Annotated in this window: 46 protein-coding genes and 2 pseudogenes; 26 read left to right on the top strand and 22 right to left on the bottom strand. The window is 43.9% G+C overall.

The window, feature by feature from the left end:
• Positions 1-86: 86 nt before the first annotated feature.
• Positions 87-1,127 (bottom strand): hypothetical protein, encoded by a 1,041-nt coding sequence (locus CXF86_RS05965; protein ID WP_101093391.1) that lies wholly within the window; start codon positions 1,125-1,127, stop codon positions 87-89.
• Positions 1,128-1,129: 2 nt separating this feature from the next.
• Positions 1,130-1,627 carry a hypothetical protein gene (locus CXF86_RS05960; protein ID WP_180961023.1) on the bottom strand — a complete coding sequence of 166 codons (498 nt, stop codon included), beginning with the start codon at positions 1,625-1,627 and terminating at the stop codon, positions 1,130-1,132.
• Between the two features lie 113 nt (positions 1,628-1,740).
• On the opposite strand from CXF86_RS05960, the gene CXF86_RS05955 reads away from it, so the two are divergent.
• The 4 genes from CXF86_RS05955 (at position 1,741) to CXF86_RS05940 (ending at position 8,656) form a co-directional block, all read left to right on the top strand.
• Positions 1,741-4,401 carry a hybrid sensor histidine kinase/response regulator gene (locus CXF86_RS05955; RefSeq protein WP_102038599.1) on the top strand — a complete coding sequence of 887 codons (2,661 nt, stop codon included), beginning with the start codon at positions 1,741-1,743 and terminating at the stop codon, positions 4,399-4,401.
• A gap of 155 nt (positions 4,402-4,556) precedes the next feature.
• Positions 4,557-5,447 carry a hypothetical protein gene (locus CXF86_RS05950; protein WP_102038598.1) on the top strand — a complete coding sequence of 297 codons (891 nt, stop codon included), beginning with the start codon at positions 4,557-4,559 and terminating at the stop codon, positions 5,445-5,447.
• A gap of 365 nt (positions 5,448-5,812) precedes the next feature.
• On the top strand, positions 5,813-7,882 hold the full coding sequence (locus tag CXF86_RS05945; RefSeq protein ID WP_102038597.1) for a S9 family peptidase: 2,070 nt from the start codon (positions 5,813-5,815) through the stop codon (positions 7,880-7,882).
• 207 nt (positions 7,883-8,089) lie between these two features.
• Positions 8,090-8,656 carry a lipid-binding SYLF domain-containing protein gene (locus CXF86_RS05940; protein ID WP_101093395.1) on the top strand — a complete coding sequence of 189 codons (567 nt, stop codon included), beginning with the start codon at positions 8,090-8,092 and terminating at the stop codon, positions 8,654-8,656.
• 143 nt (positions 8,657-8,799) lie between these two features.
• On the opposite strand, the gene CXF86_RS05935 is transcribed toward CXF86_RS05940, so the two are convergent.
• The 3 genes from CXF86_RS05935 to CXF86_RS05925 form a co-directional block, all read right to left on the bottom strand.
• Positions 8,800-9,384: a hypothetical protein gene (locus CXF86_RS05935; protein ID WP_102038596.1), complete on the bottom strand. Its 585-nt coding sequence runs from the start codon at positions 9,382-9,384 to the stop codon at positions 8,800-8,802.
• A 431-nt stretch (positions 9,385-9,815) separates the two neighbouring features.
• Positions 9,816-12,851, bottom strand: a complete 3,036-nt coding sequence (locus CXF86_RS05930; protein WP_102038595.1) for a molybdopterin-dependent oxidoreductase — start codon at positions 12,849-12,851, stop codon at positions 9,816-9,818.
• A gap of 9 nt (positions 12,852-12,860) precedes the next feature.
• On the bottom strand, positions 12,861-13,556 hold the full coding sequence (locus CXF86_RS05925; RefSeq protein WP_101093398.1) for a 4Fe-4S dicluster domain-containing protein: 696 nt from the start codon (positions 13,554-13,556) through the stop codon (positions 12,861-12,863).
• A gap of 545 nt (positions 13,557-14,101) precedes the next feature.
• On the opposite strand from CXF86_RS05925, the gene CXF86_RS05920 reads away from it, so the two are divergent.
• From CXF86_RS05920 to CXF86_RS05885, 8 genes are all read left to right on the top strand, one after another.
• Entirely contained in the window at positions 14,102-15,067 is a 966-nt protein-coding gene (locus CXF86_RS05920) for a LysR family transcriptional regulator (protein ID WP_101093401.1), read from the top strand.
• 200 nt (positions 15,068-15,267) lie between these two features.
• Complete coding sequence (locus CXF86_RS05915) at positions 15,268-17,484, top strand: molybdopterin-dependent oxidoreductase (RefSeq protein WP_101093402.1); 2,217 nt, start codon at positions 15,268-15,270, stop codon at positions 17,482-17,484.
• A 10-nt stretch (positions 17,485-17,494) separates the two neighbouring features.
• Positions 17,495-18,040, top strand: a complete 546-nt coding sequence (locus CXF86_RS05910; protein ID WP_101093403.1) for a 4Fe-4S dicluster domain-containing protein — start codon at positions 17,495-17,497, stop codon at positions 18,038-18,040.
• Positions 18,040-18,627 (top strand): TorD/DmsD family molecular chaperone, encoded by a 588-nt coding sequence (locus CXF86_RS05905; protein ID WP_101093404.1) that lies wholly within the window; start codon positions 18,040-18,042, stop codon positions 18,625-18,627. Before CXF86_RS05910 ends, CXF86_RS05905 begins: the two co-directional genes overlap by 1 nt.
• A 141-nt stretch (positions 18,628-18,768) precedes the next feature.
• Positions 18,769-19,734, top strand: a complete 966-nt coding sequence (locus tag CXF86_RS05900) for a formate dehydrogenase subunit gamma (RefSeq protein ID WP_101093405.1) — start codon at positions 18,769-18,771, stop codon at positions 19,732-19,734.
• Positions 19,735-19,882: 148 nt separating this feature from the next.
• Positions 19,883-20,941, top strand: coding sequence for a porin (locus CXF86_RS05895; protein WP_101093406.1), 1,059 nt, complete (start codon positions 19,883-19,885; stop codon positions 20,939-20,941).
• Between the two features lie 122 nt (positions 20,942-21,063).
• Positions 21,064-22,932, top strand: a complete 1,869-nt coding sequence (locus CXF86_RS05890) for a methyl-accepting chemotaxis protein (protein ID WP_180961025.1) — start codon at positions 21,064-21,066, stop codon at positions 22,930-22,932.
• A gap of 332 nt (positions 22,933-23,264) precedes the next feature.
• Complete coding sequence (locus CXF86_RS05885) at positions 23,265-26,825, top strand: hypothetical protein (protein WP_102038594.1); 3,561 nt, start codon at positions 23,265-23,267, stop codon at positions 26,823-26,825.
• Positions 26,826-26,948: 123 nt separating this feature from the next.
• Here the strand turns inward: CXF86_RS05885 and CXF86_RS05880 are convergent, their stop codons facing one another.
• The 3 genes from CXF86_RS05880 to CXF86_RS05870 all read right to left on the bottom strand — a co-directional run bounded on the left by CXF86_RS05880 (position 26,949) and on the right by CXF86_RS05870 (position 30,322).
• Positions 26,949-27,293: a YkvA family protein gene (locus CXF86_RS05880; protein ID WP_101093409.1), complete on the bottom strand. Its 345-nt coding sequence runs from the start codon at positions 27,291-27,293 to the stop codon at positions 26,949-26,951.
• Positions 27,294-27,372: 79 nt separating this feature from the next.
• Positions 27,373-29,685 carry a YgiQ family radical SAM protein gene (locus tag CXF86_RS05875; RefSeq protein ID WP_101093410.1) on the bottom strand — a complete coding sequence of 771 codons (2,313 nt, stop codon included), beginning with the start codon at positions 29,683-29,685 and terminating at the stop codon, positions 27,373-27,375.
• A gap of 238 nt (positions 29,686-29,923) precedes the next feature.
• Positions 29,924-30,322 carry an MAPEG family protein gene (locus tag CXF86_RS05870; RefSeq protein ID WP_101093411.1) on the bottom strand — a complete coding sequence of 133 codons (399 nt, stop codon included), beginning with the start codon at positions 30,320-30,322 and terminating at the stop codon, positions 29,924-29,926.
• A 221-nt stretch (positions 30,323-30,543) separates the two neighbouring features.
• Here CXF86_RS05870 and CXF86_RS05865 point away from each other — a divergent pair, with 221 nt between their 5' ends.
• Positions 30,544-31,764 carry a threonine/serine exporter family protein gene (locus CXF86_RS05865; protein ID WP_101093412.1) on the top strand — a complete coding sequence of 407 codons (1,221 nt, stop codon included), beginning with the start codon at positions 30,544-30,546 and terminating at the stop codon, positions 31,762-31,764.
• A gap of 181 nt (positions 31,765-31,945) precedes the next feature.
• Positions 31,946-33,595, top strand: coding sequence for a BamA/TamA family outer membrane protein (locus CXF86_RS05860; protein WP_232775003.1), 1,650 nt, complete (start codon positions 31,946-31,948; stop codon positions 33,593-33,595).
• 10 nt (positions 33,596-33,605) lie between these two features.
• Here the strand turns inward: CXF86_RS05860 and CXF86_RS05855 are convergent, their stop codons facing one another.
• Complete coding sequence (locus CXF86_RS05855) at positions 33,606-34,415, bottom strand: TolB family protein (protein WP_102038593.1); 810 nt, start codon at positions 34,413-34,415, stop codon at positions 33,606-33,608.
• 21 nt (positions 34,416-34,436) lie between these two features.
• Between CXF86_RS05855 and CXF86_RS05850 the strand changes: the two genes are divergently transcribed.
• Positions 34,437-34,610, top strand: coding sequence for a GlyGly-CTERM sorting domain-containing protein (locus CXF86_RS05850; protein WP_102038592.1), 174 nt, complete (start codon positions 34,437-34,439; stop codon positions 34,608-34,610).
• Positions 34,611-34,747: 137 nt separating this feature from the next.
• Here the strand turns inward: CXF86_RS05850 and CXF86_RS05845 are convergent, their stop codons facing one another.
• The 4 genes from CXF86_RS05845 to CXF86_RS05830 all read right to left on the bottom strand — a co-directional run bounded on the left by CXF86_RS05845 (position 34,748) and on the right by CXF86_RS05830 (position 38,084).
• Positions 34,748-35,287, bottom strand: a complete 540-nt coding sequence (locus CXF86_RS05845) for an outer membrane beta-barrel protein (protein WP_102038591.1) — start codon at positions 35,285-35,287, stop codon at positions 34,748-34,750.
• 218 nt (positions 35,288-35,505) lie between these two features.
• Positions 35,506-35,910 (bottom strand): DMT family transporter, encoded by a 405-nt coding sequence (locus CXF86_RS05840; protein ID WP_257985301.1) that lies wholly within the window; start codon positions 35,908-35,910, stop codon positions 35,506-35,508.
• Positions 35,911-36,321: 411 nt separating this feature from the next.
• Positions 36,322-36,879, bottom strand: a complete 558-nt coding sequence (gene gfa / locus CXF86_RS05835) for an S-(hydroxymethyl)glutathione synthase (protein ID WP_102038589.1) — start codon at positions 36,877-36,879, stop codon at positions 36,322-36,324.
• Positions 36,880-36,932: 53 nt separating this feature from the next.
• Positions 36,933-38,084, bottom strand: coding sequence for an iron-containing alcohol dehydrogenase (locus CXF86_RS05830; RefSeq protein WP_102038588.1), 1,152 nt, complete (start codon positions 38,082-38,084; stop codon positions 36,933-36,935).
• 310 nt (positions 38,085-38,394) lie between these two features.
• On the opposite strand from CXF86_RS05830, the gene CXF86_RS05825 reads away from it, so the two are divergent.
• The 5 genes from CXF86_RS05825 (at position 38,395) to CXF86_RS05805 (ending at position 43,169) form a co-directional block, all read left to right on the top strand.
• On the top strand, positions 38,395-39,264 hold the full coding sequence (locus CXF86_RS05825) for a LysR family transcriptional regulator (RefSeq protein ID WP_102038587.1): 870 nt from the start codon (positions 38,395-38,397) through the stop codon (positions 39,262-39,264).
• A 295-nt stretch (positions 39,265-39,559) separates the two neighbouring features.
• Positions 39,560-40,768 carry an NAD(P)/FAD-dependent oxidoreductase gene (locus tag CXF86_RS05820; RefSeq protein WP_102038586.1) on the top strand — a complete coding sequence of 403 codons (1,209 nt, stop codon included), beginning with the start codon at positions 39,560-39,562 and terminating at the stop codon, positions 40,766-40,768.
• 360 nt (positions 40,769-41,128) lie between these two features.
• On the top strand, positions 41,129-41,602 hold the full coding sequence (locus CXF86_RS05815; protein ID WP_257985297.1) for a hypothetical protein: 474 nt from the start codon (positions 41,129-41,131) through the stop codon (positions 41,600-41,602).
• A gap of 137 nt (positions 41,603-41,739) precedes the next feature.
• Complete coding sequence (locus CXF86_RS05810) at positions 41,740-42,435, top strand: HupE/UreJ family protein (protein WP_102038584.1); 696 nt, start codon at positions 41,740-41,742, stop codon at positions 42,433-42,435.
• Positions 42,436-42,509: 74 nt separating this feature from the next.
• On the top strand, positions 42,510-43,169 hold the full coding sequence (locus CXF86_RS05805; RefSeq protein ID WP_102038583.1) for a hypothetical protein: 660 nt from the start codon (positions 42,510-42,512) through the stop codon (positions 43,167-43,169).
• A gap of 110 nt (positions 43,170-43,279) precedes the next feature.
• Here the strand turns inward: CXF86_RS05805 and CXF86_RS05800 are convergent, their stop codons facing one another.
• From CXF86_RS05800 to CXF86_RS05780, 5 genes are all read right to left on the bottom strand, one after another.
• Positions 43,280-43,747, bottom strand: a complete 468-nt coding sequence (locus tag CXF86_RS05800) for a DUF6491 family protein (RefSeq protein WP_102038582.1) — start codon at positions 43,745-43,747, stop codon at positions 43,280-43,282.
• Positions 43,748-44,019: 272 nt separating this feature from the next.
• Positions 44,020-44,859 (bottom strand): S-formylglutathione hydrolase, encoded by an 840-nt coding sequence (gene fghA / locus CXF86_RS05795; protein WP_101093425.1) that lies wholly within the window; start codon positions 44,857-44,859, stop codon positions 44,020-44,022.
• A 99-nt stretch (positions 44,860-44,958) separates the two neighbouring features.
• Entirely contained in the window at positions 44,959-46,089 is a 1,131-nt protein-coding gene (locus CXF86_RS05790; protein WP_101093426.1) for an S-(hydroxymethyl)glutathione dehydrogenase/class III alcohol dehydrogenase, read from the bottom strand.
• Between the two features lie 203 nt (positions 46,090-46,292).
• Positions 46,293-46,559 carry a DksA/TraR family C4-type zinc finger protein gene (locus tag CXF86_RS05785; protein ID WP_101093427.1) on the bottom strand — a complete coding sequence of 89 codons (267 nt, stop codon included), beginning with the start codon at positions 46,557-46,559 and terminating at the stop codon, positions 46,293-46,295.
• A 78-nt stretch (positions 46,560-46,637) separates the two neighbouring features.
• A complete protein-coding gene (locus CXF86_RS05780; protein ID WP_145992376.1) occupies positions 46,638-47,291 on the bottom strand; it encodes a patatin-like phospholipase family protein in 654 nt (217 codons plus the stop codon).
• 404 nt (positions 47,292-47,695) lie between these two features.
• Here CXF86_RS05780 and CXF86_RS05775 point away from each other — a divergent pair, with 404 nt between their 5' ends.
• From CXF86_RS05775 to CXF86_RS23185, 6 genes and pseudogenes are all read left to right on the top strand, one after another.
• The gene (locus CXF86_RS05775; protein ID WP_101093429.1) at positions 47,696-48,700 is read left to right on the top strand and encodes an ABC transporter substrate-binding protein; all 1,005 of its coding nucleotides are present in this window, start codon (positions 47,696-47,698) and stop codon (positions 48,698-48,700) included.
• An 84-nt stretch (positions 48,701-48,784) separates the two neighbouring features.
• Entirely contained in the window at positions 48,785-49,684 is a 900-nt protein-coding gene (locus CXF86_RS05770) for an ABC transporter permease (protein ID WP_101093430.1), read from the top strand.
• Positions 49,677-50,942 carry a quaternary amine ABC transporter ATP-binding protein gene (locus CXF86_RS05765; RefSeq protein WP_102038580.1) on the top strand — a complete coding sequence of 422 codons (1,266 nt, stop codon included), beginning with the start codon at positions 49,677-49,679 and terminating at the stop codon, positions 50,940-50,942. Before CXF86_RS05770 ends, CXF86_RS05765 begins: the two co-directional genes overlap by 8 nt.
• The gene (locus CXF86_RS05760) at positions 50,942-52,177 is read left to right on the top strand and encodes a hypothetical protein (RefSeq protein ID WP_101093432.1); all 1,236 of its coding nucleotides are present in this window, start codon (positions 50,942-50,944) and stop codon (positions 52,175-52,177) included. Before CXF86_RS05765 ends, CXF86_RS05760 begins: the two co-directional genes overlap by 1 nt.
• 165 nt (positions 52,178-52,342) lie before the next feature.
• Positions 52,343-52,453, top strand: a pseudogene (locus CXF86_RS23190) (IS5/IS1182 family transposase); the annotation flags it as partial.
• Positions 52,454-52,539: 86 nt separating this feature from the next.
• A pseudogene (locus CXF86_RS23185) lies at positions 52,540-52,709 on the top strand (IS5/IS1182 family transposase); the annotation flags it as partial.
• 191 nt (positions 52,710-52,900) lie between these two features.
• Here the strand turns inward: CXF86_RS23185 and CXF86_RS05755 are convergent.
• The 4 genes from CXF86_RS05755 to CXF86_RS05740 all read right to left on the bottom strand — a co-directional run.
• The gene (locus tag CXF86_RS05755; protein ID WP_102038579.1) at positions 52,901-53,314 is read right to left on the bottom strand and encodes a YybH family protein; all 414 of its coding nucleotides are present in this window, start codon (positions 53,312-53,314) and stop codon (positions 52,901-52,903) included.
• A 528-nt stretch (positions 53,315-53,842) separates the two neighbouring features.
• Positions 53,843-54,505: a TorD/DmsD family molecular chaperone gene (locus tag CXF86_RS05750; protein WP_102038578.1), complete on the bottom strand. Its 663-nt coding sequence runs from the start codon at positions 54,503-54,505 to the stop codon at positions 53,843-53,845.
• A 50-nt stretch (positions 54,506-54,555) separates the two neighbouring features.
• Positions 54,556-55,188 (bottom strand): DMSO/selenate family reductase complex B subunit, encoded by a 633-nt coding sequence (locus CXF86_RS05745; protein ID WP_102038577.1) that lies wholly within the window; start codon positions 55,186-55,188, stop codon positions 54,556-54,558.
• Positions 55,189-55,201: 13 nt separating this feature from the next.
• Positions 55,202-57,671: DMSO/selenate family reductase complex A subunit (locus tag CXF86_RS05740; RefSeq protein WP_102038576.1), on the bottom strand; the 2,470-nt coding region annotated here is incomplete at its 5' end.

Raw genomic sequence — 57,671 nt, 5'->3', positions numbered from 1 at the left:
CCTCTTTTGCTCTACACCCTTGAGCTCTACCACTGAGTCTTTTAATAGCATCAGCGTATATAAGCTTTACGAACTATTATCCATAATCAAAACACAAAATTAACCGTGAGACTCAGTAAGTCGACATCATCTTTTTCAGCATATACCAGTGGTGAAGTGACAAACTGTGCTCGATTACCCGGTTCGTGTGAAAAGATAGATTGCATCTCAAGATTCAGTGAAAGGGTCGAAGTGGCATCGTAACGAAGTCCTAAAGTCACTCCTTGACTTTCTCTAAGCTCGTGACTCTCGGCATATACTAAGTAAGGTGTAAAATCATCGAGTGCATAACCGACACTGGCATACCAATTAATTTGCAGCTCGTCATATTCTAACTCCGCCATCCACTGCCAAGCATCCAAACTGTACTCCGCTCCCACAGTGTAAACATTAAGTTTATCGGTGGTTGGGGAAGGTCGTTGAATATACTGTGATTGCATAAATCCTGTATGAATTCGATAATTAAAACCAATTAAATCAATGTACAAACCCGTGATATAGTCGGTATCGAACTGTAATAAAGTGCCTCCCAACTCCACCTCATTAAGTCGCTCAAACCCATAGTAAGGCGAGATAGTGAGCGATATTTCATCCGATATTTCATATTGCCAAGCCAAAGAAATACCGTCGTAGGAGGTAAAGCCCAAAATAGCATCGTAAACCTCTTCTGGCGGTCGCGCCCATGTATAAGCCTGGCCAACATAATAAAATTCAGAGACGAGAAATAACGGTAAACGCAGTCGTCCTGCCCGCACTTCAAAATCAGCAAACTCATAGCCTAAATATGCCCACTCCAGTTCTGGATCGCTCCAGTCATCTTGGGTACGTTTAACCACTTGAGCTGATGCGTTAACCCCCTCAAAAATATCAATATCAAGTTGTAAGCCAAACAAGGTATCGCAGTCATAACAAATTTCATCGCTAATCTCGCGGCTAATAAATAACGGGGTTTTATTGTCTGTTTTGCTGATCGACGTCGAACCAAAACCACTCAGCAAAATGTTATCTGTAAGATCTATTCCCGCTTCTGCATTTGCTGTAATGCCTAAGCTCAATAATAAAATACTGTACTGACGGTTTAATAACATGGCTACTCTCCCTGTGGCACGGTAATTAAGATATTCACTTCATCCGGAACCGACTCAACCGGCGCATACGCGATACCATTGGGGTTTTCATTTAGCCACTTTAGGATCTGTTTTATATCATCACTATCGAGCTCTTCGGGTGGTGAGCCTTTGCCAGAGAAAGCTAATCCTGCCCAATAGCCATTCATCTGTGACACAGATTTACCCAGCAACATGCTGTAGAACTCTTCGCGATGCATAGAGGTTTCGGGTAGATCAACCAACACAATTTTGAGACTGCCGCCGACTTTTTTAGACTTACCTCGATATAACATTCTGGCTTTGCTTTTACTCAAGGGAGGTAAATCATTATTGAGGCTAAAAATTGCAAACTCGACCTCGGAGCTTTCATCCGCGTCAGTTTCTAACGCCCAGAGTGAAGGGGATAGGGAGAGAGTCGCCATCAAAATGACTAATTTTGTATTAAAAAAAATGGCACCAAAGTCTAATCCATTAAACATATAAAAACCTTCAATCCTAGATAGTTTTTTGTACTTTTGTACTATGCTGAATATAGTCAAGAGTCATGCAATACACAAGGACATGACTAGCACGTTCAATTCAAGGAGTAGAAATGAACTTATTGAATCGTATTTCAATAAAAACAAGGATGTTGGCATTAGTATTACTACCTTTATTGTTTACGGCATTTTTATCCGCATTGGAGATAAAAAAGCAAACCAATAATGTCCAAGCACTCAACACTCTCAACCACAAGATCTCCTTTTTAGAATCATTTTCTGCACTCAATATCAAAATCAACCAAGCTAGAGAGCAGCTATACGCTCAAGGTGATTCATTCGTATTGACTGACTTCACGCCGATAGTCGCGGAATTACCCCTGATACTTCCCAAGGCATTCACCACAAAAAATATCGATGATATCCAAGCATGGTTTAATAGCACTAAAGATGCCTTAACAGAATCGCCTGAGCTGACACAAGTAAGTATTGTTGATTGGTCTACTTGGATAAACGAGTTGCAAACACAAGCGCTAATGATGCTAGAAAAAGATAAGCTAGATGTACCTGAGCATATTAACCAAAACCTCACCATATTATTTCAATTGCAATGGCTATCGCTTTGGTCCGCAGAAGAGAAATGGCTTATTAACCAGTTACTCATCGATAGAAATAATACCGAGCTGTTGACTCAATTAAACATGAGCACAGAAAGGCAGCAGCTCTATGTGGAACGCTTTATCAATATTAGCGCCAAACCTGAACAAGTCGATCTTCTACTGACGACATTTTCAGACAAAGCATTTGAACAAAGCTACCAACTGCGCCGCAATATTCTGCATGAAGATATTTTGGTTGATAGCCCAGAGTCTAATTTGAAAGCCTTTAGTCAACGCTTAAGCCTCATTCAGTTTGTGGTGACCAAATTTTCAGATCAATTGACCACTAAAATCCACAGTGAAATATCACAATCAAAAAAGCTGATCATCGTTTTTTGTACTGCTTTATTTGCATCGTTAATCATCATCGGAACCATTGGCGCCAACCTCTATCGACGCATTCTTAACTACCTGCATCATGTAATAACAACCATGTCTAACATAGAGGAAACCCGTGACTACTCCAATAATATTAACGAAAACGGTAATGATGAACTCAGCTTGTTTTCCAAAAAACTGAATAATCTAATCCATGAACGTTACTTAAATGATGAGAAAATTTTACGGGCTAAATCTGATGCGGAAAAAGCCAACCAAGCTAAAAGTTCATTTCTCGCCAATATGTCCCATGAAATCAGAACACCATTAAACGGCATTATTGGGATGTCTGAAATTCTTGCTGGCACCAAACTGACCCCCGTACAAAACGAGTACCTGCAAACGATCGAAACATCATCACATACCTTACTATTACTGATTAACGATATACTGGACTTGTCTAAGATTGAGTCTGGAAACCTTTCCATGACCAACACCGATGCCAATATTGCCGAGGTCGTCTACGACACGTTAACCATGGTATTAGCGAAAGTGGTAGAGAAAAATCTCGACCTGCAAATTGATATCCCGACAAATATTCCTTACCTCATTGCACTCGACGAACACCGCATGCGACAAGTCCTGATGAACTTATTGTCGAATGCAGTCAAATTTACCAGCGAAGGCTTTATAAAAGTGGCTATCAGCAGTCGTTTTGATGAAAAGCCATATGCCAATATGCAGATTAAGATTTATGACAGCGGCATAGGGATAGCAGAAGATAAGCAGCAACAGATATTCTCTCCATTTACCCAAGAAGATGGCACTATCACTCGCCAATTTGGTGGCACAGGCCTAGGTCTTGCGATCTGTAAGCAGTTGGTCGAATTAATGGGCGGTGATATCAAAATCAGTTCAAAAAAGGGCAAAGGCAGTTGCTTCTCCGTTGAACTAAAAGCGCGAATTATTGCGCAAGAAGCGCCTGGGAAAGATGAGTTCAAGCACCTTACCGCGGCATTAGTATCCAGTAACAATCACATTATTGAAACCATTGAGGATGCCTGCATCAGACAGGGGTTTAGGCTCAATTATCATTATTTATCTTGCTTTGATCTCTTACAAGATAAACAAAAGTTTGACCTGCTTTTTATTGATAATGCCTCTATTACTAGAGACGCCTTAACGACATTACCTGAGTTGTTAACTCAGCAAGATATCTTTACGATTGCCATCAACACCCCATCAGAGCAGCGTACGCTTGATAATATTGACTCCACCATCACACTTCCATTACTCGGGAAACGACTTGGCAATGCTATTCGTAACGGTATAGAAAATAGAGTACTGCGCGCAGAAAGCGCACCTGAAGCTGAGCAAGATACCAGTGACAACAACCCCGATGATACAAAAATAAACGTCGTGATTCTTATCGTCGAAGACAACTTGGTCAATCAAAAAGTCGCTTCACTGCTTGTGAAACAAGCTGGGTATGACTTTGTTATTGCTAATAATGGACTCGAAGCATTCGAGTTCATCAGTAAAGGGGAAGTCATTAACGCTGTTTTAATGGATTGTATGATGCCCATTATGGACGGTTTTACCGCAACTGAAAAAATCAGGGCATGGGAGGAGTTAAACTCAGAACAACGACTCCCTATCATCGCACTGACCGCCAGTGTATTAGATCAAGATATTGAGAAATGCTATGAATCCGGCATGGATGACTACCTCGCTAAACCCTTTAAAAAGGATGCGTTGATCGACAAGCTAAAGCAAGTCTCTAAGGTTGCCAGCTAAACCTCTTCAAATATAACGCCCCACGTCGGTGATCCCCTCAACTACAATGTCATTATGAGTCAAAAATAATCCCCTTTCAAAATGAAAGGGTACCCATGCTCTGGTTCAATATTCAACTTGCATCCCGATGATTAATAGTATGAAATAACAGCAATATGAATGAGTTTAATGACTTTGTATCACAAGGATATTGGTGGCTCTCTTTGCTTGGCGGTCTTCACTGCTTAGGCCTAGGTTTATACATCCGTTATATCTATCGCGAAAAGAACGGTAACCAGAAGATTTTAGGCAGCATATTCAGCCTAATGACGCTGTATTTTTTTACCGGTCTACTCACCAAAGATAACGCTCCTGCGCCAATCCATTTTATCTTTATCTTGATTATCCCAATCTACTTTTTATTGATGCCGATGCTCTATTTATACTGTCATCGAAGTTTAAACGACGCAAAAGCACCCAGCGGATTTTCACCTCACTTCTTTCCTGCTTTGTTCGTCGCCATGACGGTATTAGCAACCGTCGGTTACCGTGTATTAAACCAAGGGGAACTGCCAGACATATCATTGAGCTTCAATTCAGGTTTAAGCCATCTAAGTCACCTAAGCCTTCTGGGAGCTGCGTTGCCAGGGCTGTTGTTTATCCAAACGGCGCTCTATTTTTACTTTATTTTAAAAATGCTTAGTCTCTATCCAAGCCGTACATCCAGATTACATCAAGAGAGCCTTAAGGACATAAAATTCCGCTGGCTGCTGGTACTGACTCTGGCGTTAATGAGTAATTGGATTGTCAGAGCCGTACTGGTCATCTTACCTTTTTATTTCGGCGAAGAACTTATTCACATTAACCATGTGGCGGCAAAATTGGTCCTGCTGCTCACCGTTTATATTCTGGCCATTTATGGCTTAAAACAGATCACCTACGCCGCATTTTTACGTGGAAGATTAGCACAGTCGCAGCAAAAATCGCCGATGAAGGCCAGTCAGCAACTGCTCAGTTCAGAAGAACTCGCCTACTTGCAAAAGTTAATGCAAGATGAAAAAAAATAAGCTAAATACCTGACATATTTCATGGATTTCATAACGCTAGTTGCGATAGGGTGTCATACCAATTGCACTAAGTATCTGTTCATTCAGTGGGAACTCAAAGCACTAAAGGCAAGCTGGGAACTCGATGCTAAATAGTTATTCGATATTAAGCGTTCCCCACGTAACAGGCTGAGCTTTGAACCCACCAGAAGCATTCCATTGCGGCTTTGCATTGACTTACAAGGGACAAATCATTTTCTCACCAATGCGTCTGGAACTGAAAAGATTGAGCATTTCTGAATTAACACTCTATTTAATGCAGCTGGTATTAGCGCTTATCTCATTATAAAAATTATAGAAAGACCTTGAAGGGTAGGAACAACCACATGAAAAAATTCAACAAGCTAACCCTGCTTGCTACCGCAATGGCAACATTGCTCGGTACCAGTATGGTGACCGCTGCAGCAGAAAAAACGCACGACATTATTATCGATGACTTTTTTGATATTGGTGGAATGAGTTCAGTGACATTAAGCCCCAATGGTAAAAAAGCACTTTGGCTAGAGACCCGCTGGGACAAAGAACTGGATAAGAGCCAGCGAGATCTCTGGCTGCTGGACACTGAAAGTGGTAATTCTAAACGCCTCACATTCACCAATGAAAGTGAATCCAGCCCACAATGGAGTCCAGACGGGCAACATATCTACTTTCTCGGCAAGGTAAAACAAGAAGCGGCCAAAGCACCTTACAACGGCAAGACACAAATCTTCCGCATCGCAGTCGCTGGCGGTGACATGCAACCGATGACTAAAGAGGTCGAAGGCGTTAGCGGATTCCAGCTAAGCCATGATGGTAAGAGCGTGTATTTTTTAGCCACTAAAACAGTTAAAGATAAAGATGACTGGGCCTCGATGCGTGCAGACCACTCAGCCCCTAAATATGGCCATGGCGAACGTAAAACGAACCCGCTATACCAACTTGACCTGCAACACTTTAAGCAACAGCTATTAATCGATGACGATAAAGTGGTTTGGGAATTTAAAGTCAATGAAGATGGCAGCAAAATTGCCCGTATCACCACTGACGATAATGAGTTAGTTCGGTTAGAAGGTTGGTCTGATGTCGAGATATTCGATACCAAAACAAAAACCAATAACACCCTCGCCGATACGCAATGGCGCGACCAAGCCCCTTCACCTTACGGCTGGTTATTAGGCTTAAATTGGCGAGAAAACAATAACCAACTCGCCTTTAGAATCGATTTTGACGGCCATCCAGGTAAGCTCTTTATTGCCAATGCGAAAGCAACAGAAGCCCCATCGCTCGAAGTCACACGTAGCGGAGATGTCACCTTAAACTCAGGCGATATAAAATGGAGACCCAATAGTGATGAGATCTGCTATCGCGGCGCAGATCATGCTCGAGTAAAGCTATTCTGTACTGAAATTGACGGTGACGAACAGGGCGACACGCGCACGGTCATTAATGGCGATATGGTCATTGGCAGCTACAGCTTTAGCCAAAATGGTAAACGCGTTGCCTTTAGCCACAACGGTCTAGATCACTTTGCTGATATGTTTATTGCGGATGCCAATCGCAGTCGAGCCAAAGCAGAACGCCTGAGTAATATCAACCCACAAGTCGAGAGTTGGAAGCTCCCTCAAATATCCATCGTGAGCTGGAAAGCACCTGATGGTAGTGTTGTCGAAGGGATATTGGATTTGCCAGCCGACTATAAAAAGTCCGACGGTCCGTTACCATTAGTGGTGCAAATTCATGGTGGCCCAACATCAGCAACCCCCTATGCTTTACAGCATCGCTCTTATGGCCGTTCAACATTCACCGCCAAAGGTTGGGCATTACTGTCACCGAACTATCGCGGTTCTACCGGTTATGGTGATAAGTTCTTAACCGATTTAGTCGGTAAAGAACACGACATTGAGGTAAACGACATTATTGCAGGGGTCGATCAGCTTATTAGCGACGGTATTGTTGATGGCGACAAAATGGCAGTGATGGGCTGGAGTAACGGCGGTTACCTAACTAATGCCTTGATCAGCACCACTGAACGTTTTAAAGCAGCAAGCTCTGGTGCCGGTGTTTTTGATCAACGCCTGCAATGGATGCTTGAAGACACCCCTGGCCACGTAATCAACTTTATGGAAGGTCTGCCTTGGGAAAAACCTGAAGCCTACACCCAGGGTTCATCACTCAGCCATGTCGATAAAATCAAAACACCAACGCTTATCCATATAGGTGAAAATGACCAGCGAGTGCCAGCGGGTCATGCACAGGGGCTATATCGCGCTCTCAAGCATTATCTCAATGTACCGGTTGAGCTCATTGTTTATCCTGGCGAAGGCCATGGATTAAGCAAGTATCAACATCGTAAAGCCAAAATGGAGTGGGATCAGAAATGGTTCGAGCATTACGTACTCGACAAGCCCATTAAATAGCAGCTCCAACACATAACAAAAGCGCCTATATTGGCGCTTTTTTGTTATCCATTCACCTGCCTTTACATCAACAACAATGACTTTAGCCTTGGTTAATGCTAAAAATGACTGCCATGGTTAACGAAGTTTGATGGGCCATTCATTTTCGGTTCAGCTTAACTATGCTACAACTAAATACTGACACATGAGCAGCTAAAGGAGATTGAAATGAAACACTTATTCAGAAAAATAACCGGCACTCTTTGCTTAGTTGCCAGTCTCGCCGTGGCGCCACAAGCCTTAGCAGAAGATGGCTATACTCAAGCTAAAACTACTTTCCAACAAGCCAATCAAACTCAAAAATTCTTCGATAGCGCATATGGTTACGCGCTTTTTCCGACCGTAGGTAAAGGCGGAATTGGTATAGGTGCCGCTTACGGTAAAGGACGCGTCTATCAAGGTGGCAACTATCAAGGCGATACCAGCCTAACCCAAGTTTCTTTCGGTTTTCAGCTCGGTGGCCAAGCTTACAGCGAAGTTATCTTTTTTAAAGATAAAGCAGCTTATACTGATTTCACTAGCGGCAGCTTTGAATTCGGCGCACAAGCCTCTGCCGTCGCGATTAACATTGGCGCCAATGCACAGGCAGGTACGACAGGAAATTCAGTAGGAGCAGGTAAAAAAGCAGCATCAGCATCTTATATCAACGGCATGGCTGTGTTTACTGTCGCCAAAGGTGGCTTAATGTTTGAAGCCGCATTAGCTGGACAGTCTTTTACTTTTGAAGAGAAATAGGCTCAACGGAATGCAGAGACGAGGGCGTGACTTAGTCACTTCGTAATAAGCTAAGACGGCAAGACTCGGACAATAACTCTAGGTTCTAGCAATTGAAAACTAGAACCTAGACGCATCACATCCCTTCACTTAAACAAAATGCCTTACTTATGTCCCCAAGGTGCTGGCGGTAGTGCAACTGGCTTAGTAAGATCAAAGTCGACTCTGAAATCTCTCTCATCACGAGTCAAACGATAGGTGAATTCTGTTGGCTTGGTGTACATATGCCAAACATTGGTAATGGATACATCCAGTCCGTTGTCTCTAAAATTGTTAATTGAATAGGCATCGACAGGAAAGGACTGCTCAGTCGCACTGCCCATACCAGCTGTCATGCCACCATACATAGTCACCTTGTCTTCGCTACCATCTTTATGGCGATGATCATGGGCTAAATGCAAACCATATGAGGTTTTAGTGATCACCCAAGTGCGAGAGTGATCATCACCAACGTGAAACGGTACTTTAAGTTCAGTGTCACTGCATTCGCGTACATGCATAATCAGTTTCTTACCGCTAAAGGCTGAATCGGCAGTATTACCCGCTGTAACCGTCCCTTCAAAAGCTTTACCACAATGCGCTGCGATGCTATCAAAAAAAGCTGTTTGCTCTGTGGTTACTGCCATCGCAGGCAAGGCAAAAGTCGCAGCCGTCAAAAGGCCAATCTGTGAGTATTTTGTTATTTTCATTATTATCTCCAATGATTTGCGACCAACACTACCATAAAGAGATAAATTTTAGCTTAAGCAGCGAAAAGCCCCTCAGCCAAAAAGAATACTGAGGGGGAAATGTTGCAGGATGAAATGAGTTACGCTTGTTTGAGGTGTAAATTTATCGCCGGAAACATCTAATTTAGACGCTAATCTGTATAACGATTTAAAAACGCCCCCGAAGTTAATCTGCGGGGGAGTTTGTCTTCAATAGTATTTAAACTTTCTCTACTCAGATTGGAATGCCATGACGACAGTTGGTTCCAGTCCAATAATCATTGAGCATACTGGCACTTTGTTTGCGCGTTGGATCTGAACCTGAGATCACCTGCTTAAACACTAGCAAGTATTACAATGCTCAATAGATCCCTCCCCTCCAGATGTGAGAGGGATCCACGGTTCAATCGTAATTAAGCTTTCTCAACGCGAATTGGAATACCGTGTCGGCAGTTAGCACCGGTCCAATAATCATTGAGCATACTGGCATTTTGTTTACGCGTTGGATCGGACGGGATCATTTGATTAATCGCGACACCGCCAGCACGCTCTTTTAAGCCCGCCAACTTTTTACCATTAATCACTCGATCGTCACCACCAAAGCCCTTTGAATGACCAAAGCCATGAGACACACATACCGCCCCTCTTGCCACGCCAAAGTCTGTTTGCAATAAACCCTCGGCAGGCTTGCCATTGGCGGTCACTAATCTCACTGTGTCACCGTCGGTTAAGTTTTGGGCTTTTGCCGTCTCTTCATGCATATAGACAAAGTTAGTCGGGCTGATCTCAGCAATACGTTTGTAGGCAACTGCATAATTTGATCTCACCGTTGCTTTGTAACTTGAAAACAGCAATGGATAGTCAGCTTCTGGCCAGTGACTTTCCCAGCTATCGCCATTCCAGAATCGATGCTGATGATAGGTAATCGTGCCTGGGTAATGCTCACCAGAATAGGCATGACGTAGCTGTGCAACCGCTTCATGGTAGATCTGCAGACATTTTGCCCCTGCACCCTTCACAAACTCACCTTCATAGCGTTCATCTGCCACATAGTAGCCACCACGAGATAGCAGTGCTTCAACTTCACTAGCCTCGTTAGGGTTGAGTCTTGGCGTCAACGGCTTCATTGCATAATCAAGTCCAGCCCATTGCCTATCTTCAGCCGTAACCGTCGGCAAGTTTTCGCATTGTGATGCCACATTTGCCAGATATTTAGCGTGCCAATCTTCAAAACAAAGCAAGTCAGCCTTGCTGCCATCCTCATGATCAATCGCGCCTTTACCAAAGCCGGGAAGCGCCATATTGAGTGCGATATCGACTAACAACTGCTCCATACAAACATGTTGACCCGCTTCGTTTTTAACGGTTCTTGGTGTCACTAATGGCGCTGCTGCAACCACGCCCAACATATGCGAACCCCACATACGGTCTGCGGCATACTCTTCTAGCATTGAGCGATCAGGAATAAAATAATCAGCGTAACGATTCGTCTCATTCATGTGGCAATCAATGCCAATAATTAACGGTAAACGTTTAGGGTCAGCAATACTTGCAACCACTTCTTGGCTAATAGAGGCTGCGCTATAAAGAAAGTTATTACGCCAGTTAAACAAGACCTTAGCTTGATACGGGTCGTTATTGGCATGACTCGTCCACTGCTCTGCTGCATTCATTGCCGGCAGAACCTCATGCCACGGCGTGCTAGCAGGGTATGGGTTTTCACCTTTAGCGAGTTTTTGTTTATATTCAGTCGATGACTCATAAGCACCATCACGACAGGCATTAACCACCCCGTCCAAGCTCACGCCATTGTCGATATTGGCTAAATCATAGCGACCTTCCATTCCACCAATCGGCCCGTTACCGTAAATAGCACCACCCTTAGCGTCATGACTGCCCACTAGGGTATTTAATGTTGCCCAGATCCAGCCCATAACGAAACCGTCAGACGAATTTGTGCCACCATTACCAGCAACACAGGCTTTACGACCGTAACGACCTAAATCTTTTGCCACTTGGCGCATATCTTCAATCGCAATACCCGACTTAGCGGCGTACTCTTTCATGCTGGTACGTTGTGTTTCTTCTCTTAACAAATACAACGAGGACGCTAATTTAACCCGACGACCCGATTTGTCTTTAACGGTTTTACTGACAAAGAGCTCAGCCTTGTCACCTGATTCAACAGACACGAACTCTTGCGTATCGGCATTAATAATCAGCGCTTCGTCTCCACCTAAACCAAAGTCTTTTGCCTTTGCAAAACGGCGGTAATCGGGGTGCTTCGCATCTACAATGACTAAGTGACCCGCATTGGTAAAGTTAAGCTCGCCTGCAGCTTTAGCCGCTTTCTCGCTGGCGCCTTCAAGGTGGGTTTTATTAAACCAACCCTCTTCTAGCATGGTACGAATCACACCAAAAGAGAACGCTGCATCTTGTCCAGGTTTAACCGCTAACCATGTTGCATTGGTATCGGCTGCTACTGTGGTTCTGAGCAGTGGATCAACACACACATATTTGAACTTTCGATCGACTCGACTATCAGCAAGTCCACGACCGACGCGGTTAAGGCTTGCACCTGAAGAACCAGGGCTGGTGCCCATAAACAAGCCATATTCGACATTATCCCAATCAACATCATTGAGCCACTCTTCAAAGCCTGAAGCCATGCCTAAGCTATAACCCGTCGCTTGAGCTGCACCGCAGTAAGCATGCTTAGTGCCTAAGTTACTCGTACCCCAAGACTGTTGCATAAAGCGAGCGTAGAAGCTGCCGCGTAAGGTATCTTCGGCGCAGTAGGTGGCAAACAGGTGGTTCGCCGCACTGCCAAACTCAGGGAAACCAGGCTTAACCGGTTTGTCGAGTTGACGTAAACTGCGTAAACCTTCGACATGGCCTTCACCAAAGAGATCGCCGCCTTCTAAAATTTCTTTTAATGCTTGCTCATAACTAATGGTGACCCACTTACCTTCACCCCGTTGACCATCACGCTTAAGCACATCAGTGACACGGCGTTCGTCATCAACAGAGTCGGCACAACTGGCTCCTTTAGCACAGGTAGTGGCACGGTTTTCGAGTCCAGCCTCACCCGCTAAAGCAATATAACTTTGCTTAACAGCCATCGCTATCGGCAATGGAGAACCAGAGTTATTCTCACAGTATGGATTACCACCGACTTTGAGCACTTTGTCACTGGCTTCGTCAATACGCACTCGAAGACCACAAATGTTATAACAACTGAAACACCTAGAATATGCTGTACGTACACCTTTAGTGAGTTGCCATTGCCCATTAGCATCTTGCTGGCACTCTGCTGGGATCGGATGACCAAAACGACTGACATCTTGGCTGCGTTCAGAATCTGTAGGTTGAGCCATCTTGCCACAACCCACTGTAGCAGCAGCCACAGAAACAGCGCCCGCTTGCGTTAAAAATTTACGTCTGTCCATTACCCGCTCCTAGCGTTGCCATTCAAGGAAATTAAGTGACAAGATCTGCTTGTCTTTCGGTTGTTCAGGTAAACCAATATAGAAAATATTTGGCTTAGTTCCCTCACCCGCCAGCATGGCGTAAACCGAGTTATCGCGAACCAGTTGCGACACTTTACTGTTCGGGTCATTGAGGTCGCCAAAATTACGCGCTTCACCAATGCAGGTTTCAACACATGCAGGTAGTAAACCTGCTGAGACTCGATGAATACAGAAGTTACACTTCTCGGGAGGTGATTCTAACGTTTCATCTTTGCGTCTTGCCCCATATGGGCAAGCATCGACACATAACTGGCAATGGATACACTCATCATGGTCAATGACCACAATGCCATCCTCTTTACGTTTGTAGGTTGCTTCTACTGGGCAAACATCAACGCAGGGTGGGTTATCACACTGATTACATTGATTGGGTACCGCCAAAGTCGCAAAGCCACCGTCCAGCTCAATTGCTGCTTGGTTGACACGAGTTCGACAACGGCCAGTATCGGTTTGGTTTTCCATTGCACAGGACACAGTACAAGATAGACACCCTGTGCAACGGCGAACATCAAACACCATAGCCAATCTTTTACCTGGGGTTTTAGCTTGAAGTTGAACGCTTGGGATGAGCGTTAACATTGCACCACCAGCGGCCATTTTTAATATGGAGCGTCTATCCAACATAATTATTCCTTATTATGGATTCAATAAATAATTACTGAAACCACTTATAAAAACTCTATATATAAAATACACTCAAACATGTAAACATATATACAAAGGAATAATTAAAGCTGCAAATATCAAATAAAGGTCACAATAGAAAAATAATTATTATTTTTGTGAAATTAAATCGATAGATGATTTTTCGATATGATTTATAGAGTGCAAAAACATACTTGGCGGTATGTCTCACTTTGATTTCCCATTAAAGTGACCCAAAGGCATCGGCATCATAAGTAATTAATAAATAACAATTTAAATAATAATCAGCATCAAGACTATTTAGTACCAAAGTACAACTTAATCTGTATAAGGCATAGAAACCACATCTATAGAGATGTCCAGAGCAAATATCACTATTCGACATTTGCGAATGTTAATATGTAAAACACGAGAGCTATATCAAAAATATAAAAACAAGCTTTTTAAAAATGTGACTTATAACACTGAACATCACAACTATTATATAGATGATACCAATCAATTAATTCAGCCAGTGAATTTCCATGAACAAAATAGACCAACTAAATTATAATCAATTAAAAGTGTTTATTGCTATATATGAACATGGACAAAGCCATCAAGCCGCAAATGAATTGGGCATGACGGCTTCTGGTGTGAGTAGAACCTTGAAAATATTGAGAGATATCTTTAAAGACTCTCTTTTTATAAGACGCTGCTCTGGCTTTGTGGCTACCGAGAAAACTCATCAACTTATCCCAATGGCAAAAAGCCTGGTTGAACAGTACCAAAAAATAGAGATGCAACATTCAGTATTCACCCCAGCAGAGTCAGGTGGGCAGTTTGTTATTCATGCCTACGATGAGTTTGTCTATGCAGTACAAAAAGTGGTTCGCGACGACATTTTGAAAGAAGCACCTAACTTAAGGTTTGATGTCAGAGTATTAACCCACGACTGCTCTACAGAACTTGCCAATGGCGATATGGATTTTGTGGTCGTATACGAAGGGTTTAATGGCAAAAACCTCAACTACGAAATGTTTTCAGAAACTGACAGCCTCTATATTTTAGCTAAACGTGCGCACCCCATTTTCAATCAGCCGCTCACGCTTGAAAACCTCTCTCGTTATTCCTGTTTAGAGATTGATAATTACGACGACCTTGTTTGCCCGCTGTTAGTTAATTTATGCCGTGAACAAGACTTATGCATGGAGGTCGAGGGCTATACCGACAGTCTAGCCTCCGCAATGCGACTGCTAAGTGAAACCAATGCCATCACGCTGAGCTGTAACCAATTTACGCGTCAATTCGTCAATATGTTACCCGGCATTGACTATGTCAAATTGCCTGAAGATCTGGCACAAAAATGTCGAATACGTCGCCGTGAAAATCGTGAAATTGGCAACTATGTACTATTTGGCAATACCAATCATTCGGCCGCATTCAGTTGGGTAAAATCTAAATTAATTTGTGGGCTAGAAAGAGAGTGGCGTTTAGCAAGTGAAGCCTAGTGACATATTCATAGGAGAAGTCAAAACCAGTGCCGATGAGAGGCCTGATTTGACCGTTAAAGGAGTAACACCAGAACTAAACCGTTCAAAAAAGAGTAAGTACTAACTACGCCTGAAGTTAAACTACTCACAGTAATATTAATGTCGTCAACGCAAAAAATATAAGTAGTGAATAAACACTATCAAGATGGGGAACACATATGAAGATTAACAGACGCACCTTCCTGCAGGGAGTCGGAGCCAGCTCCGTTGTAGGCTCTCTGTCAGGCTTGATGCCCGGCATTGCCAGCGCTACGGAACAACGTGGCGGCGCACCAGACAAATTACTCAAGCGCGAAGGTGAGATCAAATATCACACTTGCCAACGTAACTGTGCTGACCGTTGCTTACTTAAATGTACCGTACAAAATGGCCGTTTTACCTATGTCGAAGGTGCTTCAGAGATGAAGAAAATGGGCACCTCACCTTGTGTAAAGGGCCATGCCTATGTGCAGTACACTTACGCTGCCGACCGTATCTTACACCCAATGGAACGTGCGGGTGAAAAGGGCGAAGGCAAGTGGCGTCGTATTTCATGGGATGAAGCCTATGAAAAAATTAGCTCTCGCCTGAAGACAATTATTAAAGAGCACGGTTCGGATTCGATCCTGCCATACAGCTACTCTGGTCACGAAGGCGTTATCGGTAAATACGGCGGACCAAGCCGCTTCTTCAATGCCGTTGGTGCACGTAAGCTCGACCGTAAGGTGTGTGTATTTGCCGCCTATGAAGGTCTTAAATCTGTGACAGGTACTTACCAAGGTCCAGATCCATACGACAACATCTACACCAACTGTTATATCTCTTGGGGTCAGAACGAGACGGCAACCAACGTTCACGGTATTAAGTTCATCAACCAGGCACGCGATAAGGGTGCCAAGCTGTTAGTTGTGAACCCGATGCGTACGCCGATTGCGTCACAAGCTGATATCTGGCTACAACCAAAGCCAAGTACCGATACCCATCTTGCTGCCGGTATCATGAAATACTTGATCGAAAATAACTTAGCCGATCTTAAGTTTATCGAAGCTAATACTCTGGGTTACCAAGACCTGCTAAAACGTCTCGACGAAATGAGTTACGACGAAATAGAGAAGGTTACCGGTGTACCAAGAGAGAAGATGTTCAAGTTTGCCAAGGTCTACGGTGAGTCTGAGCTATCGGTATTACGTCTAGGTTACGGTATGCAGCGTAACTACAACGGCGCTCGTATGTCTCGCGCTATCGCGATGATGCACGCTGTTGCGGGTCAATTCGGTAAGATTGGTAATGGTTTTGTTTACGATAACACCCAAGCCGATGACAGCCTGAACTACTCTAAGGGTCGTGCGGATCATATCCATCCCCATGGTGACACGGTAGGCCATGTCAACATGACGGAAATCGCCAAGGCGCTTCACCCGACTAATCCGACTGGCTATGGCAAACCCATCAAGCCTATTAAAGCTGTGATTAACTACAATGGTAACTTCGTTTCAGTAGCGCCAGATTCCAATGCCTGTCGCCGCGGTGTTATGCGTGATGATCTGTTCTTAGTCGTCCATGATTTCTTGATGACTGATACTGCAGAACTTGCCGATATTATTGTGCCATCAACCACGCAGTTCGAGTTCCCAGATATGGGTACTGATTACAACTGTTACCACATGCAAACTTCTGAGAAAGTGATTGAGCCTTTAGGTGAATCTAAAGATAACTGGGTCTTCTTCAAAGAGTTAGCCGCTCATATGGGACTGGATCACCATCCAGAGATGCGCGTCGATTATGAACAAATTCTGCGTGACTTCTTAGACACTGAAGAACCTGCGTTCAAACACAACAACATCACCTACGAACAGATCATCAAAGAGAAGTTTGTCACAGTCTACGAGCAACGTCCCTATTTTGGTGACGGCAAGTATAAGACTGACAGTGGCAAGATTGAATTCCATTCTCAGATGATGATTGATGCCGGCTACCACCCAGTGATTGACTTCGGTTTGCCTGAAGATGAGATGATCCCTGAAGAGAAGAACTTGCCATTCCGCATGTTATCTCCTGCGATCCCTCAACGTGCAAACAGCGCCTTCTATAACGTGAAGTATATTCGTAACTTCCCGGCGTATTTTGCCAAGATTAATACCGAAGACGCTAAAGCGTTAGGCATTAAGAATAACGACACAGTCCGACTCAGCAACCACCGTGGCGAAGCTTTCTTCACCGCACAGGTTTCAGGTCAGGTTGGCCGCGGCACCGTAATGGCGCCCAAGAACAACTGGCGCCGTATGGACCCTCAGGGCAGAGCTAGTTGTACCAACAACCTCACTACCGACAAGTTAACCGATATGGGCGGCTGTTCAGCCTACCATTCGACTAATGTCGCGTTAGAAAAAGCCTAAGGAGTAAAAGATGTCTATTAATCAAAAAGTGGGCTTTGTCTTCAGACAAGAGAACTGTGTCGGTTGTGGTGCCTGCACCGTGGCTTGCCAAATTCATAATGAACTACCAGAGAACCATCGTTTCCGCAAAGTCGACCGCTATGAAGTAGAACGTGAAGACGGCGCGATTGATGTGTGGTTATCTCACTCTTGCATGCACTGTGAAAACCCTGCCTGCCTAATGGTTTGCCCGACTAAGGCCTACCATGTCAGAGATGACGGTATCGTGGTGCTAGATCGTGAGAAATGTACTGGTTGTGGCCTATGTGTCAGCGCCTGTCCATACTCTGCGGTCAACATTCGTGAAGACGATGGTAAGGCTGACAAATGCAACATGTGTGTCGAACTACTAGACCGTGGCATGGCACCCGCCTGCGTTGCTGGCTGTCCAGTTGAATGTATCCAAGTCGGTAACATCGATGAAGTGTTAAAGAAACCATCTGCCAGTAAAGAAGGTGTCGGTTACGGCGATTGCATCACGAAACCAAACATGGTGATTATTAAGGAACGCGCATAATGACAATGCAATATGGTCCGATGGCAACAGCATATTTTGCCTATAAATCGATGATCTTCGCGCCCTCTGGGACAGAGGCGTTAACCGGCATGATCGCATATCTCGAAGCGAATCGTCCCGATAGCGCTTTGCTCACAGAAGCAAAGAAATTTGTCGATGACTCATCGGAATTGGAGTTTGACTTCAACCGCATGTGTATCGGGCCATATAAGCTGTTGGTTGCTCCCTACGAGGGCGTTTATCGCAGCGGCAACCATGTCATGAATACAGACGAAACGGTCAGAGTTGCCGAGTTTTATCAAGAGATTGGCTTGGTCATTGACGATAAATTCAATGAACCTGCCGACTTTATCGGTAACGAACTGGAGTTTCTCTACTGTGTTCACGCGTTAGCGAGTGAGCAGAAAGCAGCCAATAATATCGACGCCTTCGAGGAACTCACAGCCATTGGCGACGAGTTTATCACTAAGCACCTTGGCACTTGGATCACGCCCTTCTGTGAAGGGATAAAGAGCCATGCCCAGCAAGCTTTTTGGCGCGAGTTTGCGACTGAACTGCACCTTTTGATCACCCAACAAATGCAGTGATGAGTTGACTTTATACACGATAAGTTAACCCATTTTGTACCGAGTGAAACGGTAATGTCCGTCGATACCTGAATCTATACCCCTCAGATATTCGACGGGAAGTACCCAATAGGCGACCTAACATCGCTAAAGGAGTTACGAATGAACAGAGCAATAAGATTGTTTAGTTTTATTGTCATGAGCCTGTTTGTCTCAACAGCAGCCATGGCTGCTGACGTTGCGACATTGCAGCCTCAGCAATGGCAAGAAATTCAAGTAGAAGCTATACCAGGTGACATCCCGGAAATACGCGGTATGCCGACGCAACCTGAGTTATTGATGCCAGCATCAATACCTGAAGATGCTGACGAAACTATTCTGGGTTACTTAGCAGCCACAGAAAGTATCGCATTTTTGGTTTTTGCTAGCCTGTTTGGCGTCATCGCCTTGTTTATCATCTTCATCATGGTGAACGGCATTTCGCGTCTGGATAAAGGCTTCTCGGGTAAGATGATCAAACGCTGGTCAGGCTTAAGCATCAGTGTGCATTGGCTGGGAGCGATTGCCTGCATCCTGCTTATGCTAACGGGTTTAGTCTTAGCGGGTGGTCGACACTACTTTGAGCCAAGCATGAATGCCTCTAGCTGGGCATCGCTGGTCGGTCTTTCTAGCGGCCTGCATGAGCTAATGGCGTTTCCCTTCATCTTAGGTTACATCCTGATGATATTGATGTGGGCACCAAAGCAAATTCCAGCCAGCTATGACCTTAAGTGGTTTGCCGTACTTGGTGGTTACCTCAATACCGGTAAGAAACATCATCCAGATGCAGGCTTTGCCAACGCTGGTGAAAAGCTTTGGTTCTGGGTGTTTGCACTCTTTGGTGGCTTGATGGTGATTTCGGGTCTGACAATGATGTTCCCTGAAACTTTTGCTGTTACTAAGAATACCGCTAATTTGATGCTAGCAATGCACATTGTTTCAACCATCATCATCAGCGCTTTCTCAGTGGTACACATCTTCATGGCGACAGTGATGTCCGAAGGCGGCATGTCTAACATGACTTCTGGTTATTGTGACGAGAACTGGGCTAAGCAACATCACAACTTATGGTTCAAGAAGCTGAAATAATACCAGCTCACTAAAGGACTCACCCTGCTCATCAGCTAACAAAGGCTGATGAGCATTTCAAACCAACACTCATTCATTCGTGCTGCATTGCCACTCTACTCGCTAGAGAAGGTGAATTTTTGCAGCCGAAATATAGGGAAATACACCGATGAAAACACTTAAGTCACTGGTCGCGATTGCGGTTAGTTTATGCTGCGCTAACGTTTACGCTGCAGAAGATACCGCCTCGCTTGAAGCCCGTATCGCCCAACTAGAAAAAAATGCTGCACCTTCACAATTTGAAAATAGCCAAGTCAGCCTTTATGGCTCAATTCGTCCGACATTAAGTTACTTAGATGACGGCCAAGATAAAACCTGGGATGTACGTGATGCACTGTCTCGTATCGGTATTAAAGCCAGCACTGAGTTTGCTGATGGCTGGACTGCGATAGCTCAAGGCGAATGGAGCGTTGATATCGCCAACTCAGGTAATTTTGGTAAAGCACGCCAAGCTTATGCTGCTATTGCTTCTCCTTATGGCCAAGTCGGTATCGGTAAGCAACGTCCTGCGCAATACACCCTCGTTGCTGAGTATGTGGATATCTTTAACCACGGTAACAGCCCTTACGCGTATGACCATGAAAGCCCATTCTTTGTCGATAACTTTGTCACTTACCAACTCGTCACTGGCGACTTCACTTGGATGGCAGGTGCACAGTTTGATGGTGATAGCGGTGAAGATGCAACCGACATGATCAACGTGGGTGTGGGTTACGATCTTAATCAACTGCACATAGGTTTAGGTTATGTCGCCCAAAATACTGCCGATACTAGTGGCGTAGAGGGTGATGACAAAACAGTCGGTGGCGTAGTTGCTTATACTTTCAGTAACGACATGTATATGGCTGTTAGTTACCAAGATAAGCAGTATAACTATAATGCTGGCAGCATGAATAAAGATCGCAGTGGCAGTACCTTAGACACCGCATTTGCCTATCCTATTAGTGATGACTACAAAGTTAAGCTCGGCTACTTCCAATTTAAAGACGGTATTAATGACACCACCTCAGCCGACTATGACGGCTTTAATACCACCTTGGAATGGAACCCTCTCGCTAACGTGCGTGTTCACTTAGAATACCTTGATAAAAGCTACGACAACCGTGAAGACGACCAAGCCGTGACTATCGGCTTTAGATACGACTTCAACCTAACTTGGCAAGGCTAGTTTAGTTTAGTCGCACGTCTGTAAGATCCCACCTAAAGAGGCCGTTCCCCGGCCTCTTTTTATTCGCGTCATATCGTGGAGATAAACAATTGCTAGGATTTAGAAAATCGCTCATCGCGTCAATGGTGACTTTAGTCACACTTTGTCTTGTGATCTCAAACTGGTTGTCTTACATCGAGCTCAAACAAAGCACCATTGCCAGTACCAATGAAAAACTAACTAACGTGGTTAAATATGAGTCAGCTAATATTGAAAGCTGGTTTAAAGAAAAAGCCGATGCCATAGACGCCTTAGCCAAGCACTATCACAGCGGCAGTTATCGCGATAACTATGTTAATGCGGCAAGATTATCGACCGATGTAGGCGGGGTTGCACGGATCTACTTTGGTTTTGACGATGGCAGCGCCTATTCAACCGAGACCAGTAGCAAGTGGCTCAACGGCAAAGCAATAGCTGAAAAATATGACCCCCGCACTCGCCCTTGGTATCAACAAGGCAAGTCTTCTAATAATCTTGATATCACCGATATTTATGTCGATGACGGCACCGGACATGATGTAATTTCTATTCTAAAAAATCTCGGGGATGGCGTGGTACTTGGAGACATAGAACTCACTTACCTTAGTGATACCGTCAAAGCCGTTAACTATCCGGGCGCAGTCACCCTAATTACCGACCAAACAGGCAAAGTACTGGCATCAGAATCTCAGACTCTGACCACAGGAACCCGCTTTTCTGACTTTGGCTTAGCGCAAGTACAGCAGACATTATTGTCGAATGATGAAACCATGCAGGAATACACTCTAGATGGCATAGATAAGCTCGCGGTTTCAAAAGCCATTAATTTAGTCAATGGTAAGAAGTGGTATTTGTTTGTTGCTCTTGATAAATCAGTAGCCTATGCCGCTGTCGACAGTGCACTTTATCGCGCCATGTTGTCTTCCGCTATAATGCTAGCGCTGGCGATCAGTGTGTTACTCGGCGTGTTATTTGTACTCTATAAGCCCATTCTGTCCCTCAAAGAGATGGTCATCGAACTGTCTATGGGTAATGGTGACTTGACTCGACGTCTAGACGTTAAAAATGAGGATGATTTAGGCCAGATCTCAAAAGGTATTAACCTGTTCATCGAAAGCCTGCAATCGATGATGTTAGAGGTACTGCAATCATCAACCCATATCGCCAGCAGTGTTGAACGCTTAAAATCAGAAACTGACGCCAATCGCTCGATTTTAAGCGCACACACCACTGAGACCGAACAGATCGTCGCCGCCGTTGAAGAGATGAGCGCCACTGCCAACGATGTCGCGAGAAACGGCGCCGAAACAGCCTCTTTCACTCAAGTCACCAAGAATCAAACCATGGAATCAAAGGCCATTGTCGCCAAGGCAACCAGCACCGTGGCTCAGCTCGTGCAAGAAGTCGAAAATACCTCAACCAATATTGAACAAATCAATAAAGACACCATAAACATCACTCAGGTACTAAAGGTGATAGGTGAAATTGCCGACCAAACCAATCTATTAGCACTTAATGCCGCCATAGAAGCGGCTCGAGCGGGCGAACAAGGACGCGGTTTTGCGGTTGTTGCCGATGAAGTCAGAGCACTCGCCGCCAGAACCCAAACAAGCACAGCTGAAATTGAAGTAACCCTCAATAAACTCAGAGAAGCGTCTAATGCGGCAATGTCCTCCATGGATGCCACCAAGAATACCTGTATAAAAACAGCTGAAACCACCGAAATCGTCGCCAGCGATCTAGATGCCATTGGTGACTCAGTCAATCAAATTAATGATCTTAATACTCAGATAGCCACCGCCGCAGAAGAGCAAAGTTCGGTATCGAGTGAAGTTACTCGTAACATGTCTGCCATTTGCGAGATGGCAAGTGAACTGGCCATGAACGGCGAAACCACCAGTAATGAAACCGTCAACCTCGCCACAGCCAACCATCAACTCGAACTAATAGTGAGTCAATTCAAACTTAAATAATGACCAAACAATGCCGCTGGATACAGCGGCTTTTCTAGTCTAAAAGCTGAAAAATTGAAGCCTCTTTGGATTAAAACCACCTCAGTATTGCTACCTAGCAAATTAAGACTCTTGTTTAATCGGTTCTACACGCTGCCACAACTGTCGTTTAGTCACGACTTCCCACGCTCATTATTCAACGCTATCTCACCACACAATTCGGCAACAAAAAACCAACAAGCACCACACATGTAACCTATTGTTATTAATCAGGTAATCAGCTACTATTTTAGATATTATCAAGTATTCCCTCTTATAAATTAGCCAACTACTTCATTTAACAGGACGTTAAAATGGACTCATTTCCGAAATCTCAAATTGTCGAATTCAATCGCACCAATATCATAAGTATCGAGCAAGCATTAACAGAGTATCAGTCGCTGTTAGAAGGCCATCAGGCCTTTAAAGACAGTCAGTTTGATATCACTTTTATGGATATCAGCTCAGGTCAAAGGCTTCACCTTCAACTGACAGACACCGCCAATGCCACATTAGCGTTACAGGCCCTCAATCTCACGCCAGACGCCGGCTATGACTCAGATGATGTGGTGAGTGAACAGAGCAGTCTCTATATCTCAGAGGTCCTACTGTTCGCCATCGCACTAGAACACGACGCACTTAAGTCACAGCTTCGCCGAACCGCTCAAGCTATGGTTGATTATGCACGCTATGAGAACGATACCAGCGAAATGTGGGTCGATGACATGCGCGTATTCGGCGCCGAAGCTCTGTATATGATGGCCATAAAAGATGCTGATGACGCTGTGTATCTGGCACAGTTTTTTATCCCCTATTGGGACGATGAACACGCCAATGGCTATGAGGATATGTTGCTCAGCCTGATCAAGCGTCACGGCTGGTGCGATGCCATGATGAAGGCATTTGTTTGGTGTGATAACGCCGCCTTCCGTTTTGCCTTTTACGGTTGTAACTGGGAAGAACCATCTCCCGAGTATCAGCCACTAGGTGTATATCTCCAGCAAAACCCGCAGCACTACCAGCGCTTTATCGAGTTGATCAAACAGCGTTTTACAGCTCAGCCTATGCTTGCTTACAGCGAAAGTGATGATCTGAACAGCCAAAGTCCAGTATTGGCGATTTATAAGAGTTTGTTCCCCGAATTCTGCGGCTGGGAGCAGGAAGAAGAAATAGAGCTGCAACTCGGGCGTCACTTTATCCATGGCACTCTCGAAAATGAGGCGATGGACTTACAACGACAACTAAAAAATGAGCTTGATGAGCCACTCATGAGCTATGCCCAGAGTGTCTTTAAAAAACGGGAGGATGAGCGCTTAGACGAAGCACGTCAGGAAGCGCTGGAAGCCGAGCAGGGTGGCATTCGTATGCTGACCGATTTTATCGCGACACTGGACAATAATGAAGCCCTACTGAAATATGTGATCGTTAACGAAAATCCAAGTGTGCTCGATACCCTTAAGCCCTTCGATATTTGGGCGCATTGTAAAGCCCATGCCCCAACGCTGTACTTTGCGATGGATAATGCCTGCTGGGATACAGACGGCCTTGATAACCTGCGGGAGAACATACATCGGGTGTTTGCTTACCCCGCCAATGACCTGCTCGCAGAGGAAGACAGCTTTGTCGACGTCGAGTTCGAACATGGCACTCTCTCTAAAGCCTTCGTCGTCGCCGGTGAAAACAGTATCAGCCATGTCCAATCAGCGCACATCATGCTGAGACTCCTCGATATTTTTTATCGTTTATTAGCTCAACAAACCTTATCTGCCGAACTGTGTGAAATGCTCACTGGTGAAGGAGACTATCAGGCTATTATGACCACCGAGGCTTACTATGCCCGCTTTGACCCCGCTCCCAGCACCCCGAAAGGCGAGCTCAGCAAGCATGATAAACGTAAACTCGAACAGCTAATTGGTTGCTTTTCCGATCTCGATGACCCCATCACGCGTACCATGCTGGAGGAGGCTGATAATCTATTCCGTCAGCGTATTTGCTGTGATACGAGCCAATGGGATGAAGATGATCTGGGCACTGATGCACTCAAAGCTTACCTGCTGCTGAAAGATACTAATAACCAGATTAATGACACCTACACCGCCGAGTTACAAGCAGGCTTAAGTGAGATATTCGAGCGAGCCTTAGCATTGCTACTCGAGCGAGCTCATATCCAAGGTCAAGGTCATTCCAAAGAAAATGGTTTTAACAACACTGAGCTTGAGCAGGTCAAAAACTTTTTCACTGAAGATGATGCCGAACTTAGCCAGCAAGCGATCATCGCATTATTTGACAAGCATCTGCACAGAGACGAAGTCTGTCGCCAGTCCGATCTTTACTTCCCAAAAATCAGCGAAAAGCAGATTGGCTATCACTTCTTTAGCGACCACGACGATGACTATCAACGGGTGGCTCTTATCTGTTTCTGGCTTAAACAGGTTGCAATACCTGAGGCTAAAATCGCCGAGCGGCTATGGCAGTTACTGATCACCATGGCGCCGACAAAAATGATCCGCCATATCAGTCGCCTCTATAGTCATCACAATTACAAGTTAGAGTTTGGCAATCAGCTCGATGAGATAAACTTCTACGAGATGCTTAATCGTCATGGTATATCCCAAGACTATACTCTGGCGTTTGAGGTTGAACAGTCCATTGACAGCCAATTTCGCAAAAAAGAGTACCTTGCCTTAGTCGAGCTTATGGGGTCAAACATACCGTCCAGTCATGAACAGAGCAGCATGATTGGCGCGACTCATAAACGCCAAGCACAAGCCTTACTGCGGGGATTAGACTATACCTATCAGACGCATAAGCTGGAGTTTCATCAGGATGTTGCGCTGCGCTTTCCACAGCTTCCGTTCGCATTAGACTATGATTTTAGACAATGCTTGCATCAATTTATAGCGTTGAATAATCAGTCATGGGAGACAGTCATAGCGCACCAATTTAGCTCATCGACACTCTTCTTCGGCTTTATGTCCGATCCGGACGATCTCCCTAAAAAGTTGAGACTCCCGCTGCGGATGCACCCCGAAGCTGATATAAGCCAGACTCGTCATCGCGACGGGATGAGTTGGATCGGCGTCACGATAGCCCAACGTGTCGGCGATGAATTGCTGCTATTGGTTGGTGATAAAGACATTGCCGGGCGTGAACAGCTCCACGTCCGTGGGGAGGTGCTTGTCTTAGATAGCAATGTTGATGCAAGTGTGGTGATCGATGCCGTGCATAAGCTGCCAAGCCAAACGGGGCGTCAACATCTCATCGAAGAAACACTATGGTCCTACCTTCAGGGAGACACCCGCTATGAGGTTATGGCCCCGCTGTTTAATGCTTATATGCTTGAGGCTACTATCGTCGATTTGGATGAATATCGAACTTACAGCCTAGGTCAGTTCCTGTGGCGCATCGATACTCAGCGCAGTGAACGACTGCTGTTACTGCTGGCTAACCACAGCTATCGTGCTTACAAGGTGATCATGGAGCTCTTGGTCGAAGGCGATATGGATAAGCGGGTGCAAGACGGTAATATTGACCTCGAAACCCGATTAAATTTGGCTCACGATGACTATGAAGAACACGCCTATAACAAGCTGATGGACTGGCTAATGAGCCATGATGTTAAGCGTGAACTAATTGTGCTGTTTGCCATTAAAAACTATCGCAACTGTATGGGAGAGCACCTCGCCGCGCTGGCCCGTAAAGGAGAGCTCAAGTCGATACTGCCCTACCTCCATGTGAATAATCGCGCTGCCTTAGTCGATATTCTCGCTAAGCAAGCGGATGCAGCTACATTGCTGGAGATATTTAACAGCGATAAATCACGTCAGGTAAGGGATCGTATAGAATCAGCCACCCGTTCAATGACCAACGCCTGATAGGGGTATTAATGAGTGGTAGCAGTAAGATCACGCAACACTGTGCTTATGGATACTATTGAGCATAAGTATCTGCTTCTACTCGTCACTCACCACTTCATTGGTTCTGTTTATGGATCAACTTTAATCAAACCAAGCGGCTGATTTTTCTGCCGCTTGGGTTTTGACCTTGTCATCGACATACATCGACACCATGGCCAAAGCCGCAGCAAGTGCGCCTAAATCATCTGAAAAACCAACAACGGGCGTTAAATCAGGTATCGCATCAAAGGGGGCGATAAAGTAAGCCAGTGCACCAAAAATAATGGTTTTAGCCCATTTAGGAGTATCGGGACGCTGCGCAGCATAATAAAGGCATAACGCCTTATCGATCACCTCTCTACCCGCTTTTTGAGCAAACTTTTTTACTTTTTGCCAAAAGCTTTCGTCACTATAATCAGTGGTGATGTCATCTGGATTGTCAGCCATTGTTCACTCCAATAGAAAGGGAATATCCAATGATATTCCCTTTTTATTATTTAGCTAGCACAGTGAAAGCGCGCAATTATTACCTTTGATGCTTTGGCGTGGTGCCCCAGACATTTTTCTTAACCGGACGCTGGCCAGCAGGTTGTGCTTTTGTTTGGGCAGTTTTCGCTTGCCCTGGCTTGTTAGCACCGCCAGTCTTGCCAGCGGCTTTCTTTGCTGTGCCGCCCTTCTTGCCATCTGCTTGCTTACGATCATCAAACTGATCGGCAGAAAAACGGGTGAAAGCTTTCTGACCTTTTCCATCATCTTTAGTGACGAGCTTCTTTTTACTGCGCAATGCTTCTCGCTCTTGACGCGATTCAGCAGGCACTAAGCATGATGGGCTGTTACCAATGAGCTTCTCTTTACCCATTTCAATCAAAGCTTCACGGATCATCGGCCAACCTAAAGGATCATGGTAGCGCAGCAAGGCTTTGTGCAGTTTACGTTGACGACCTTTTTTCGGTACCGTCACCTCTTCACTCGTATGCTTCACATTCTTTAGCGAGTTGAGTCCGGTATGATAAATCGTGGTGGCATTTGCCATCGGTGATGGATAGAAGTTCTGCACTTGATCCAGTTTGAATTTTTCACCTTTTAGCCACAATGCCAAGTTAACCATGTCTTCGTTGGTCGTGCCTGGATGCGCCGAGATAAAGTATGGGATCAGGTACTGTTTCTTACCCGCCTCTTTCGAATACTTATCAAAAAGCTCTTTAAATTTATCGTAACTACCCATGCCGGGCTTCATCATCTTGTTTAGCGGTCCATCCTCAGTATGCTCTGGCGCAATCTTAAGATAGCCACCCACGTGATGGGTTGCGAGCTCTTTAACGTAGCGGGGATCTTCACTTGCAAGATCATAGCGAACGCCCGAGGCGATCAATACTTTTTTAATGCCAGGAACATCGCGCGCAGCACGGTACAGATCGATGGTTGCTTGATGATCAGTATCTAAATGGCCACAAATAGCGGGGAATACACAGGATAGACGGCGGCAAGTACTCTCAGCTTTTACACTAGAGCAGCCTAAGCGATACATGTTAGCCGTTGGGCCACCAAGATCGGAGATGACCCCAGTAAAGCCAGGCACTTTCTGTTGAATATCTTTTATCTCTTTCACAATAGACTCTTGTGAACGACTTTGGATAATACGGCCTTCGTGCTCGGTAATAGAGCAGAAAGAACAACCGCCAAAACAACCACGCATGATATTGATTGAAGTCTTAATCATGTCGTAGGCAGGAATGATATCTTTGCCATACGATGGATGCGGCACACGTTTATAGGCTAAATCGAATACGCCATCCATCTCGTCAGTATTCAGTGGCCATGCCGGTGGATTGACCCAAATAGCACGCTCAGCATGTTTTTGAAACAGCGCTCGAGCACAACCTGGGTTTTGCTCTTGATGCAAAATACGCGAAGCGTGGGCATATAGAAATTTGTCTTCTGAAACCTTTTCAAAGCTTGGCAGTAACACATAGGTCTTTTCCCAAGGCTTAGGTCTGGCAGGTTGCACACTAATGGCTTTAGGGGCGTCGTTATCAAATATCTTCTCATCCGTTGGGCCTGAGAGATTTTTGCAACCCACGTCATCGGCACCATAAGGATTCGGGATTGGCTCAATTTTATGTAGCTGATCGAGCTTGCGCGAATCCATCCCCTTCCACTCAGGCAGTGGCTCTTTACGGATCACGGTTGTACCGCGAATATCATGTAGCTGACCGATAGGCTCGCCACTGGCTAAACGGTGCGACAACTCCACCAGCGGGCGCTCAGCATTACCGTAAACTAAGATGTCAGCTTTGGCGTCTAAGATGACACTGCGACGCACTTTGTCTGACCAGTAATCGTAATGTGCTATTCGGCGTAGACTCGCCTCAATACCGCCAATCACGACAGGCACTTGCTTGAAGGCTTCTTTACAACGTTGGGCATAAACAGTCACGGCGCGATCAGGACGTTTACCCCCTAAGTTGCCCGCGGTGTAGGCATCGTCATGACGCATACGACGCTCAGCGGTGTAACGGTTGATCATCGAATCCATGTTGCCCGCAGTAATGCCAAAATAAAGATTAGGTTTACCTAACTTCATGAATTCATTTTTGTTAGACCAATCTGGCTGCGAGATGATCCCGACTCTAAAGCCTTGGGCTTCGAGCATGCGGCCAATAACAGCCATACCAAAGCTTGGGTGATCCACATACGCATCACCGGTAACAATAATAATATCGCAGCTATCCCAACCTAACTTGTCCATCTCTTTGCGGGACATAGGTAAAAACGGCGCCGGGCGAGTAAGCTCAGGGCGATACTTGGAATGAGTAAATAATGTGGATTCTACTTGCATGGATTAGACAGCCTAACTTAGAAACAAAAAATACGGGTTAAACGCCCCGATTCTAGCTCACATCGGGGACGCGGAGTATAACAGGCTCCGCGCCGCAGGTGTGACTAAAAAAGCATCAATACGATGCTTTTTTTAGTATAGTCTATATGCCCTTTAATTGGCTGTGGGTATTGCTAGGCGGGACTTGTCACCTTATAGATAGTCAATATCTACCCCCTGCTGAACGCTATCTGCAGGGTTAAAGACTCGCTACAAATGCAACAAGATTCACCACCACTAAGCCCACTAAAACTGCCCATGTCATCAGTACTCCCCAGAAGCGGCCAAAGTGATAACCCCCCTTGCCTTGGGTTAAACCGATGGCATGCATCAAGCGTGACACAATCCAAAGCGTACCAAAAATATGCAATACCGCGGCGCTAGTACCGTTACTTTCGGCAACCACAAATAACAACATCGCTATCGGTGCGTTCTCGAGTAAATTTTCATGCACCCGACAAGCAAGACTCAGTGGCTCGTTACCAGCAGTACCAATGCCAATTTTATGTGTTTTTCTTATTTTTATGACTCGATAGGCTAACGCTATAACGAGTAATGCAGTAAGGCTAATATACAGACCTGATATCGCGAGTGGCATGGAACATCCTACTTGTAATTATGATTAACGACACAGCATTACAATTTATGAACATTAAGTAAATAAATCGCAACTTTTTTTGAGCAAATCAGGTAAGATGCGCTCGTCAAGAATCAGCCAATAAATAGTGGTGCATTGCAGCGATATATAAGCTCAATGAGACCGTGTTTATTGATAATAATTAAGCCTTACAATTAAGACATAAATAGCGAATAGCCATTGTGAACAATCAAGAGTTTCTAGAAAAGCGACGTTTTATCATTCGACTCGGTAAAGCACTGCATAAGTTTGGTACGCCCGCCTACCGGCTTGAAACACACCTGCAAGCAGTGTCAAAACTGCTTGGTATAGAGGGTTATTTCTTGGTGTCGCCAACAGCAATGACATTCGTGCTGCAGCACGATGAAGATCAAGAATATAATCACGTGGCACGGGTTAACCCAGGTGAACTCGATTTAGGCTCATTAGCGCGAACCGACGAACTCGTTGAAGAGCTAATGTCTGGCAAACGCACATTAACCGAATCACTTGAGCGCTTAGAAGAGATATCCAACAAGCCTAACCCTTACGGTACAGCCTTAACACTATTGGCTTTTGGCAGCTCAGCCGGTGCCTTTGCCATGTTAATGGGCACCAGTTGGAACGATGTTTTTTGGTCAGGTATATTAGGCCTTATGGTTTACGGCTTGGTCTATCGCGCTGAACGCTCTAAACGTATGGCTGAGATGCTTGAACCCTTAGCCGCGATTTTGTGCGCAATTGCCGCATGCGGTATTGCTAAGTTTGATCCCAGTATGAACATTCCAGTGGTCATACTCTCAGGCATCATCATCTTTATTCCAGGTTTGGCATTAACACTCGGGTTAGCGGAGTTAGCCGCACGAGATCTCATCTCAGGTACAGCAAGGGTGATGGATGCATTCATGCTGCTATTTAAGCTCTATTTCGGGGTTATTCTTGGCTTAACAATAGGTAAAGCACTGTTTGGTGAAACCACCTATGTACCGCCTGAATCACTGCCTAAATGGGCCGTTTGGTCTGCTGTACCGATTCTTTCTATGGCACTCGTGATTATCTTTAAAGCGCGCATGAAAGACTCTCCTTGGGGGGTTCTTGCGGGGATTGTCGCCTTTTTCTCAGCCATGCTCGGCGGCATTTACTTTGGTGACTCTATTGGTATTTTCTTTGGTGCATTAGCGGTAGGCATATACTCAAATCTCTATGCTCGCTGGATGAAAGCACCCGCAACGATTGCGCTATTACAAGGTATCGTCATCTTAGTGCCGGGCAGCAAAACCTATATTGGTCTTAATACCTTAATTTTAGGTGAGACCATGTTTAATCAATCGCACCTTGGCACGCAGGTATTTCTTATTTTCATGTCTATTGTTGCTGGATTAATCTTTGCCAATGTCGCCGTACCACCCCGTCGCACCTTATAACTGTTTACGAGTTACAAATTAACACATGCGGGCGCATCAGCGCGCTCGCATCCTCTGCGTTATATTCGTCTATCCTCATGTAAAGCCATCATCTTATGCTTGACTAACCTGCCTGTTCCATGTGTTATAGCTATGTAATGTATTTGTAATCATCGTTATCTCATTAGGACTCCTCTAGCCTATGACTCGATTTAGCTGTTCGACGTTAGCCTTATTAACTTACGCACTGACCAGTGCGGTTGGTGCTGAAGAGATAACGACAAAAAAAGCAGACGCTAAACCTCAAGACTATGAACAAAAGAAGCATATCAACAGTATTGTCGTTAAAAGCAATGACATCTTTGATCTGTCTGACCCCGACACTTTCTTTATTCACCGCTGGGCCAACTACCTACATATCAATACTCGCGACTACGTCATTCGCGACAAACTCAGCTTTAAAGAAAATGAAAGTGTAAGCCAAAAAGACCTCGATGAAGTGCAACGAATATTACGCGCAGAGCCCTATATTCGTGATGCCGACATTCAGTTTGCTGAGCCCGCGCCAGATGCTGATGTCATCGATGATGGTGGTGAAAACATTCTGGTTGAAACGTGGGACAATTGGTCGTTATTACCCACGGTGAGTCTCGGCCGCAGCGGTGGTGAGAGTAAGTTTTCTATCGGTATTAAAGAGGATAATTTACTGGGTTTAGGGATCCGAACGCGCTTCAAGTACCAGTCTAATGCCGATCGTACTGGTTACAAATTTGCGATTGAAGCCCCCCTCAACTTTATCGAACATGCCACCATAGCGGCTGACTTTTACGATAACAGTGATGGTCAAGCGACCCATCTATACTTTAAGAAACCTTTCTACACACTTGATGGCAGCAATATGTACTCGGCTGAATATTTAGATGATCTCCGAGTCGATACCCTGAAACAAAACGGCCAGGAGTTTAATGAATTTGAGCATGCTGTTACCTACAATAGTGCCCGTTACGGCTGGCTATTAAATCGCAGCAGTGATGAGCTTTCCCGCATCATAACTGGACTCACTCAAGATAAGCATGAGTTTGATAATATAGAGGAGTATCCAGCATCAGAACTACCTCAAGATCGTGATTTTCTCTACCCTTGGGTAGCCTATCAATATCTACAAGATGACTTTAAAGTCCTCAACAACGTCCACCTCATTAACTATAACGAAGACTTTAATTTAGGTTGGCAACACTATGTCAAATTAGGACTTGAAACCCGCGATCTCAACGATGACTCCCCTGTTGGTTATCACATCAATTGGCAGTCTAGCCGTGGTTTCCAAGCTAAAGATCACTTACTGCTGCTAGAAATGGATGGCGAAGGTGTGTTTGCCACCACTCAAAAAGACTATTACAAGGTGAATGTTGCCGCTGAGTACTTCTACCATATCACCCCTAAGTGGACCGCTTATTCCAAACTCAGGCTCAGCACTTCGCAAAACAATTATATTGATAGGCCCTTCGCACTCGGTGATGACACTGGGATCCGTGGTTACCCTAACGACTATCAATATGGTGACAATCAATGGGCATTTACGGCTGAAGTCCGTAATTACCCCAATATTAATCTCTATCAATTAGCAGAGCTGGGCTGGGCAGCCTTTACCGATGTGGGTCAAGCAACGGGGGGCAATGATGGCAACAACGAGATCCCTGGCGTTATTGGAAGCGTCGGGATTGGTGCGAGGATCTACTCGTCTAAATCAAGTTATGGCAACGTTGCCCATATTGATTTCAGTGTTCCGTTTACCACTGGCGCAGAGGTGAATAGCTGGGAATGGCGCTTCTTGGTGAAAAACAGATTCTAATACTAAAATGCTAGTGACTTGCAGCTAACGACACACTGTAAATATCGGCATCATTAATTCCTAACATACTCACAACAATAGTATTGTCATCCCCTTTTGCCAACGCACGTTGTCCGCGAATACTCACAGCGGGTAAAGTAAATAGTAACTGCTGTTGATTATCAGCTGCTATCTCAATAATTTGATCGCTGATGTCGGAGCGCTTTAAAAAATACAGCGCATCATTTTGGTAAAAGAAACTACCCCAATCACTCGTCGACAGTTCGGCTGTTATCAGCCTTTCTTCACCACCATCATGAGGATGATAATAGATCCCAGCCTGGTTATCTCGGCTGTAATACAATCCACCAACGTTATCCTCAATACCATACTTTGCAGCATGCCCCACTACAAAATCAGATTGTTGCCTATCAAAATGATAGGCATAGAGACTCCAATGTCCACCTACATTTGATGAGTAATAGATCTTACTGCCATCATTAGAAAATGAAGGGTTTCTAACATCGCCTTCAATACCACTGATTTTAGTGGGCTCATCACCACCCACTAAACCTAAGTAGAGGTTGTAGTTCTTTGCCCCTTTCGGTTTTATAGGTAATACATATTGCTCGTCAATCGGTGATGCTGCTGGCACGCCAACAATCCCCTGCAGATGCGTCAGTTGTTTACTGCCAGTTTCTTGATTAACCCATAATTCCCAAGCACCGCTACGATTAGACAAAAAAAGCACCTCTTTCGAGCTCACCACGAACTGTCCAAACATGTCACGAGAAGACGACGCGAGCTGGTGTTTTACTTTGCCATCGGCTAATGAACGCACCGCAATATGCTCTTGAGATAGATGACGAGAGTAATACAAATTGTTGTTTTTTCGTTAATGGCTAGGCTGCTAGCTGAAGTGGTTGCTGTTGAACCTGAACTGACACAGTCAGACAGCGGTGGTGCAATGGGAGTGTCAGTCTTACTGCTTGGGTTATTCGGCTTACGTCGTCGTACGAAAAAGTCATCAACCTAAAGTAAGGTGGGCGCTATTTTGAAGTGATAACGCCCAAAACGTAAGGCTTTTTGTCAATTAGGATCGCTAGCTGAGGATCTTTTAGGGTTAATACTTTTGCCGACTGCATTACAGTCGGCTTTTTTCTGTCTTATTCACTAGAACTTATAATCAAGCGTCAAGTACACCTGCTGACTGTTATCAATAGTGATCCCATCGCGTTCATAATCTTGTTCTAGATAGCGATACCCGAGATCTGACGAAAAGTGTTCACTCCATTGATATTGCACACCCACTTGGCCACCCCAGACCAAATCAGTATCCGCACGTCCCGCAATTTTATTGTCATTAGCGCCTACGGTAACACCAGCAAATAAGTTAACGTCTTTATGGACTGGAATTAAATAATCATAAGAGAGCAACCAGCTATATTGCTCCTGCTTATAATCGTTGCCCGCTTGAGAGAATTCGTCCTCCATATAGCCAAAGGTACCCGTGATCCGATGCTGTTGCTCAATCAATATCCCCATTCGTCCTTGCCACGACATGTCTTCGGTGTCGTGTTGTATATTGCCGTCCACTTTATCGGTTTGATAACCCGCAGCCGCACCCACGAAAAATTCAACTTCAGCGGCATTTACGCTGCTGATGAGTAAACCGGAACATAGAACACCTGCTAGCATCGTCTTAATTTTCATTGTAAACCTCACTCATAACCTGATAAATAGAGAATCTTGTCGGTGTCATTATCGACGTTATGAATAGATTACCGATTCTCTACCGCATGAAAAAGTGCCTCACACCAACAAGTTTGTATCGAATAATGAGACAGTCAGCATATTGAGGCCACTAAAGAAAGCTGAGGTTAGCTTTATGCTTAAGGTTAAAATGAGATCAACGAGGTTAATGCTTTGAATCAGTGACTATGGCCTTGTGAGAAGTTAATCATCATTACGCCAGCAGCGACTAATCCCATACCGATCCACGCAGTGAGATCTAGATGTTGGCGGTAAAATAGTGCCGATAACAAGGTGACTGTCACTATGGCTAAACCCGCCCACAGTGCATGAACCACCCCCACAGGCATACCCTTCATAGCTTGGCCAAGAAAAATAAATGCCACCAAATGACCCAAAATAACCAATACGGCTGGCAATGGTCGACTAAAACCATCGGTCGCCTTTAACGCCACATGAGATAAGGCTTCAGCCATGACACCCAGTAATAGAAAGATCCAACTCATAATATAAGCCTTAGATGTAAAGTGTTCGGCAGGCAAAGCCCGCTGCATAGATTGAGATACTGAATTTGTGCTTAGTATATTGATAATGGATAGGATGATAATCAGCTAAAACTGCAAATCACTTTTACCAAATGGTAATAAACAGCTGCAATCAAAAACCAAGCATGAGCCGACAAATGAAACCATCAGTGCAAAGCATCAATACCCCAGCAGCTCCGCCCATACGCATTTAAGCTTCAACTCTTAAAAACTAAGACAATCCCATTTCGATGCGTCAAATATATTTATTAATTCAACAATAATAATCGGCCTGATCAACAAATATTTTTACCATTCAATATAAGAAAAAACGATAACACCGGTCTAGATGGCTGCTTTTTTTGGGGGGGCTAAGTAGGTTAAACCCCTGCCAATAGACATAAAAAAAGCACCGTAGCGCTTTTTTATAAAATCCACGATACCTATTTACTCAGTATCAATTAATGGCGCTTAGCTCTTGTTTGCAACGTGAGCAGCAATGGCATCCATCAATACTGGAGATAAGCAGTCATATGGCGCTAATCCCAAGTCAGTTAATGTATTGCGAACATCAGCCATAGCTTCAGGTGCCGTTCCTGACTCAATGATAGAAGAGACAAATGCAGCGAATTCAGGTGCTGACCAACCTTGCTGTTTAGATAACTCAGTATGGACAAAGTCTAAACCATAGAAAGGATGCTCAGCGTTTTCGATACGGCCGAACATGTGGGTGCCACACTCTTTACATGCATGACGCTGAATTGCCGCCGACGCGTCGACAATTTGTAATTTATCAGCATTAGCAGTCACGCTAACTTGGCTTTTAGCGACCACCGCTATCTGAGCAAACAGAGCGCCTTCAGGCTTCCAGCATTTGCTGCAACCGCAAACATGGTTATGTGCAGTTTGCGCTGAGACAGTCACTTCAACAGGATGGTGTGAACACTGGCAGTGCAATGATCCGCCGCTAAAACCTTCGGCTGTTGCTGAGATACCATTATCGACCAATGGGTGAATTAACGTTTTCATAATAATTATTCCAGATAAATGAGGCTAAGCCCTGCAGGACTTAGCAGAACGACTTACATCGCTTGTTTAAAAATATTGATGATCTCTTCAGTGCTAGCCTTTCTTGGATTGGTTAAAGAGCACGCATCGTTTAAGGCATTAATCGCCATAAATTCGAGTTTGTCCTGTTTAACTCCAAGATCAGCCAGCTTTTGGGCGGTACCAACTGAGGCTGAAAGTCTTTCTATTTCAACAATGCCAGCTTCTGCAGCATCAGCGGCATTCATGCCTGTTGTATCTACGCCCATTGCTTTAGCAACATCGGCAAATCTCTCACTGCTAACGACAGCATTGAAACGAGAAACGTATGGCAGCAAGATGGCATTACATAAGCCGTGCACTAAGTCATATACACCACCTAATTGGTGAGCCATTGAGTGCACATAACCCAGAGACGCGTTAGAGAAGGCCATACCAGCCAAATACTCTCCGTACTGCATCGCATCTCGCGCTGCACGGTCTTCGCCATTATCGACAGCCTGCTGCAAGTTCATTGAGATGAGCTCAATGGCCTTAATGGCTGACGCATCGGTTATGGGAGTCGCTGCAGTTGAAACATAAGCTTCAATCGCATGGGTTAATGCATCCATTCCCGTTGCAGCGGTAAGAAATTTAGGCATTGCCACCATAAGTTCTGAGTCATTGACGGCGATGATCGGCGTCAAATTTTTATCTACAATCGGGTATTTAGTCTCATCTTCTTCATTGGTAACAATGGCAAAAATGGTCATTTCAGCAGCTGTCCCAGCAGTGGTATTGACGGTAACCAACGGCAATTGAGGCTTCGCAGATAAATGCACACCTTTAGAGTAATCACGAATATGACCACCATTGGCAGCGACTAAGGCGATGCCTTTAGCACAATCGTGAGAAGAGCCACCACCGAATGAAACGACAAAGTCACAGTCTTGAATTTTAAGTATCTCAAGACCTTGCTCAATATTTTTCTCTGTCGGGTTAGGCTGTACACCATCAAAGATGGCAAATGCGATATCGTGAGCAGATAACTCATCGGTTAGTCTGTCGACGAGTTTAATATCGACTAATGCCTTATCGGTTACGATTAGCGCTTTTTTAAAGTTTCTCGCCTGTAGTTCGCTCCCTAATTGCTTGATGGCATCGGGTCCCATCATCGACATCGGAGGCATATAGAATGTTGTGCTCATTTTGACTTCCTTAATTTAAATAAAAACTTACAGTCTCTTTACTGATATGTTGGATGACTACAAACTGAGACTGGATGACATCTTTGTCATTCGATGGCAGTGATTATATTCCTTACCCACTAGTTGATAATCCCACTTTTTAACAAATTACTTTTTACAGTGAGTAATAATAAATCTCACTTAAATACCCAGTTTGGTGCTAGAAATAGCGATTAGCCGTTTTAAATAAGATGTGATTTTGAATTGCATTTAGGCTGAATTTGGTAATAATTAAGGGATATTTAGCAAAGATAATTTCTTGAGAGTAATAATGTTTAATTGGGAAGGTGTCAGTGAGTTTGTTGCAGTAGCCGAAGCCGAAAGCTTTACCAAGGCATCACAACGACTAGGGATTTCGACAGCTCAAGTCAGCAGGCAGATCAGCGCATTAGAAATTCGGCTCGCTTCAAAGCTGTTTCATCGCACCACAAGAAAAGTATCGGTGACCGAAGTTGGCAGGATCTATTATCAACATTGTCGACAAGTGCTCGATGGATTAGAAGAAGCAGAGCGAGCGATCACTAATCTGCAAACGACCCCTAGAGGATTGCTAAAAATTACCGCTCCCTTCACCTATGGTGAAAAAACCATTGCGCCTTTGATCAATGACTTTGCCGTGCTGTATCCAGAACTGGAGATTAAACTCATCCTCAGTAATCAAAGGATTGATTTAATCGACGAAGGATACGATCTTGCCATCCGGCTCGGGCAACTAGAAGACTCGAGTATGATGGCTAAGAAGCTAAGTACGCGAACCCAGTATGTTTGTGCATCACCCGCTTATCTTTCCACTTATGGCATTCCCCACACATTGTCGGAACTAGAAAAACATAATTGTTTGCTCGGCACTATGGATTATTGGCGTTTTCAAGAAAATGGCAAAACCAGAAATGTACGCGTAAGCGGTTCACTCAGTTGTAACAATGGCCACGCTTTAGTGGATGCGGCAATTAAAGGCATTGGCATCGTACAACTACCCGATTTTTATGTCGCCCGCTTTTTAAAAGACAAACAACTGGTGGCACTGCTTGAGCATAACCGCCAACCTGAAGAAGGGATCTGGGCGCTCTATCCGCAAAATCGTCACCTCTCACCTAAAGTGCGCATGCTGTTGGACTACCTGGGTAACGCCCTCAAATAGACACTTTACCGCACCCTATACTGACCTCTAGCTTAGGCTACTGGTCAGTTGCCATTATTAACAACAAAGCCAAAGTAATTACTTTCAATAACTTAGTTCCTACAAGGCGTTGATTGTTACTGTGTCGCAAAAGTAATTTACCTTTTAAGCTAATTGTTCCAAATATGATGATAACTATAATGAGCGCCATCTAATGCCCTGAGGACGAGCAGATACCTAGGGTATACCGCTGAAGTCACCTGGCGCTTGTTACACATTATTGCAGCACCAAATTGCGGTGCACTGAGGAATTGTTATGTCTCGTATCGTTATTGTTGGCGGCGGCGCTGCTGGTCTAGAAATCGCTAGCCTTTTAGGCCGTTCGGTCAATAGTCAAGATGAGGTGGTACTGGTAGAAGGAGAGACTCATCACTACTGGAAACCTCGCTTCCATGAGATAGCCGCAGGTACCTTTGACAGTGACCTCGACAGCCTTTGCTATTTCAGCCATGGCGCAAAGAATGGCTATATGCATTACCAAGCATGGATGACTGATATCGAACGCTCAGAAAAGCAATTAGTGCTGCGTAAACCCAATGGTGAAGTCGACAAACTCGCATACGATTACTTAGTGATTGCCATCGGTGCCATTAGCAACGACTTTGCCACCTTAGGAGCGAAAGAGCATTGCTTATTCCTCGATACACCAGCGCAAGCTCGAGACAGCTGGCATCAAATCAGTACCTTGCTGCGTTCGGGTAAAGAACGCACAATTAATATCGTCGGTGCGGGAGCGACTGGACTTGAAGTCGCCGCGGAGTTAGCAAAAGTGAGCGCTAAACTAGCCAATAACCCTTATGCCGCTACGCTCAACATCAATCTGATTGAAGCTGCCGATAGAGTGTTGCCTAACAGCCCTTTGAAAATGTCACAGCAAGCGCAAAAGCGACTAGAAGAGTATAACGTCAACATCCTGCTCAATACCCGCATCGCCAGTGTTGAAGCAAGTTGCATGACCACCAGCAAAGGCTCAGTCCTTGATGCTGAAGTACAGTTTTGGGCCGCCGGAATTAAAGCGCCAGACTGGCTAAAAAACATCGGCGGCTTACAGAGTAATAATGCTAATCAGCTGATCGTTGAGCAATCACTGGCAACCACAGCAGACCCATCTATTTTTGCCCTAGGTGATTGCGCTGCGATCCCGCAGGTTGGTGGCACTCAAGTTCCACCCAAAGCACAGGCAGCCAATCGCGCCGCGGTGCACTTAGCAAAAAACCTAGTGGCACATTTAGAGGGTAAACCGCTAAAACCTTTCGTCTATAAAGATGGCGGAATGGTGGTTGCGATTGGACATGACTTCGCCATCAGCACCATGATGAACGATCGGTTAGTGTTAAAAGGCCGCTTAGTACGCCGGCTGTACGATACAATTTTCCGCTTACATCAAAAAACGGTTAGTGGCCTATTTACCATGTCACGACTGATTATTATCAAACGCTTGAAGTGTATATTTAAGCCCGCTTAAAGCAGGTAAAGCCTGAATATTGAATATAAAAAAGGCGGCTAACGCCTCCTTTTTTATGAGTAAATGTAAATTCGTTTACTCACTAAGTCTTACCGCGCATTAGTCGCTAACCACTGCACCAGCAAACTCATAAGCAGCCGCAAACACATATTTTCTTCGCTCGTTCGTACTCTCTACTCATGTTGTTAGGCACTGTTGTGCCAAGAGCGTTGGCGACCAACCGCTTTACTTTAATCAGCTTGCTGCGGCAGTCGCCTAGGCTGGATTGTGGGTCAGTAAAACTAAGGCAATAGCTTTGTCGTCGGGAAATACTAGCGGTTTGAGCTCCAATCTGATTTAATCTCGATTGCTATATTCTCTTTGAGACGAAACAAACTGAGCAGTACAACCATCAAGGTAAAGTTAGCCATAGCCGCTACACACCAATCCAGAACAACATTAGCCATCATGCTGGTGCTGTTGCTGTGCCAGTTTTTTGTGATGAATTCAGCTTATTCAGTACAGTACCCCAATGGTAAACACCCTATGGGTAGCAGTGTTAGCCATCATCATAGCCATGAGAATGTGCATGCAACCTTTGCTCATGTGCACGATGTAGAAGCCCTGCCCGCTTTTAATTCCACCGAATTAATTGCCGATTTAGACGGCACTGATATTGTTTTTGCTAGCGACAGTAGCGAGCATGATCATAACAACCACTCACACACGCCATCACACCCGCCCTTTGAGTCGACCTTTAACAGCGATTTTTATCAGGCAGGCACTGTCGGCGACAATGATGTGCTTTATAACAACTACCGATACGCACCACCCAATCCCCCTCCACACTGCTAATTATTTATCTTTTAAATGACGGCTTGGTTAACTATTTCCAAGTCGTTTAGCGATAGATCCATTTTGCGCCTCTTTGACTGACTACATTCAGTCTGTGATTCATGCGCTTAATAAAATAAATAATTGGAGTACATGTAATGAGCCAACCATTGGCTAACACCATAAGACTTATGGTGATTTTTTTGGGGTTATTGGCCTCTTTTTCTCTTTTTGCTCACGGCGTAGATGAAGGTACCAAGCAGTTTTTAGCCGCTAATCAAGGGGTTTCTATTCTGCCCTTTATCTATATCGGTGCTAAGCATATGGTCACTGGATATGACCATTTACTGTTTTTAGTCGGCGTGATTTTTTTCCTTTATCGCACTAGAGACGTGTTGCTATACGTCAGTCTATTTACCATCGGCCATAGCATTACCTTGTTATACGGTGTGTTTTACGACATTCAGGTAAATCCTTATCTTATCGATGCGATTATTGGATTTTCAATTGTCTATAAAGGATTTGATAACTTAGGTGGATTCAAGCGCGTTTTTGGTTTCCAGCCCAACACCAAAGTCGCGGTAATGATCTTTGGTCTATTCCATGGCTTTGGGCTGGCCACTAAAATCCAAGAATTCAATCTACCTAAAGAGGGGTTAATGACGAATATTATTGCCTTTAACGTCGGCGTAGAAATTGGGCAATTTTTAGCGCTAGGCGTTGTACTCATTATGATGAGCTTTTGGCGCAGGCATCAAAGTTATCTCAAGTTTTCAACTGCGGCCAACACACTACTCATGAGTGGTGGATTGATGTTAGTCGGCTTTCAACTCACTGGATACTTTATCAATTAAAACAGATTTTTGAGTCGCTACCACAGAAAAAAACAGCTCAATACGCATGCGTAAATACAAATTTAGGAACAACAATGACACAGCAAACAGACAACCAAGCAACTAACACCGAGAGCAACTCACTCAGTGCACCAGTCCACTCTAACGCCACCTTACTGAAAGCGAGTATTGTCGCAACCGTCATTGCTGCGGTTGTATTGGTCACGGCTATTTTACCTGCCGAGTACAACATTGACCCAACAGGTATTGGTCAATCGTTAGGGCTAACAAAAATAGCCACTGCGGCGATAGAACCAGTGATCGCGAGTACATCAAGTATTAAAGCCGGGCCAGGCGTAATGGTAAGTTCAAGCTCTATTGTGATAAACGATGCGCCCTCAGTGGCAGAGATCAAACAAACTCGTACAGAAATGATGGGGCTACGCCAAGATACGGTCGACATCATTATTGCGGCGGGTAAAGGTTTAGAATATAAACTACTGATGAATGAAGGAGCCCATTTAGAATATGAATGGCGCACCAATGGCGCACCCTTGTATTTTGATTTTCACGGCGAACCTCAAGGTGATAAAACAGGTTTCTTTGAAAGTTTTACTATCACCACATCCGATCAAGTGAAGGGGACGCTGACCACGCCTTTTGCAGGTGCGCACGGATGGTATTGGAAAAACAAAACCAGTGAGCCAATTACGGTGACACTTACTACTAAAGGCGCTTACCTTATTAAAGGCTAATGTGGCCTTAGTTAATATCCCCTAGGAATGGTCTGCAGTAAAAAGCCCGCCTATCGACTGATAGACGGGCTTTTTTATAGATTGATTCCACTCAGCGGTAAGTTGCCACTTTAATTGCCGCTAGTACTATTCGCCTCAGATTTTTTATTTTCTAACTTTTTCTCATCAACAGAGAAAGCGAGGATTTGTTGCTTTATAAGCTCTTTCTCCGCTTTATCTTTTATGCGGTACATGCGCTTAATATTGTATTTAAGCTGTGGGTTATCTCGAGTTGAGACACTATCAAAGCCAACTTCGACCTTACCAAGGGTTGATGTAATGAGTAATCCTTGGGCAAACTTAAGATCATTATTACCACCATTTAAAATCAACAGATAGATCTCTCTTGGCCTGCTATTGACTATCAGCGAATACTTATCGATCTCTTCCCAACCATCCATTCTAAAATTATCAATGGAATTAACTTGCTCTAACTCAGGAAACTCATACATTGCCGCCCGCTCTTTTGAAGCTTCCGTTGCTGCACAACCCGCTAAAACTATCGCAAGGCCAATCACAATTATATTCCATAGTTTCATTGTTATCTCCTTATATGAATTAGCTTAACTCTAGCGCTAAAATAACAGAGTGCAAACACTCGCCATTCAGGCCCATAAAGCATGTAAAACACCAACCATGATCACTTTTATTGCTTGTCCTAAAAAAACAAAGTCCATGAGGTGTACTTTTTTATCGAAAGGCTTGCTAAATGAACCACTAATAAGGTGAGCGATTCAGAGGGGAGTTAGTAACTGCGGCGCATAAAAAATGCCGCGATAAGGCGGCATTTTTATAATATAGTAATGTAATGCTAGTCGTTCAAGTGAGCAGCATGAAAGCGTAAGTGTTGTTCAATAAAGCTCGAGATGAAGAAGTAGCTGTGATCATAACCCTCATGCATATTAAGCGTTAACGGGTAACCACTTACTTTAGCCGCAGCCTGCAACATTTCAGGTTTAAGTTGCTCTGCGAGGAAGTTATCACCTTCGCCTTGATCAACTAACGCCGGCACAAACGCACTGGCTTTACGCATCAATAGGCTCGCATCGTAATCCTGCCATGCATTAGTGTCACGGCCCAAATAAGCCGTAAGCGCCTTCTTGCCCCAAGGGCAATTAACTGGGTTGCTGATTGGGCTAAACGCAGACACTGACTGATAAGCCTCAGCATTGCGCATCGCAATAACCAAGGCACCATGTCCGCCCATTGAATGACCCGCAATTGAGCGCTTGTCACTGACTGGGAACATAGACTCAATCAATTTTGGCAGTTCATCAACGACGTAATCATACATTTGGTAATGACGATTCCACGGCGCTTGCGTTGCATTAACGTAAAAACCTGCACCTTGGCCTAAATCATAACCGACATCATCAGCCACACCTTCGCCACGCGGGCTAGTATCTGGTGCAACAATTGCGATACCCAACTCTGCAGCGAGCGCTTGCGCACCGGCTTTATGCATAAAGTTTTCATCGGTACAGGTTAAGCCTGACAACCAATATAATACCGGAACTTTTTGGCCATTTGACGCTTGAGGCGGCAGATAGATAGCAAAGCGCATCTTACAATTTAACGCTTCAGAGTGGTGGGTATACTGCTTATTCCAGCCGCCAAAACTCTTGTTTACACTGATATTTTCGATTGTCATACTTGAGTCTCTTAAAGCGCTTTCGCATTAACTATCGATGACAGTTAATGCGAAAGCGGCTGGATAGGGGCTTACACCCTATCCACTTATTTTGATAGTTTACTTGTCGAAGTGGATAACAGTACGAATACTCTTACCTTCATGCATAAGGTCAAATGCTTCATTAACCTGCTCAAGCGCCATAGTATGAGTAATAAAGTCGCTTAACTTAAACTCACCCGCCAAATAACGTTCAACGTACTCAGGTAGCTCTGAGCGGCCTTTAACACCACCAAAAGCGCTGCCTCTCCATACACGACCAGTCACGAGTTGGAATGGACGGGTTGAGATCTCTTGACCTGCCCCTGCCACACCAATAACCACTGATTCACCCCAACCTTTATGGCAACATTCAAGCGCGCTTCGCATGACGTTAACGTTACCGATACACTCAAATGAGTAATCAACGCCGCCATCGGTAAGCTCTACAATCACATCTTGAATTGGCTTATCGTAATCTTTTGGATTAATGCAATCAGTGGCGCCCAGTTGGCGAGCTAAGTCGAACTTACTTTCGTTAATATCGATAGCGATGATACGTGACGCTTTAGCCATCGCAGCACCAATCACTGCTGATAGGCCAATACCACCCATACCAAAGATTGCAACCGTAGCGCCCTCTTCAACTTTTGCGGTATTCATGACTGCGCCCATACCAGTGGTCACACCACAACCCAATAAGCACACCTCTTCAAGTGGTGCTTCAGGGTTCACTTTTGCCAATGAAATTTCAGGCAAGACTGTGTACTCAGAGAAAGTAGATGTGCCCATGTAATGGAAGATATCAACGCCATCTTTTGAAAAACGCGTGGTGCCATCAGGCATCAAACCTTTACCTTGAGTTTCACGAATTTTCTGGCAAAGGTTAGTTTTGCCTGACTTACAGAACTTACACTCGCCACACTCTGGTGTGTATAAAGGAATAACATGGTCGCCGACTTGCACGCTAGTCACGCCTTCACCAATAGACTCAACAATCCCGCCGCCTTCATGGCCTAGAATACACGGAAAAATACCTTCAGGATCGTCACCCGATAGCGTGAATGCGTCGGTATGACACACACCAGTGGCAACCATCTTGACGCGCACTTCGCCTTTTTGAGGCGGCATAACATCTACGATTTCCATAGTGAGTGGCTGGCCTACGGCCCAAGCGACTGCGGCTTTAGATTTAATTGTCTGTGCTGTCATCTTAAATTCCTAGATTGATAGAGTGTATAAACGGTCTTATCTGAACCAGCGCCGTAATGAATATGCGAGCATTATAGCGGGGACTTAATAAATGATAATCCCACCATTACGCAATTTACTTTTACCGTACGGTAATAATAATGTGTATTTTATTATCTGACGAACATGCGGCTATCAATATCAAACCCAGCCTAACACCGCACTTAACGTAATTGACTATCTTTACTGCCTCTGCGATTAAACAGTGCCATGTTACCGTGCCGTTTATCTCGCTCGCTTTGACATTCAACACACAAACGAACGCCTTGAACAGCTCGTCTACGCGCCTCGGGAATGGGTTTATCGCACTCTTCACAGTCGAACAGACTTTGTCCAACGGATAATTCACTGCGAATATGCGCCACTCCATCTTCGATACTATTATCGATTTGATCTTGCACTGCCCCGTCGCGGGCCCAACCACTTGCCATTTAGACTCCTTCATTTACTCAGCAAACAGCAAAGAACCTTGCTCAACTGCAGCACCAAGTAGATTTAAAGTTTAGAAGCTAACAGGCGTATTGCCATGTCAATTTTGTTGGGTGAATTATACTCAACTGACTTGGTTTGATAATGCACTCAATCTGAAAATTTCTTTTTCCGTACAGTAACAATCCTCGAGATTGCTGTATCCATCCACTTGTGATGGTAACAATTGTGGGCATCTGAATATCATTGTTGAAAGTTAACTGCGGTTTATTACGGTAGCGGTAACAGGGAACGTATTTGGCTTTGGTATCCTCGCAATAAGCGCCTCTCTCACAAGGTGCGTTGTGACCAAACGTCAGCTTAAATGACAATATCAACTCAGCTGCTCTATTAGAGGCATAGAGCACCCAACACGCTAAAAGGTCTTTCCTAATGTTAGGACGAATAAGGATATCTTGTGGTTGTAAGTTTGAGATTTGCTGTACTGCATTGGCCCGGGTCATCATGGTAGACAGCGACGCTAAAATGGCAAAACTGTTTTGTAATTCTTCTTTCGGTGCAAACTCGGAACCAATATCAATTGCAATATCAACACCCATCTCGCGTACCGTATCGGCTGGCATATTGCTGACAGTGCCGCCATCAGCCAGATACTTGCCGTCAATTTCAACCGGTTGCAATATTCTCGGCACCGACGCTTGCATTTCCCTTAATAGGTTACCAGAGTCAAGCATTGCATCACTAGTTCAACACCCACCAGTAACTGACAAGCACAGCATGCTTATCACCAATGGCTAGCAATCTGCAGACGGCCAGCCTACAGAGCAGAACCAGCAGACTAATAACCGAACCAGCAACCCAACGGATATGCCAATAAGTCACGATTAGTTTGAGCTCTAATCACATTTATGAAGGCGTAATTGACTAAGGTAGCAAGTTTGACGCACTAAACTGTTAACCATGCAACAATTGTGTTAATTTACGCTCTCAAACACTTTGTTTAGTCCTATTTTTGGTAATATGCTTGTCACATTACTGTCACCTGCAAGAATCGAAGCACAGCCCCTAGTTTGAACTCTAACCATTGTTAGTTAAAGGCTCGTGCGCAACAAACTCTCAAATCGAGCACGGAGCTCTTATGAAAAGTATAATTTTGATTGGCGGATTACTGCTTAGTACCGCGACACATCAAGTCTTTGCCGAAGAGCAATGCGGTAAAGTCACCATCGCAGATATGAACTGGAGTTCAGCTTCATTAATCGCCAATGTGGATCGCTTTATTTTAGAACATGGTTACGGTTGCGAAGCAGAGTTAATCCCTGGCGATACGATGCCAACGAGCACCTCAATGGTTGAAAAAGGAGAGCCTGACATCGCGCCTGAGATCTGGAGCAATAACGTTAAAGATCTTATCGAACGAGGCATCAAGGAGAAGCGCTTAGCAATTGCAGGTAAATCACTCTCTGATGGCGGCGAAGAAGGTTTCTGGGTACCCAAGTATATGGTCGATAAAGACCCAAGCCTGAAAACCATCGCGGGTATTATTGCCAAAGTAAAAACCTTTGAGCATCCAGAAGATCCAGATCGTGGTGCTTTTTATGGCTGCCCTGCGGGTTGGGGCTGTCAGATCACCGCTGAAAATCTGTTTCGAGCACTAAAGCTCAGTGATGCAGGGTTTGATCTTGTCAATCCGGGTTCAGGAGCAGGTCTATCAGGTTCCATCGCCCGTGCTTACGAGCGTGAAAAGCCTTGGTTTGGTTATTACTGGGCACCCACTGCAATATTGGGTAAGTACAACATGGTTAAGGTCGATTTTGGTACCGGTATCGATGAAGACCATTTTCGTGACTGTATCTCTAACGTAGAGTGCGCAGATCCTAAAGTCACCATGTACCCATCAGCATTAGTGCAAACGGTTACCACTGCAGCTTTTGCTAAAAAATCAACTCAAGAATTCGAGTATCTTGCTAAACGTTCTATCACCAATGCCCAGATGAACGGCTTGCTGGCTTGGATGGAAGACAATCAGGCTGATGGTAACATCGCCGCCGAGTACTTCCTGATGAAGCATGAAGATATATGGCTTAAATGGGTTCCTGCTGATGTTGCCGAAAAAGTAAAATTGGCAGTCAAAGCACTCTAAATCCAAACAAAACGCGAAGCCAACAAAGCTTCGCGTTTTTGTTTCTCATCTAGATTATTCCGTATAAAAACGATAGAGGTACCAATGGCTGACTTTTCTTGGCTCAGCAAATTTCCAAAGATGGATCGTGAGACGTTATTGGAAATTCGCAAATATTTAGACAGCACCTTTCGGGACTTTTCCCGTGAGTATGGTGATGTCATCGAGTCTTTCTTTGATCCCTTGCTCGACTTTCTTATCTGGTTTGAAAAGCTGTTGGTACAGTCACCTTGGTGGGCTGTACTGCTGTCAATTACCGCATTAGTTTACTTAACTAGTCGTTCATGGAAATTATCTGTCGGCGTGGTGGTGTCATTTCTACTTATCGGTTATTTCGGTATGTGGGAAAATACCATGCGGACTCTCAGTATCATTACCGTGTGCACGCTATTAGCCATCGTACTCGGCGTACCCATCGGTATATTAATGGCCCGCAGTAATCGAACTCGCTCAATAGTGACGCCGATTTTGGATGTCATGCAAACCATGCCAGCCTTCGTGTACCTTATCCCCGTGGTCATGTTACTCGGTATTGGCAAGGTGCCCGGCGTGATTGCCGTGGTAATTTATGCCATTCCGCCCGTTATTCGACTCACGAATCTCGGGATCCGTCTGGTAGACAAAGAAGTACTAGAGGCTGCTACCGCCTATGGTGCAAGTCCCATGCAACGCCTTATGGGAGTGCAGTTACCACTCGCCTCTCCGACCATTATGGCAGGCATTAACCAGACCATTATGATGGCACTAGGAATGGTCGTTATTGCGTCGATGATTGGCGTCACGGGGCTGGGTCAACCCGTACTCAAGTCAATCACCAACCAATACTTCACCCTCGGACTCTTTAACGGTTTAGCCATTGTCGCGCTAGCCATCATTTTTGATCGCACTTCTCAAGCTTACGCCAAGCGATCTCAGAAACACACCCAGAGTGGAAATCATGACTAATCAATCACCAACGCAGCCACTCATTCAAATTAGAGATCTCTATAAGGTCTTTGGCAAAAAACCCGCTAACGTCATGCCGATGGTTAAAGAAGGTTTATCTAAAGATGAAATTCTAGCTAAAACCGGCCATACCGTGGGCCTTAAAGCCATTAACCTCGACATTCATCAAGGTGAAATTTTTGTCATTATGGGGTTGTCGGGCTCAGGAAAGTCCACTTTGATCCGTCACTTCAATCGCCTTATCGATCCTACTGAAGGGCAGATATTGGTTGAAGGCATTGATGTGATGAAGCTGAATAGCAAAGAGTTGGAGCAATTTCGTCGCAATAAAATGGCGATGGTGTTTCAACGCTTTGGTTTAATGCCTCATCGCACCGTACTGGAAAATGTTGCCTATGGTCTCAGTGTACAAGGGGTAGACAAAGCCAGCAGAAATGCCAAGGCCAATCAATGGCTAGACACTGTTGGTTTGAGCGGATATGAAGCGCAGTACCCTTCGCAGCTATCTGGTGGCCAACAGCAACGAGTGGGCCTAGCGAGAGCGCTGTGCACCGATGCAGAAATTCTGCTGATGGATGAAGCTTTCTCGGCGCTTGATCCCTTGATACGCAGTGAAATGCAAGACCAACTCATAGAGCTGCAAAAAGAGCTGCATAAAACCATTATCTTCATTACTCACGATCTCGATGAAGCGCTGCGCATTGGCGACCGGATTGCGATCCTTAAAGACGGCAATCTGATCCAAGTGGGAGCGCCGGTGGATATCTTGCTCAACCCTGCTGACGATTATGTCGAAGCATTTGTCAAAGACGTCAACCGTCCGCGAGCCCTAACCGTTGAAACCGTGATGAAGCCACCAGCCTTTCGCCTTACCGCCGATACCATCGGTGAAGCGCTCAAGCAGATGAAGCAGATCCCAGCCAACTATGCCTATTACGTTACCGATGAAGGTTTTCAGGGCGTAGTGTGCCAAGAAGCACTGGAAGACGCTGTAAAAACAGATAAAGATGCACCGATGGAAGACTTCCAGGTCGAGGAGATGACCCCGATATCACCAGATGCACTGCTTGAAAGTATTATTCCAACCACAATGGAATCAGACTTTCCCCTGCCCGTTGTCGATGCCGATGGTGACTTGCAGGGTGAGCTTTCACGTTCTCATCTGGCAGGCGTGTTATCAGACTTCTACACGGACGATACCGACAACACCGAATCACAAAAATCAAACTTAACAAACTTAACAAACAAGGATAAATGATGAATCGCTATACACTTGCTGCTTCTTGTATCGCCCTTGCATTAGCTGCTAATGCAAATGCCGCCCCGGTAGACGAAGAGCTAAAAGCGCTAAAAGCCCGAATCGAGCAGTTGGAAACTCAACAGCAGAAGGAATCTGAGCAGTTAGTCGTTGCAGAGAAGAAAAAAGAAAACGCCGTCAAGTTTGGTGGTGCCGTTCGTGTTAATTACTCTTATGAAGATTATAATGATGATAACGCTGATCGCGGTGGTGATTTTGATTTCGATCTATTTCGCATCGATGTTTCAGGCAATTACGAAGACTTAATTTACTCTGCCCAGTATCGTTGGTTTGAATACATGAATGTGATTCAGCATGCATGGATTGGTTACAACTTTACTGAAGAGCAACAAGGTAAAATTGGTGTCACTCAAGTCCCTTTCGGTATTCTAACTTACGCATCAAATAACTACTTCTTCAGCTCTAACTTCTATTTGGGCTTAGAAGATGACTACGATATGGGCCTAAATTACAAATACACAGGTGAAAATAATCGCCTCGATTTAGCTTTCTACAAAAACGATGAGCAAGGCGGACTTGACGGGTATGTCTCAGACCGTACTGACCGTTACGCATACGATGTTGTCGGTATTCGTTTAGAGGGCGAAGGTGCTTATGATGCTCCAACTGACGGTTATGCCGCTGGCGAAGTAAACACCTTCAACGCGCGCTATGCCCATAACTTCGCATTCAATGATGTTGCTGTTGAACTAGGCGCATCAGTTCAAGCTGGCCAACTTGAAATTGCCAACGGCACCGATGGTGACAACGTTGCAGCCGCAATCCACAGTGTCGTTAACTACGACCGTTGGAATGTTAAGTTGCAATTGACCGATTATAAGTACGACGTTGATGGTATGGATGTTGACCGTATTGTCGTGGCTGCATACCACTTCTATGACTCAATTCCAGCAGAAGCGACGACTTACATCGCTAACGTAGCATACAGCCTACCGGTTAATATTGGACCGATATCAAACCTAACATTCTATAACGACTACTCATTGGTTACTGATAAATCTGCGGATTTAGAAGATACCTTTATGAATGTCACAGGAATGGCGGTAACTGCCGGCGGACTCTACACTTATTTCGACTTTGTTGTCGGTGAGAACCAGCCTTTTATCGGCGGAACTATGGTCGGTAATGGTGACACTAACAAGCGCTTCAATATTAACTTTGGTTACTATTTCTAAGCATTAAAAATAGTATTGATAAGCTAGAGATAGCTTAAGCTAACAAAAAACCGCATCCCTTTAGGAGTGCGGTTTTTTTATTGGAAATAAGTGATGCTGAAGTCTAATAAGTCGTGGTTTACAAGCAGACAACCAATGTGGCACGTCATCAAAATTTAATCCGCATTGCTAAACCCATCGAGAAGACGAATAGCTTAGTCTCAGCTGATGGTGCATACGATACCAAGGCATGCCATAAGCTACTTCAGCGCAAGGGCTGCAACCCACTACCTCCCCAGAAGCAATGCAGGGTATTAGGGTTAATTAGGCAGGAAAACCCTTTTAAAAATAACGGGCTATCGCAATGAAAACGAGCTAATTACTATCAAGTTCGGTCACTCTCAAAAACAGCCATGTACCGATACAAGCAGCTGATTAGTCTGAAACTTAGCCTACTAGATTATAATGCTCAAGTCGGTGAACCTTGGCAGATGTTAAGGCGATGAACAAAATCATAGTACTAGGAATACAGATGAGGAAACAAGCTACCTAATTAGATAAAACATCTTACATCTTGAACTGAGATTTGATCAACAACGCTAGTCACTTTGGTTAATATTTGACGGCCAGTTAATCAGGGGCATTTACAACTAACACTTCTGGCTTGCCAAACTTAGTTACCTTTAGAGCTTTCATTTGATATTTCCTTAGATCATATATAAGACACAAACTCTTTTTTAATGACTAGAAGCCATATGGACTATCAATCACATAAAGCCAACCGCCATTAGTATATTTCATCACTTCAAGTGCCATTCCTTTTTGTACATTGGTAATTTCCCAGTCTGAACGAATAAGTGCTGTATCACCATTGATGTGAATTGATACACCATGAGTGATCATTTCTCCATCCCCCTCCAAATACCCCTTTAAGGTCTGCTTGATAGCCTCCCTACCTTTAACAACTTCACGTTCAGCATTTAAAACAAAAACTGCATCCTCATGAAATAGCGTTCCTAGCCCAACAACATCTTTATTAAGAAAATATTCTGCAAACAAATGATGTAACTCACTAGGTGTCTGCGGTTTTTTATACTCTATCGATGCATAAGAAAAAGAAGATAAAGAAGATAAAATAATAAATAATACAACTTTCATAATAGGTTATCAGTTTTAATGGTTAGTGTAGAATGAATCAACAATATTATAAAAACATCTAAAAATAAATAAGATACCACGAAGTAACTAGCTACCTCGTGGTAACTGCCCCCTCTGGACAATTTAATTAATGTTATAAATAACTAAAGTGTAATAGGTTATATTAAGTATGCCCAATCAATTAGCATACTATGACCCCCACTAGTTTTTGGTTGTTCCATAATGCACATACAATCTTACTTACATAATAAATTATTAAGGCCGGGGTAATTAATCACTAATCCAACTTTTTATAAATAGTAGATAAATCTTAAAGATTAAATGTCATCCATATATTAAAATTAGCTACTTTCAGATATTTCCTTAGTGGAAACTCAGCTATTGAAGTCATAATGTACAATTTTCATAATTGACCAGAAATCACTAAAAAAGCGATTGCCAACTGTAAAATAGTAGCTAAAAAGAATATCTTGTTCTATAACGCTGTTATTAAACGGCACAGATACTGATTTAACTTATATACATTTACTATTTTAACAAGCGAACAGGCATAGTCAAAGTTCCCATTAATTTTGACAATTCAATTTCAAAATCAAGTGCTAACAATCCGATCCCTTTATAAAAATCAGTATTTGCATGCTTAATAATGAGTTCAAGACAACGACTAGTCCAAGGTAACATATGCTGCAACATTAAGACTTTAATGATATCAAGCACATTTTTATTTTCCATATTTTCAGCAGCTTGCTCTAACAATCGATCTAAGGCAGCATAAATTAATGCTATATGATCACTTGGTTGATTATATTCTAAATCAAAACTGATTTCATTTTTTTTATAAAATCTCTTTAGCGATAATGTTGAGTCATCATTCAAAAGTTGTTGTTCACCTAAATATATTGATCCCCATGGCATAGCTACAGGTTTTCCGGGACCATAAAATAATTGACCATAATCTAATTTTAGGTCATTAAGCTTCACGGAAGACCAGGTGCGACAGTATAAAGAAAGTAAACATTTACCTTCTTTATAATATTTTGAATTTGCTAGTTGAGGCCAATTGCCACCAAGGTTACTGTCTTTAAAACTTTGAATAGATTCAAAATTAGGGTACCTCATTAATACATTATGTAGAACACGTGCAATGGCTTGAAACTCTAAATACTGTTCTGCTTTGTAATTTATTGTCATATTTCTACCCCGAATGAAAAAGAGGCGTCCTTACTAGACGCCATTTTTAATTAAACTTCCGAAAAATTCAATATTTGACCATTTCCATTAGACACCGGCTGACCATTCTTATTTGCCTTAATAATCAAGTTGGGACTAGTGATACCTTCCGGAGGCAACGGCGCGATATGACCATCACCATTACCATACTTAGTACGTAAGTTATCCATTGTGTCAAAATCCAAAGCACGCAATGGGCATGAACCTACACAAATTGGCTGCTTACCTTGAGCGACTCGATCATAGCAACCATCACACTTCGTCATCACTTTAAGCTTTTGATCTAGCTGCGGAGAATCATAAGGACAGGCTCTAGAGCAGCTTTCACAACCAATACAAAGATCAGTTATCACATGTACCAAACCATCTTCACGACGCTTATGCATTGCTCCAGTAGGACATGCTTTTACACATACTGGTTCACTACAATGATTACAGCTAATCGAAGTATAATAACTATAAACATTTTGTTCATAGCTACCATCAGTATTAGTTGACCAACTTCCGCCTCCATACTCATATACACGACGCCAGTTAATACCTGCTGGCAAATCTTTTCGGTCCTTACAAGATACATGACATGCTTTGCAACCAGTACACTTAGTAGTATCTAGATAAAAACCATATTGGGCTAATTCAATCATTTATATTACTCCATCAAGCTTTTGCAATCTGTACACGGTTAGTGTGTTGTGGGTTGCCTTTTGAAAAGGAAGTTGGCTGATAACGGGTTAGCGTATTAATACAACCACCAATATCGATAACATGTCCAGATTGACCAACACGACCTTCAGGGTCGGGTTTAAACCAAGCTCCTTGCCCTAGGGCTGCAGCTCCAGGAAGGATTCGAGGAGTTAAACGAACTGACAATTCAATAGTCCCACGTTTATTCCAAACATGTACCATGTCCCCTTGAGATAATCCTCGAGCTTCTCCATCTTCTGGATTCATCCAAATAGCATCTTCTACAGCTTCTCTTAGCCAAGGAACATTATGAAAACTTGAGTGCGCTCGTCCTTTTGTATGATAGCCAATCAGTTGGATAGGATAATCTTTAGCCGACTCTTGGTCTTGATATCCGTCCCATGTCACTTGATAGATCGGAATAGGAGATACATCATCCCCTAGTTCATCCGTAAAACTCATGGTATTTGAAAACTTTGCCCATGAGGTAGAGTAGATTTCTATCTTTCCTGATGGAGTATTAAAAGGAATGTTATTTTTAATATTACTTTCAAGGGCAACAATTTTTGTACCAAGAAAACGCTTAAACACTCCGATTTTTTGTGCTTCAGAAAATGTTGTAGGCATTGCTGGTGAAATGTTTGTATCACTATATGCGTTTCTTGCTTTATCGTAGAATAACTCTAACCACTCTATAGCTGATTTCCCTTCTGTAAATTCATTTTTGATTCCCATTTTATCTGCCAACAAACTACAGATATCATAAATCGATTTACACTCCCACATAGTCTCAACTGATGCGCTCATTGCAACTAAATAACCCATAGACCCTGGGTCGTGGCTAGAGTTTACAAAATCATCAGTTTCTAACCATGTTGAATCGGGCAAAATAATATCTGCAAATTTTGCTGAAGATGTCATCCAACAGTCACAGCTTACTATTAGTTCGACTAAAGATTCGTCTTCAAGAAGCTCTCTTGTATTATTTGTTTGAGAATGTTGATTTAACAAGGATGCATCACATACCGATATAATAGCTTTTATATTAGAACCTAACTTATCATCAAGGTGGGCTAACCCTTTAACTCCATCTTTCCTACCATTCATTTCCGTTCCACGATAGATTGCTTCATTCCATGTAAAGAAAGAAATTGATTCTTTAACAGTATTCAAGTGACTAAATTTATCAAGTTTAGAATTATATAGAATCCTAGAAGACGGTAGCTCACCGTTATTAACTCCTGACTGGCCTATTTTACCGGTCAGAATAGCAAGCATGTATATTGATCTAATGTTCTGTTCACCATTAGCGTGTCGATTTAATGACGCACCAGAGATAATGTAAGGTGCACTAGCATTTTTAATTTTATCAGCCAAGTTAATTATTTTAGCCTCAGGAATACCGCATATTTCAGCAGCCCACTTAACAGTTTTAGCTCCTGAACTATTAAATTCACCTTCCCCCATAATATAATCTTTATAATTTTTATTCGGGTCTATGTGAGGCACCAAGTCTAATTTATTAGCATCACCACTATTTTCAAAACTATTTTTAAGAGCCTCTAATGATTCACGGTCATAACCTATACAGTATTTGTCCAGAAACTCTTTAGAATTGTTATCAACCCAGCCAGAACTTATCATTTCATGAGCAATAGCAGACGCTAATGCAGCATCAGTCCCTGGACGAATGGGTAACCATTCATTTTCTTTCCCAAGCATCGAATCTGTATATCGAGGATCTATATTGATAACTTCCAAATTGGCATTTTTTTCTAACGCTTTTAAATAATCGTACCCCTGACCAGAACCACTTTGTGTAGTTTCGCTAGGGTTAAATCCAAAACTAACAAATAGGTCACTGTCTTCTAATGTAAATAATGAAGAGCCATTCATACTAGGGTAAGCAGGTGAATCTATCCCACCATAAGTCGCGAAAACAGCATCCATCTGTTTGCCAATAGAATAATTACCATAACTGCCAAGAAAACCACCTGTTAAGTTTAATAACCTTGAAAAACATGCAGATGCATTATTTACTCCGTAGTCAGCACCTGAACCCGCTTTTAAATAAATAGATTTGTTCCCATACTCATTTTTTATATGCGATAGTTTTTCTGCAATTTCTGATGTTGCTTCTTCCCAAGTAATAGGTACAAATTTTCCCTCACCACGCTTGCCAACACGTTTCATTGGTGTTTTTAAACGATCTGGAGCATAAGTTCGTTGTTTTAAAGACCGACCTCTAGCACAAGATCTTATTTGATGTGTATTTCCGTAATCATCTATGGTTTCAGAATCTGCCTCAATTCTAGTAACTACTCCATCCGAACTGTATACCTTTATGGGACAATTTGAAAAGCAATTGCATAGACATGCAGACCACCCACTATTTTCAATACCCACTTCAGGCGGCTTAGGTGGTACAACTTCAACATCTTTA

Origin of the sequence: Shewanella sp. GutCb (assembly GCF_002836135.1) — a bacterium.
Lineage (GTDB): Bacteria > Pseudomonadota > Gammaproteobacteria > Enterobacterales > Shewanellaceae > Shewanella.
This window is presented reverse-complemented; position numbering and strand designations above follow the sequence as displayed.

What these genes read in the sequence shown, in the direction of transcription:
- CXF86_RS05800 (WP_102038582.1), bottom strand. Translation starts at nt 43,747, where the DNA reads ATGAAACTATGGAATATAATTGTGATTGGCCTTGCGATAGTTTTAGCG.
- CXF86_RS05830 (WP_102038588.1), bottom strand. Translation starts at nt 38,084, where the DNA reads ATGAGCACAACATTCTATATGCCTCCGATGTCGATGATGGGACCCGAT.
- CXF86_RS05915 (WP_101093402.1), top strand. Translation starts at nt 15,268, where the DNA reads ATGAAGATTAACAGACGCACCTTCCTGCAGGGAGTCGGAGCCAGCTCC.
- CXF86_RS05810 (WP_102038584.1), top strand. Translation starts at nt 41,740, where the DNA reads ATGAGCCAACCATTGGCTAACACCATAAGACTTATGGTGATTTTTTTG.
- CXF86_RS05750 (WP_102038578.1), bottom strand. Translation starts at nt 54,505, where the DNA reads ATGACAATAAATTACAAAGCAGAACAGTATTTAGAGTTTCAAGCCATT.
- CXF86_RS05880 (WP_101093409.1), bottom strand. Translation starts at nt 27,293, where the DNA reads ATGGCTGACAATCCAGATGACATCACCACTGATTATAGTGACGAAAGC.
- CXF86_RS05885 (WP_102038594.1), top strand. Translation starts at nt 23,265, where the DNA reads ATGGACTCATTTCCGAAATCTCAAATTGTCGAATTCAATCGCACCAAT.
- CXF86_RS05845 (WP_102038591.1), bottom strand. Translation starts at nt 35,287, where the DNA reads ATGAAAATTAAGACGATGCTAGCAGGTGTTCTATGTTCCGGTTTACTC.
- CXF86_RS05850 (WP_102038592.1), top strand. Translation starts at nt 34,437, where the DNA reads ATGACGAGAGTAATACAAATTGTTGTTTTTTCGTTAATGGCTAGGCTG.
- CXF86_RS05790 (WP_101093426.1), bottom strand. Translation starts at nt 46,089, where the DNA reads ATGACAGCACAGACAATTAAATCTAAAGCCGCAGTCGCTTGGGCCGTA.
- CXF86_RS05945 (WP_102038597.1), top strand. Translation starts at nt 5,813, where the DNA reads ATGAAAAAATTCAACAAGCTAACCCTGCTTGCTACCGCAATGGCAACA.
- CXF86_RS05890 (WP_180961025.1), top strand. Translation starts at nt 21,064, where the DNA reads ATGGTGACTTTAGTCACACTTTGTCTTGTGATCTCAAACTGGTTGTCT.
- CXF86_RS05960 (WP_180961023.1), bottom strand. Translation starts at nt 1,627, where the DNA reads ATGTTTAATGGATTAGACTTTGGTGCCATTTTTTTTAATACAAAATTA.
- CXF86_RS05765 (WP_102038580.1), top strand. Translation starts at nt 49,677, where the DNA reads ATGACTAATCAATCACCAACGCAGCCACTCATTCAAATTAGAGATCTC.
- CXF86_RS05870 (WP_101093411.1), bottom strand. Translation starts at nt 30,322, where the DNA reads ATGCCACTCGCGATATCAGGTCTGTATATTAGCCTTACTGCATTACTC.
- CXF86_RS05820 (WP_102038586.1), top strand. Translation starts at nt 39,560, where the DNA reads ATGTCTCGTATCGTTATTGTTGGCGGCGGCGCTGCTGGTCTAGAAATC.
- CXF86_RS05920 (WP_101093401.1), top strand. Translation starts at nt 14,102, where the DNA reads ATGAACAAAATAGACCAACTAAATTATAATCAATTAAAAGTGTTTATT.
- CXF86_RS05925 (WP_101093398.1), bottom strand. Translation starts at nt 13,556, where the DNA reads ATGTTGGATAGACGCTCCATATTAAAAATGGCCGCTGGTGGTGCAATG.
- CXF86_RS05940 (WP_101093395.1), top strand. Translation starts at nt 8,090, where the DNA reads ATGAAACACTTATTCAGAAAAATAACCGGCACTCTTTGCTTAGTTGCC.
- CXF86_RS05825 (WP_102038587.1), top strand. Translation starts at nt 38,395, where the DNA reads ATGTTTAATTGGGAAGGTGTCAGTGAGTTTGTTGCAGTAGCCGAAGCC.
- CXF86_RS05745 (WP_102038577.1), bottom strand. Translation starts at nt 55,188, where the DNA reads ATGATTGAATTAGCCCAATATGGTTTTTATCTAGATACTACTAAGTGT.
- gfa (WP_102038589.1), bottom strand. Translation starts at nt 36,879, where the DNA reads ATGAAAACGTTAATTCACCCATTGGTCGATAATGGTATCTCAGCAACA.
- CXF86_RS05760 (WP_101093432.1), top strand. Translation starts at nt 50,942, where the DNA reads ATGAATCGCTATACACTTGCTGCTTCTTGTATCGCCCTTGCATTAGCT.
- CXF86_RS05950 (WP_102038598.1), top strand. Translation starts at nt 4,557, where the DNA reads ATGAATGAGTTTAATGACTTTGTATCACAAGGATATTGGTGGCTCTCT.
- CXF86_RS05965 (WP_101093391.1), bottom strand. Translation starts at nt 1,127, where the DNA reads ATGTTATTAAACCGTCAGTACAGTATTTTATTATTGAGCTTAGGCATT.
- CXF86_RS05770 (WP_101093430.1), top strand. Translation starts at nt 48,785, where the DNA reads ATGGCTGACTTTTCTTGGCTCAGCAAATTTCCAAAGATGGATCGTGAG.
- CXF86_RS05935 (WP_102038596.1), bottom strand. Translation starts at nt 9,384, where the DNA reads ATGAAAATAACAAAATACTCACAGATTGGCCTTTTGACGGCTGCGACT.
- CXF86_RS05900 (WP_101093405.1), top strand. Translation starts at nt 18,769, where the DNA reads ATGAACAGAGCAATAAGATTGTTTAGTTTTATTGTCATGAGCCTGTTT.
- CXF86_RS05775 (WP_101093429.1), top strand. Translation starts at nt 47,696, where the DNA reads ATGAAAAGTATAATTTTGATTGGCGGATTACTGCTTAGTACCGCGACA.
- CXF86_RS05805 (WP_102038583.1), top strand. Translation starts at nt 42,510, where the DNA reads ATGACACAGCAAACAGACAACCAAGCAACTAACACCGAGAGCAACTCA.
- CXF86_RS05780 (WP_145992376.1), bottom strand. Translation starts at nt 47,291, where the DNA reads ATGCTTGACTCTGGTAACCTATTAAGGGAAATGCAAGCGTCGGTGCCG.
- CXF86_RS05905 (WP_101093404.1), top strand. Translation starts at nt 18,040, where the DNA reads ATGACAATGCAATATGGTCCGATGGCAACAGCATATTTTGCCTATAAA.
- CXF86_RS05755 (WP_102038579.1), bottom strand. Translation starts at nt 53,314, where the DNA reads ATGAAAGTTGTATTATTTATTATTTTATCTTCTTTATCTTCTTTTTCT.
- CXF86_RS05955 (WP_102038599.1), top strand. Translation starts at nt 1,741, where the DNA reads ATGAACTTATTGAATCGTATTTCAATAAAAACAAGGATGTTGGCATTA.
- CXF86_RS05930 (WP_102038595.1), bottom strand. Translation starts at nt 12,851, where the DNA reads ATGGACAGACGTAAATTTTTAACGCAAGCGGGCGCTGTTTCTGTGGCT.
- CXF86_RS05785 (WP_101093427.1), bottom strand. Translation starts at nt 46,559, where the DNA reads ATGGCAAGTGGTTGGGCCCGCGACGGGGCAGTGCAAGATCAAATCGAT.
- CXF86_RS05860 (WP_232775003.1), top strand. Translation starts at nt 31,946, where the DNA reads ATGACTCGATTTAGCTGTTCGACGTTAGCCTTATTAACTTACGCACTG.
- CXF86_RS05895 (WP_101093406.1), top strand. Translation starts at nt 19,883, where the DNA reads ATGAAAACACTTAAGTCACTGGTCGCGATTGCGGTTAGTTTATGCTGC.
- CXF86_RS05875 (WP_101093410.1), bottom strand. Translation starts at nt 29,685, where the DNA reads ATGCAAGTAGAATCCACATTATTTACTCATTCCAAGTATCGCCCTGAG.
- CXF86_RS05910 (WP_101093403.1), top strand. Translation starts at nt 17,495, where the DNA reads ATGTCTATTAATCAAAAAGTGGGCTTTGTCTTCAGACAAGAGAACTGT.
- fghA (WP_101093425.1), bottom strand. Translation starts at nt 44,859, where the DNA reads ATGACAATCGAAAATATCAGTGTAAACAAGAGTTTTGGCGGCTGGAAT.